Genomic DNA, 56,302 nt, shown 5'->3' with positions numbered 1-56,302 from the left:
ACCGCTGCCTCGATCACCGCGCAGCCGATCTGGCGGAAGCCCTGAAACGCTACTGCCGCGACGGTATTGACGTCTATTTCGAAAGCGTGGGCGGCAAGGTCTTTAACGCGGTTCTGCCGCTGATGAATACCAAAGGTCGCATTCCCGTCTGTGGTCTGATTGCCGACTACAACAGTACCGAAGCCGCCAAAGGCCCGGATCTTCTGCCGCAGTTCCAGAGCGCGATCCTGCGTAAACGTCTGCGGGTCGAGGGCTTTATCATCACCCAGGATTATGGTCACCGTTTCGGTGAATTCTTCAGCCAGATGAGCCAGTGGGTGGAGCAGGAACGCTTCGTCTTCCGGGAAGACTGCGTTGACGGGCTGGATAACGCGCCAGAAACCTTTATCGGCATGCTTGAAGGTAACAACTTCGGCAAAGTGCTGATCCGGGTGGCGGGCGACAAACCTTCAGGAGCAGTGAAATGAAACTCTTAATGGTGCTTACCTCACACGATCGGCTGGGTGAAACGGGGAAGAAAACCGGTTTCTGGCTCGAAGAGTTCGCCGCACCCTATTACGTGTTCCGCGATGCCGGGGTAAACGTGGTGCTGGCTTCACCGGCCGGCGGGCAACCTCCGCTGGATCCGGTCAGCGATGAACCCGATGCGCAGACCACCGACACCGATCGCTTCCGTGGCGATCTCCCGGCCCAGCAGGCGCTGGCGCATACGCAGAAACTGGAAACCATCGATACCACCCAGTTTGATGCGGTGTTTTATCCCGGCGGTCACGGTCCGCTGTGGGACCTGGCCGAAGATCGGGTCAGCATCGATCTGATCGAAAACTTCTTTGCCAACGGCAAGCCGGTCGGTGCGGTCTGCCACGCGCCTGGCGTACTGCGCCATGTAAAAAAACCGGACGGCACGCCGCTGGTTGCCGGTAAGCGGGTCACCGGTTTCAGCAACACGGAAGAGGAAGCCGTGGGGCTGACAGATGTGGTACCTTTCCTGGTTGAGGATGTGCTTAAGTCATTGGGCGCAGAGTATGAAAAAACCGATAACTGGGGCGTTTATACGCTGACCGATGGCCATCTGGTCACCGGGCAGAACCCGGCATCCTCCGCAGCAGCAGCCGAAGAGCTGCTTAAATTACTTCATCGTTAACCGCAGGAGAGGGAATGAAACTGATTAGCCAGGATTTTAACGACGGCGATAAGCTGCCGGAGCGCCAGGTCTTTAACGGCATGGGGTATGAAGGGGACAATTTGTCACCGCACCTCGCCTGGGATGACGTGCCGGCGGGCACCAAAAGCTTTGTCGTCACCTGCTACGATCCTGATGCGCCGACCGGATCAGGCTGGTGGCACTGGGGCGTGGCCAATCTGCCGGCCGACACCCGTTCTCTGCCACAGGGTGCAGGTTCCGGCGCGGCCGAACTGCCTTCTGGATCAGTTCAGACACGCACCGACTTTGGTAAAAGCGGCTACGGCGGCGCGGCACCGCCGAAGGGCGAAAGCCACCGCTATATCTTCACCGTTTACGCCATTGATGTGGAAAAACTGGAGGTCGATGAGCAGGCCAGCGGCGCTTATCTGGGCTTCAACGTCCATTTCCATCAGCTGGGCAGCGCATCAATTACCGCCATGTACAGCTAACGCGAAAGAGCGGCTTTTCAGCGCATAAAAAAAGGGGGCGAGAAATCGCCCCCTTTTGCTGTCTGAACCAGCCTTACAGCGCGGCGATCGCCACCCACATTGGGCCCTGACCGACCGCGTAGCGCGCCAGCGGTTGCAGTAACCCCTGCTCGCCAGCAATTTTATACACTTCGATATGGTGCGATTTCTGCCCCGCCGCCACCAGATACTGTCCGGTATTATCGATGTTGAAGCCGCGTGGCTGCGTTTCGGTCGGCTGATGCCCTTCAACGGTCAGCACCGCGCCATCTTCGCTGACGCTAAAGATGGTCAGCAGGCTGGCGGTACGATCGCAGCTATACAGATGGCGGCCATCTGGCGTCAAATGAATATCGGCTGCCCAGCGGGTTTCGCTGAAGCCAGCTGGCATGGTATCCAGGCTTTGTACCCGCTCAACCACACCCTGCGCATTGTTTAACGTCCAGACGTCAACCGTGCTGTCCAGCTCGTTGATGCAGTAGGCGTACTGCTGGTTCGGATGGAACACCATATGACGCGGGCCCGCACCTTCAACGGTGGTCACCTGCGGCTGCTTATGCGGCTGCAACTGGCCGTTTTCCTGCAAATCAAACAGGCAGATACGATCCTGTTTTAATGCCGGCACAAACAGGGTTTTGTTATCAAGCGTGATATTGGCGGAGTGACAGCCGTCCATGCCGTCGATTACCTGCAGCGGCTCGCCCGGCAGGCCATCGGCGCCAATCGGCGTCACGCTGACGCAGGCATCGTTATACGAGCCGACGAAGACAAAACGGCCCTGACGATCGGTAGAAATATGGGTTGGGCTGCCTGGCAATGACGCGTGCCCGGCTTCCTTCAGTTTGCCTTCCGCATCAATCTGATAGGCGACGACACGGAAATCAGGGCGCACGCCCACATAGAGAAAACGTTTGTCGGGGCTGACGACCATCGGCTGAACCTGGCCTGGCGCATCAATCACCTGCAGCAGGGTAAGCGCGCCGTCATCGGCTAACTGCCAGGCATGGATCTGCTGGCTCTCCGGGCTGGCGGTATATACGACTTGTTTCATGAATTCTCCTTTTTCTGAGTAAGCTGACCTGTGGCAAAGCGTAGCGTGTTTTTCCTTCCCGCGTGGGGGGATTTGTGGCGTGTCATTTTGTTAACCCCGTCACAAGGTGTACACTCTCTGGCTCTTGTTTAGCCACTTCCGGAACTGTTTATGAGTTATCGCATCATTGCTTTGGACCTGGACGGCACCCTGTTAACGCCGCGCAAAACCATCCTTCCCGAATCGCTGGAAGCCCTGAAAAAAGCACAACAGGCTGGGGTAAAGGTGGCCATCGTCACCGGTCGTCATCATGTCGCTATCCATCCTTTTTATCAGGCACTGGCATTAGATACACCTGCAATCTGCTGTAATGGCACCTATTTGTATGATTATCATGCAAAAAAGGTCCTGCAAGCCGATCCGCTGCCGAAAGAGCAGGCGTTGCGGGTGATTGAGATGCTCGACGAAGCCGGGATCCCCGGTCTGCTGTACGTCGACGATGCCATGCTCTATCAGACTGAAACTGGCCACGTGACGCGCACCATCGACTGGGGATTATCCCTGCCAGAACATCAGCGTCCGGTGTTCAACAAGGTCGACAGCCTGGCGCAGGCAGCCAAAGATGCGGGCTCAATCTGGAAGTTCGCCCTTTCCCATCCCGACACCGTCGCATTACAGCACTTTGCCGAGCGGGTCGAAAAAGAGATGGGGCTGGCCTGCGAGTGGTCATGGCACGATCAGGTGGACATCGCCAAAGCCGGCAACAGCAAAGGCAAGCGTCTGGCACAGTGGGTGGAATCCGAGGGTTATCAGATGAGTGACGTGCTGGCCTTTGGCGATAACTACAATGACCTGAGCATGCTGGAAACGGTGGGGCTGGGTGTGGCGATGGGCAATGCCGACGAGGCGATCAAAGCCCGTGCCGGCCGGGTAATCGGCACCAACCTTGAGCCAGGTATTGCGGAAACCATCTACCGCGAAGTGTTGTGAGTTGGCGCGATAATCGACACGCTTTTAATCTGGGCATATAACCACATGCCCGGTTTGACTTAGCATAAGTGGGAAAAAGAAAAGGTAAACTATTAGCACAATGGGTTGAATCGCAGACTGACTGTACTTTTTCCTGAGAAAAAGATGACTCAAGGTTTTTTGTCAAAAATCGGGATGTCTGGAATGTGATTTTTTTGTGAACTAAAGGCAGGCAACTTTAGCGGAGTTTCAATCAGTCAGAAATTCTTCCTAAAGTAGAAATAAGATTCATCGAATATAAGTAAAAAAGGCCCTTAATTAGTCATATAATAAAGGGCTTTTTTATCTAACCTTGAGTTAATCAGGCTTCACTTTAAGTACAATTAACAGGCTAATGAAACTTAACAATCCTATAATCAATGCGCCGTATTTGACATAAAACCAAGATATTTCACTAGTCTTTAAAGATTTAAAAAATGAAATCTCTTCTTCTGTTAGCGCCTTCTTTGTCGCTGGAAAGCCAGGAAAGATAAGTGCACTCATAATATAAGATTCCTTATACCCCCAAAAGAAAAACCCCCCATTTTTACCAACAGCCATGGAGAAAGGTGTATAACCAAATCGTTGTTTGAATTTATCAGCAATCAGATCGAATTTATGCTCTGTGCATTTACCATAAAAAAGATAAAATAACAGTGAAATTACAAAGATCGCAGCCAAACATATTATTATTATATCAAGCGAGTTCATTTGGAACCCTCTATAACATTATACAACGTGTTTCCTACTTTTTCTCCCCCCCAACCACCGGCTTCCCCACCAACATAACCTAACGTACCTCCCGCGATAACAGCACAAACTAATCCACCAGTGCCAGCTGTACCCACACCAATTGCTATACAGAGCGGAACAGCCATACCTCCCGCGAGGATACCGCCCCCAGTGCTACCTGCAAAACTGCCTATTTCAGTATACTTCTTTTGAGTACATTCATCTTCACGACCTACAGAACACGACTCGTTTATTTCATTAATAGAATGAAGGGCACTAAAACCTATTCCTACATAGCCAATATATCGCATAGCTGCTACATATTTTACTGCTCGTTCGATATGGGTAGCATAACCTTCAATATCACTTATTCCAGTCTGATTCCATTTATGAGTAATTGAGCTTGAAGACAAACCAAGAGCATTTTTTATTTTAGTGTATTCGCCAAATTTCATAGCCTTATTTAAGAAACCTACCTTTAATACTTTTTCAAGCTCTTTAAATAATTGTGCTCGTCTGACATAGAACTGCTCACCAATTAAAGCCCCTCTTGTCATGTAAGTATTTTTGTACGTTTCCTGAACTTCTTTCAGGATCTTCTCTATATTTTCAAAATACTTCCCGACAGGATCTGCAGCAAGCCCAATTCCTTTATCAGCGATGTTGCTAAAGTTAGCTATTGTTGCATAGTGGCTGTGTAAGAAATTAGCTTCTTTATGTGTAAGTGGCTCTAATGCTGTATCAATACGTTGTTTTGCAGCCTGCATATGTGCGATCTGATCACTGTCCTGTTTTTCTGGATCAACAACAAGCAGGATAGAACTCGCTTTGTATTCCTTACCTTTTCCATTCAATGCGCGGTAAAGTTCGCGTGTTCCTGCTGGCGGTTCACTTTCGAACAAATACGGTTCATAGGCCCTCGTTTCAGCACCATATGGGAGTACACAAAAACCAGCGTCTACAACTTCACGTTTGATTTCTTCCTTATATGGCCTTTTAGCTATCTGAGCATGAAGTTCTGGTTCTTCAAATTTAGGCGAAGCGGAAGCGACAGCCGTAGCTGTCATAGGAACACTTACTGGAGCGGCTTTACGTATATCGCCCTGATACGGTCCGTGTTTTGCCCATGTATGCGTTGGAATAAAAAATGCCTTACAAGGGCAAGTCGAGCGGCTGTAAAGTGTACTTGCTGCATAACACCCATGGATGATCTCTCCGGGATGTCCTCCGCCTACGCTGAAGGTTCCTGGATGTTTTCCGCAGGATACTTTACTACCATTGACTGCCTGTCGGTTCTGATTCGGGCCAAATTTTGTTCCTTTCGGATGCCCTTCCAGGACACTTCCGCCACATGACGTTTTATCACCTTGCACTATCCAGTAACCCATTGACATTTCCTTTGTTCCTTATGATGTTATGAACGTTACATGATGCGATTTTAGTACTTTGATGTTGGTGGGTAAATGAGCAAATGCAACCGCAATTTGAGTTTTGGAATGCCTAAAAGCAGGGCTCAAACTTATGAAGGAGGCAAGCCCATAAACAACAAAGGCCGCTTTCGCGACCTCATTTCAAGTACACACACTCATTGAGAACGATCAAGTACCCTGTACGCGGGTTGACACATGCTGCCCCGCTCTTGTAGCCAGTAGTAGTCAAGATCAGTCAGCCGCAAGCTGGGTATCGCCGGTGCCACGTTCTATACCTGGCGCAAGAAGTATGGCGGAATTTCCCCTTCTGAACTCAAACACACTTAGGCGATGGGCAATGCCGACGAGGCGATTAAAGCCCGTGCCGGCCGGGTAATCGGCACCAACCTTGAGCCAGGCATTGCGGAAACCATCTACCGCGAAGTGCTGTGAGTTGGCGCGATAATCGACACGCTTTTAATCTGGGCATATAACCACATGCCCGGTTTGATCATCAGTTCATCGCGAGCCCAGGGCGTGATGCGCGCCCACAGCTCGCTTTGTCCCACCATCAGCTTCACTTCAATCTGATCGTCAATCTCCAGCAACTCCGCCACATGGGCCGGGATCACGTTGCGAATGCTGCTGTTGACCGGCGGCTGCAGGCTTAATGACACGTCGGCGGACTGAATACGCAAACGCAGCGGCGTCTTCGCCGGGGCATCGACACGGCTGACCCAGATATGTTGATCGCCCAGCGACAACGCGGTCATCGCATAGTGCGGATGCTGCTCCAGCACCTGCACCCGCAGCACGCTACTCAGTTCGGATCGCGGTAACCACGGCCGCATCGCGCTGCTGGCCCAGACTTTTTCCACGCTGCCCATCGCCTTAACCTGGCCGTTATCCAGCACCAGCACGTTATCGGCCAGCTGCAGGATTTCATCCAGGCTGTGGCTGACATACAGGATCGGGATATCCACCGTTTTCGCCAGCTTGTGCAGGTAAGGCAGCAATTCACGCTTACGCGGCAAATCCAGCGAGGCCAGCGGTTCGTCCATCAACAGAATTTCGGGCGCGGTCAGCAATGCCCGGCCGATGGCGACACGCTGCTTTTCACCGCCCGACAGCGACGCCGGAAAGCGCGTCAGCAGATCTTCAATACCCAGCAGCCTGACCAGCTGATCGAACTCCGGCCGCAGGCTTTTGGCCATGCCGTACTCGAGGTTGCCCCGCACGCGATAGTGCGGGAACAGCCGGGCATCCTGAAACACGTAGCCAATCCGCCGTTTTTCTGGCGGCAGATGAAGTTTGCTCCCGGCGTCGCTTAACACCCGGCCATTCAGCACGATGCGGCCCTGCTGTGGCGTGGTCAGGCCACCGATAGCATTGATCAGGGAGGTTTTCCCGGCACCCGAGACGCCGAAAATCGCGGTGATGCCCCTGGCGGGCAGCTGTGTATCGAGGGTCAGGGTATGATCGCCCAAGCGCTGAGTGAAATTGAGTTCCAGCATTACAATCCCAACCTTTTGCGGCCCCAGCGTGCCAGCCACTCAGAAATCAGCAGTGATGCCAGCGCCAGTAAAATCGCAATGACGCTGAGCCGCGCGGCGGCATTTTCAGCACCGGGTGTTTCAATCAGCGTGTACATCGCGGAGGGAAGCGTGCGGGTTTCACCCGGAATATTCGAGACGAAGGTAATGGTGGCACCAAACTCGCCCAGCGAGCGGGCAAAGGCCAGCACGGTGCCGGCAATAATGCCCGGCAGGGTCAGCGGTAAGGTGATGGTGAAAAAGACGCGCCAGCGCCCGGCACCCAGCGTGCGGGCGGCCAGCTCCAGCTTGCTGTCGACGCCTTCAAGCGCCAGGCGGATGGCCCTGACCATCAGCGGGAAAGCAATCACCGCCGAGGCCAGCGCCGCGCCGCGCCAGCTGAAGGCGAAGGTGAAGCCAAACCAGTCATACAGGTATTCGCCGATAAATCCGCGACGGCCAAAACCGATCAGCAGTAAATAGCCCACCACCACCGGCGGCAGCACCAGCGGCAGATGAACTAGACTGTCTAACAGGGTTTTGCCGGGAAAACGGCAGCGGACGAGGATCCACGCCATCAGGATCCCGAAGGGCAGGCTAAAAATTACCGCCACTGAAGCGACTTTCAGGCTCAGGGCAACGGCCTGCCATTCGGGCTCACTCAGGATCATTTTTCAGGCGTAAATCCGTAACGTTTGAACACGGCCGCAGCGTCAGGCCCTTTCAAATAATTGTAGAAAGCGGTTACGGCGGCAGAGTTATGATCTTTCACCATAGCCATCGGGTATTCGACCGGTTTGTGGCTGTCTTCCGGGAAGATGCCAACCACCTTCACTTTTTTACTGGCAACCGCATCAGAGCCATAGACGATGCCGTAAGGCGCTTCGTTGCGCTCAACCAGTGCCAGCGCGACGCGTACGCTGTTCCCCGGTGCCAGTTGGCCTGACAGGGTTTCCCACGCACCTAAATTCTGCAACGCTTCTTTGGCATAGATACCGGCCGGGACATGATCGGGATCGCCCACTGACAGACGCTGTCCTTTTAACAGGCTTTTCCAGTCGGTATTTTTGGAAATCGTCACTTGCTCAGGGTGAGTCTCGGCGGGCGCCACCAGCACCAGCTCGTTACCCAGCAACGTAAAACGGCTGGCGTCATCGATGGTTTTCTTCTGCACCGCGTAGTCCATCCACTGCTGATCGGCTGAGATAAACAGATCCGCAGGCGCGCCCTGCTCAATCTGCCGCGCCAGCGTGGACGACGAGGCGAAGGAAGAAACCACCTGCACGTTTTTGCCTTTCTGATAGCTGTCGCCAATTTCCTGCAGTGCATTGGTCAACGAGGCCGCGGCAAACACGGTGATCTTATCGGCGGCAACCGCGTGGCCGGCAAAGCTGGCGCTGAGCACGGCACCAACGAAGAAATGGCGTAATTTTACAGACATGGTGATCTCCAGAGGGTTCGTTATGTAGTTCGTAATATAACGATTTTATCTACCCTGTCATGGAGTTTATCGGTTGGAAGGGGGAAAAGCTTAAGGGGGATCAACAAAAAACGAACGCCCGGCAGGTGCCGGGCGTTTCAGGAAAGCTTAATGACGAGATTGTTCCGTCTGGTCCTTTTTATGACCGATTGTTGAGATAACGTTAAATACTTCACCCAGTCCCCAAATCAGACCGAGGATAATCGCCATCACAACAGGCACCATCAGGATTGCTTCGCCAAGACCTATCAGTAATTCAAGCATGGTCGCCTCCATTGCAGCGTAAAAAAGCCATTGTATCTACAGCCAAAAAAAGTGCACTGCCCTTTTGTGCCTTTTACCTGTTTTTACGCCCGGCCAGCCAAAGGTGTACACTGCACCCCACCCTTATTTTATCCCGAAGCGAGAGCCATTATGCAGGCAGAACTTTCCCTGATCCTGAAACTACAGCAGCGGCTGTTTGCCGACCCACGGCGTATTGAGTTGCTGAAGCAGGTTCAACAAACGGGCTCGATCAGCCAGGGCGCAAAACTCGCTGGCATCAGCTACAAAAGCGCCTGGGATGCCATTAATGAAATGAATACCCTCGCCGACCGCACGCTGGTGGACCGCGCCACCGGCGGCAAAGGCGGTGGGGGCGCCAAAGTCACCCCTTACGGCGAGCGGCTGATCCAGCTGTTTGCGCTGATGGAACAGATCCAGCAGAAAGCGTTTGATGTGCTGCAGGACGATGTGCCGTTAGGCAGCCTGCTGGGCGCCATCGCCCGCTTCTCGCTGCAAACCAGCGCGCGTAACCAGCTGTTTGGCACGATTACCGACCGCGACGATCGGGCCGTGGTGCAGCATGTTGAAGTGCTGCTGGCCGATGGCAGTACAAAAATCTCGGTGGCGTTAACCGAGCAGAGCGCCAACCGGCTGGCGTTGACCAGCGGTAAAGAGGTGCTGGTGTTAATCAAAGCGCCGTGGATTGACGTGACCACCGGCGCCTCAGACGCGGATAATCAGCTGAGTGGCACCATCAGCAAGATTGAACAGGGAGAAAGTCAGAGTGAGGTGTTAATCGCCTTACCGGGCGGTGAAACGCTGTGTGCAACGCTTGCCAACGAACGCGTGGCAGAGCAAAACCTGCAACAGGATCTGCCGGTCACAGCACATTTTAATGCCGACAAGGTGATCATCGCCACACTGCTCTGAAACCGGACAGGAGATTTGACAGCAAGGGCATTGCGGATCCATAGTTTGCTAACAATGCATAAAATGGAATGAACAATGTCGACGTTGCAAATTTTGCAAGGCACGTTTCACCTTAGTGAGACTAAAAACCTGACCCTGGATGCGCTGACCCTGCAGGCCGGTGAAAGTTGGGCCTTTGTTGGCGCCAACGGCAGCGGTAAATCTTCGCTGGCTCGCGTGCTGGCAGGTGAACTGAATGCGGCTAAAGGCCAGCTGACCAACAGCTTTGTCCGCCCCGTCCGCCTCTCCCTGGAGCAGTTGCAGAAACTGGTGGCGGAAGAGTGGGAGCGAAATAACACCGATTTGCTCAGTCCCGGTGAAGACGATACCGGCCGCACCACCGCAGAAATCATCCAGGAAAATACCAAAGATCCGCGACGCTGCCAGCAGCTGGCCGCGTTATTTGGCATCACGCGGCTGTTGGATCGCCGCTTTAAATACCTGTCCACCGGCGAAACGCGTAAAACCCTGCTGTGCCAGACGTTGATGTCGCAACCGGACCTGCTGGTGCTGGATGAGCCGTTTGACGGTCTGGACGTTGATTCTCGCGCCAATCTGGCACAGGTGCTGGCCGGGCTGCATCAGCAAAACTGCACGCTGGTGCTGGTGCTGAACCGCTTTGATGATATCCCTGATTTCATCGACAACGTGGGCGTGCTGGCTGAATGCACCCTGACCCACGTGGGTCCCCGCAGTGAAATCCTCGCCGAAGCCTTAGTCGCCCAGCTCGCTCACAGCGAACAGCTGGCGGGGATGGCCCTGCCCGAAGCCGATGACGCCGGAAGTAAGCCTGCGCTTGTCGCCGGCGATCCGCTGATTGTGCTGCGCGATGGCGTCGTCTCCTATAACGATAAGCCGATCCTCAATCATCTCAGCTGGGAAGTGAAACCCGGCGAACACTGGCAGATCGTCGGGCCGAACGGCGCAGGAAAATCCACGCTGCTGAGCCTGGTGACCGGCGATCATCCGCAGGGCTACAGCAACGATCTGACGCTGTTTGGCCGCCGCCGCGGCAGTGGTGAAACCATCTGGGATATCAAGCAGCATATTGGTTACGTCAGCAGCAGCCTGCACCTGGATTACCGGGTCAGCAGCAGCGTGCGCAACGTGATCCTCTCCGGCTATTTTGACTCCATTGGCATTTATCAGGCGGTGTCCGATCGCCAGCAATCGCTGGCTAAGCAGTGGCTGCATTTGCTGGGGATGGAAAAGCTCGGCGATGCGCCGTTCCACGGCCTTTCCTGGGGACAGCAGCGGCTGGTCCTGATCGCCCGCGCGTTGGTGAAACATCCGGCGCTGCTGATCCTCGATGAGCCGTTGCAGGGTCTGGATCCGATCAACCGTCAGCTGGTTCGCCGTTTCGTCGATGTGCTGATTGGCGAAGGCGAAACGCAGCTGCTGTTCGTCTCACACCATGCTGAAGATGCGCCGCACTGTATTACCGATCGCCTGACCTTTGTCGCCGAAGGCGAGCACTATCGCTATCAGCGGGATAAAATGATGTAACCGCTACCACTAATTATTACTTACCACCATCGACGCATGGATTATTTTGCCGTTTTTACTGACAGTTCGGATTATTCAACTTGTGTAAACGATTCCATTTATACAGACTTGATCACGCTTTATTCCTCCGCGCTGTGCTATTTTTCTTTAAGGCTATCGACGCATAAAGAAGGTTATCAGGACTCAACATGCAAAAATTTAATCCGGTCGATCATCCGCATCGCCGTTATAACCCACTGTCAGATCAGTGGATTTTGGTTTCTCCTCACCGCGCCAAACGCCCATGGCAAGGCGCGCAGGAAACCGCTTCCCAGGAAAAACTGCCTGCCCACGATCCGGACTGCTTCCTGTGTCCTGGAAACACCCGTGTAACAGGCGATAAAAACCCCGATTACAGCAGCACCTATGTCTTCACCAACGATTTTGCGGCGCTGATGACCGACACGCCAGACGCGCCGGAAAGCGAAGACATGCTGATGCGTTGCGAAAGCGCGCGCGGCACCAGCCGGGTGATCTGCTTCTCGCCGGATCACAGCAAAACCCTGCCTGAACTGACCGTTGCCGGTATCGAGCAGGTGGTCAGAACCTGGCAGGAACAGACCGCCGATCTGGGCCAACACTATCCATGGGTGCAGGTTTTTGAGAACAAAGGTGCGGCCATGGGCTGCTCTAACCCGCATCCGCACGGCCAGGTGTGGGCCAACAGCTTCCTGCCAAATGAAGTGAAACGCGAAGATGATTTGCAACGTGCTTACTTCGAGCAGCACGGGTCACCAATGCTGGTCGATTACAGCGCGCGCGAGCTGAAAGACGGCAGCCGCACGGTGGTTGAAACCGAACACTGGCTGGCAGTGGTGCCCTGGTGGGCTGCATGGCCGTTCGAAACCCTGCTGTTGCCTAAAGCCCATATCAAACGCCTGGTCGATCTGACCGATGCACAGCGCACCGATCTGGCGCTGGCGCTGAAGAAACTGACCAGCCGCTATGACAACCTGTTCCAGTGCTCCTTCCCGTATTCGATGGGCTGGCACGCCGCGCCTTTCAACGGCGAAGCCAACGATCACTGGCAGTTACACGCCCACTTCTACCCGCCGCTGCTGCGTTCCGCTACGGTACGTAAATTTATGGTTGGCTATGAAATGCTGGCCGAAACACAACGTGATTTAACAGCGGAACAGGCAGCAGAACGTCTGCGTTCCGTCAGTGATATTCATTTCCGCGAGACGGGAGCATAACCATGACCTTACAGACCTCTACCCACAACATTTTCCAGGAAAAGTTTGGTTACGCCGCTGACCATACTATCCAGGCGCCAGGCCGCGTGAATCTTATTGGCGAACATACCGATTACAACGACGGCTTCGTGCTGCCGTGCGCCATCGACTATCAGACGGTGATTGCCTGCGCGAAACGCGACGATCGTCAGGTGCGCGTCATTGCGGCGGATTACGACAACGAGCAGGATATCTTCTCGCTGGATGAGCCGATCGCGCCGCTGAACGACAAAATGTGGGCGAACTATGTCCGTGGCGTGGTGAAGCATCTGCAGAAGCGCAACAGCGATTTTTCTGGCGTGGATATGGTGATTGCCGGTGATGTGCCGCAGGGTGCAGGTCTGAGCTCTTCTGCCTCGCTGGAAGTGGCGGTCGGCACCGTGTTCCAGCAGCTGTACGATCTGCCTTTAGACGGTGCGGAGATTGCGGTGAACGGCCAGGAAGCAGAGAACCAGTTTGTTGGCTGTAACTGCGGCATCATGGACCAGCTGATTTCGGCGCTGGGTAAAAAAGATCACGCCATGCTGCTCGATTGCCGCACGCTGGGTACGCGCCCGGTGCCTATGCCGGAAGACATTGCGGTGGTGATTATCAACACCAACTTCCGTCGTAGCCTGGTCGGCAGCGAATATAACGTCCGTCGTGAACAGTGTGAGGCGGGTGCGGCGTTCTTTGGTCAGACCTCACTGCGTGACGTCGAACTGGAGCAGTTCAGAGCGGCGGAAGACAAACTCGACCCGGTCGTCGCGAAGCGCGTGCGTCATGTGCTGACCGAAAATGCCCGTACGCTGGAAGCCGCTGACGTGCTGGCACGCGGCGATTTGGCGCGTCTGGCGGTGCTGATGGCCGAATCTCATGCCTCAATGCGTGATGACTTTGAAATCACCGTGCCACCGGTCGATATGCTGGTTGAGATCGTTAAGGCCTCGCTGGGCGATCGTGGCGGCGTGCGCATGACCGGCGGCGGTTTCGGCGGCTGCGTTGTCGCGCTGATGCCGCTGGAGATGGTGGAGTCGGTGAAAGCTGCTGTTGAGCAGCAATACGAAGCCAAGTCGGGCATCAAAGAAACCTTCTACGTCTGCAAAGCCTCTGAAGGAGCGGGTCAATGCTAACCGAACCCACTTCCCGTGCGCCGGATGGTCAGCCGTGGCATATCACCACGCTGCGCAATGCGGGCGGCATGGTTGCCACCTTTATGAGCTGGGGCGCCACCTGGCTCTCCGCCCGTGTGCCAATGAAAGATGGCACCGTGCGTGAAGCCCTGCTCGGCTGCGCCACACCGGCGGATTATCTGCATCAGACGGCTTACCTTGGTGCCACCGTCGGTCGCTATGCCAACCGTATTGCCCATTCCACGTTCAGCGGTGAAGGCAAAACCTGGCAGGTTGCGGCCAATCAGGGACCTCATCAGCTCCACGGCGGCCCGGAAGGTTTCAGCAGCCGTCGCTGGCAGATCGTCCGCCAGGCAGAGCATGAAGTGGAATATCAGCTGGATTCGCCCGATGGCGATCAGGGCTATCCAGGCAATCTGCTGGTGACCCTGCTCTACCGTCTGGAAGATGACAACACGCTGACCATCCAGTATCACGCCACCACGGATAAAGCCTGCCCGGTGAACCTGACCAACCATGCCTACTTCAATCTGGATGCCCGGCATGGCGACGCCCGTGACCATAAATTGCAGCTGAATGCTGAACGGTATCTGCCGGTTGACAGTGAAGGCATCCCGAATGCCGATCTGAAAGCCGTTGCCGGCACCAGTTTTGACTTCCGCCAGGCAAAAACGGTTGCCGCCGAGTTCCTGCAGGATGACGATCAGCGCGCGGTGAAAGGCTACGACCACGCCTTCCTGCTGAACACCGAGGATGAAAGCCAGCCCGCGGCCGAACTCTGGTCGGCAGATGGTCAGCTGCAGCTGAGCGTATTTACCTCGGCCCCGGCGCTGCAATTTTACTCAGGCAATTATCTGCAAGGCACCCCTGCTCGTGAGCAGGGCGTCTATAATGCCTTTCAGGGTATCGCACTGGAGAGCGAGTTTTTACCCGACTCGCCGAATCATCCCGAGTGGCCGCAGCCTGACTGCTGGCTTAAACCGGGTGAATCGTATCAGTCGATTACGCGCTACCGCCTGACAGCGGTTTGATTCAGCGCATGAAAAACGCGCATCGGAGAGGCGACAGGCTTACGCGGTGCGCAGATTTCCGCTATGGTAATGGCCTATAAAATTGCCGCCAGGGTGCTACCGGCAATTTACGGTTTACCATTATCATAGAAACGTCAGATTATTAAGGAGTTAAGCTATGGCTGTAACTAAGCTGGTTCTGGTACGTCACGGCGAAAGCCAGTGGAATAATGAAAACCGCTTTACCGGTTGGTACGATGTTGACCTGTCCGATAAAGGCCGTACCGAAGCGAAAGCCGCAGGTCAGCTGCTGAAAAAAGAAGGCTTCACCTTCGATTTCGCTTACACCTCCGTGCTGAAACGTGCCATCCACACGCTGTGGAACATCCTGGACGAAGTTGACCAGGTCTGGCTGCCAGTGGAGAAATCCTGGCGTCTGAACGAGCGTCACTACGGTGCGCTGCAGGGTCTGGATAAAGCCGAAACCGCACAGAAATACGGTGACGAGCAGGTTAAGCAATGGCGTCGCGGCTTCGCGGTAACGCCGCCAGAGCTGGATCGTGCCGATGAGCGTTTCCCTGGCCATGACCCACGTTACGCTGCACTGACGGCTGAGCAGCTGCCAACCACAGAAAGCCTGGCGCTGACCATCGATCGCGTGTTGCCATACTGGAACGAATCCATTCTGCCACGCATGAAAAGCGGCGAGAAAGTGATCATCGCGGCCCACGGTAACTCCCTGCGTGCGCTGGTGAAATACCTGGACAACATGAGTGAAGAAGCCATCCTTGAACTGAATATCCCAACTGGCGTGCCACTGGTGTATGAGTTTGATGAAAACTTCAAACCAATCAAACATTACTATCTGGGCGATGCTGACGAAATTGCTGCGAAAGCGGCGGCAGTAGCCAACCAGGGTAAAGCGAAGTAATTCCCTCCTCTTTCCTGCGGGAAAAGAGAGAATACTGAGCACAAAAAATCCGCCGAAAGGCGGATTTTTTTATGGCTGATGCGCTGAGAAAACGCTGCCCGACCTGTACTCGGGCAGAAGTAGCCTCAACGCCGAGGCTTAGTGGGCGCGACGCGCCTTCACGGCATCTGCCAGCTGGCGAAGCACTTTCTCAGTGTCTTCCCAACCAATACAGGCATCGGTCACGCTCTTACCGTAAACCAGCGGTTCACCGCTTTCGAGGCTCTGATTACCTTCCACCAGATGGCTCTCGATCATCACGCCAATAATCGCCTTGTCTCCGCCCGCAATCTGCTGCGACACGTCATCCGACACCACCAGCTGCTTCTGGAACTGCTTGCTGCTGTTGGCATGGCTGAAGTCAATCATCACCTGCGGATCCAGACCGGCCTTCTCCAGACCGGTTTTAACGGCGCTGACATGGTGGGCGCTGTAGTTCGGCTCTTTGCCGCCGCGCAGGATGATATGGCAGTCGCCGTTGCCGCTGGTTTCAACAATGGCCGAGTGACCGTACTTGGTTACTGACAGGAAGCAATGCGGCGCGCTGGCGGCATTAATAGCATCGATAGCCACTTTAATCGTCCCGTCGGTGCCGTTCTTGAAGCCAACCGGGCAGGAAAGGCCCGAAGAGAGTTCACGGTGAACCTGCGATTCGGTGGTGCGCGCGCCAATTGCTCCCCAGCTCATCAGGTCAGCCATATATTGTGGCGTGATCATATCGAGGAACTCACCGGCGGCAGGCAGGCCGGAATCATTGATGTCCAGCAGCAGCTTGCGGGCAATGCGCAGGCCGTCATTGATCTGGTAGCTGTTGTCCATATGCGGATCGTTAATCAGCCCTTTCCAGCCAACGGTAGTCCGCGGTTTTTCAAAATACACGCGCATCACCACTTCCAAAGAGTCACTTAACTCTTCACGCAGCGTCAGTAAACGCGCAGCATATTCTTTTGCGGCCTGGGTGTCATGAATGGAGCAAGGTCCAATCACCACCAATAAACGATCGTCGGTCTTTTTAAGAATATTATGAATAGCCTGGCGGGAGTCAGAAACGGTTTTCGCCGCCATGTCCGTGGCAGGATACTTTTCAAGCAGGGCTACAGGGGGAAGAAGTTCTTTTATCTCTTTGATTCTTAAGTCATCATTCTGATAATTCATAATATTTCCAGTATTTTAAAGGCCGTTCTGCACATCAGGCGCATCACGTCCAATTTATCGCGTGCTTACAGTGCTGTAAATCCGCTTTGGTCAACTTCTTGCCATTTAAAGTTGCTGTTTCCGGTTCCTGAACTACACTTTCACTTGTTAATACTTAAAAAAAACGCATAAAGATCACTAACTTTAGAGGAGTTGATCTTGTGCTGATTGTATTCCGAACTCTTCGAATTATTTATTCAAACCGCATTTTAACGGGTTTGGTTCGGCAATATTCACACCTAAACGGAGCATAATGATGAATAAGTTTGCAATCGTATTCCTGACCGCAGCAATGACCCTGGGTAGCGGCGCGGCAATGGCTGAATCTGGCAACAACGGTACGTCTAACCAGGCAGCAGATGCCGGTGCAGCGGCCGGTGGTGCAGCCCAGAAAATCGCCCCTAATGGCGTGGATAACAGCAAAATCAACAATACCGGTGATGCCACCAGTGGTACGACCCATAAAACCATGAAGCATCACAAAAAAATGAGCGCTGAGCAGAACCACAAAAACAGCGAGTGTAAAGACGGTAAATGTCCGAACATCAACAAAAAAGTCGGACCTGACGCGAATACTAAAACGGATGGCACTACCCAGTAAGTCGCCTGATAACCGTTTTGACGCGTGATTAAAAGGAGAGCTCAGGCTCTCCTTTTTCATGTCTGTTTGCTTACCTGAACCTTTACGCTATTCTTGAAAGCCCTGATTTCCCCCGGATAAATTCATGGTTACGCTGCTGCTGATTGACGACCACCCGCTGGTGCATGTTGCGCTTGAAGCGGCGCTGGCGCGTGCGCCTTTTCCCTTTACCCTGCTGGCAGCCGAAGATGAAAACCGCGCCCATGCGCTGCTGGCGGCACAGCCGGTGGTTATTGTGGTGCTGGATATCGGGCTGCCGGACAGTGATGGCCTGCAGTTGCTGAAATTTATCCGCCGCCACTTCCCTGCCCTGCCGGTGATCATCTATTCCGCGCAGGAGGAACGTCTCTATCAACGGCTGGCCGAAGCCGCCGGTGCAGCGGGCTATGTTGCGAAACGTCAGCCGATGCCACAGCTGCTCTCTGCCATTCTGGCGGTACTGGGCGGCCAGCAGGCGTTCCCTGTCAGCAGCGAGAGTGAAACCACCACGCATATACTGACCAGCAAAGAGCAGCAGATTTTAGCGCTGCTGGCGCGCGGTCTGTCTAATTTACAGATTGCTGAACAGCTCAATATCAGCAATAAAACCGTCAGCACCCATAAAAAGAACATCATGGATAAAACCGGAGCCACCTCGGTGGTTGAACTGGCCGGATTCTGGAAGGCTCAGCAGTGACGCGTCGCCTGTTGCTGGCTGTTATGCTGTTGCTGTGCCTGCCGGTTGCCGCCGCGTTGCGGCCGATCAGCAGCGTGTTGATGCCGCAGGAGATGATGCCGCTGGATCAGTCGTCGAAGTGGCAGGATAAGCCATTACGCGTGGGCATCCTGCGCGATAACAGCACGCCGTGGAATATGGTGGTTGGCCAGGATCTCTATGGCATCAATGCTGACTATCTGGTGGCGCTGACGCAAACCACCGGTCTGAAGTTTCAGGTTGCGGATTACCCGGACTGGCAGGCCTTGCAGCAGGCTCTGCTAGAAGGCAAGCTGGATATCGCTTTTGGCGTGCCTCAGCAAACGCTGGAAAAGGGAATGAGCGCCACCCAGCCCTGGTTTACCAGCCCCCTGCGCATTTACCGCAGCCGCGAAAATCTGCGGCCGGTGATGTTCAATTCCACCGATGCCCAAATCACCATCAGCAAATCGGCCATTGCGCTGATCGATCCGGCATTTGCCCGCCAGCATCACTGGCAGGTGGTGGATAACGATCTGCAGGCGCTGTATGCCTTGCTGAATAATAAAAGTGATTATGTGGTCGCCGATGAGACCAGCGCCGGTTTTTTGCTCAATCAGCTGCAACAGGGGCAAATTTATCAACTGGCCTCGCCGCTCGATCCGGGTGAACTGCGTCTGCAGGCCATTACCACCCAGCCGGCGTTAACCGAACGGCTGGACATGGCCATCCGCCAGCTCCCGATGGAGGTGATTAACGGCATTCAGGGCCGCTGGAGCAGCCAGTTACCGCGTTATCAGGACACCAATACTGCCCACTTAACCCCGATGGAGCGCAGCTGGATCACGCAACATCCGGTTGTAACCTATGCGGCGATCGGCGATGACTATCCCTGGAGTTACCGGGCGGCCAACGGTCAACCGAGTGGCTACAGCGTCGAGCTGCTGAATATTATCGGTCAGAACACCGGGCTGCGTTTTCAGCCCTGGTGGGTGAGCAATGCGCAACAGGCGCAGGCGCTGGTCGATCAGGGACGGGCGATGATTCAGTTGACGCTGCCCCTGACCGGCGACGATGCGATGCGCAGCAATACGCTGCCAATCTGGCGTGCGCTTTGGGGCGTCTACGTTGGGCAGATGTCGCGCCCGGCGACCGGCTGGCAGCAGCTTCAGGGCCTGAAAGTCGGCATCCGTCGCGGTGATATCGCGCGCGGGCTGATACCCGCAGGCATCACTGTCGTGCCGTTTGAGGACAGCAAAACGCTGTATGACGCGCTGGCTAATGGACAGATCGATGCGCTGGTAGACAATGTCATTTCGGCCCGCTGGCTGATTCAGTCCCGCTATAGCGACGCATTACGCCTGGCCTTTGCCGCCAGCGACACCGCCTGGCCCATCACATTGGGCGTCAGCCCGGCGTTCCCGCTGTTAAGAACCCTGCTCAACACCAGCCTGCAGCAAATCCCCGCCGATACGCAGCAACGGATGAGAGAGACCTGGAGCAACAACAGCTCGGTGCTTTCAGAAGGCGCTGAAAACAGCATGCGGCCGATCTCGTTATTTGTGCTGATCGCCGCGTTATTTGCCATTGTCTTTTTACTGGTGCTGTTGATTCGACGTTATCTGGAACAGCGCCGCGAACGGCTGCAGCGCCGCCAGCTGGAGCTGGAGCGCGAAGAGGCCGAGCGGGCCAATCAGATGAAAAGCCAGTTTCTGGCCACCGTCAGCCACGAGCTGCGCACGCCGATGCAGGCGATTCTGGGCCTGCTGGAAGTGGAAGTGTCCCGCACGCCTGCCAGCAAAAACCTCAACGTGATCCCCAGCAGCGCCTCCACGCTGCTGACCTTGCTGAACGATCTGCAGGATCACGCCAAGCTGGAGAGCAACAGTTTTACTCTGGTGCCGCAGCCGCTCGATCCGGCCAAATGGCTCAGCCGACTGGCAGATTTTTATCACCCGTTGATGCGAAATAACGGGCCGCTGTTCCGCGTCGAAACCCTCCCGCCGTTACCTGCGCTGATCATGATTGATGGGCAACGGCTGCAGCAGATTGCCAATAACCTGATCAGCAATGCGATCAAATTTACCCGCCAGGGTGAGATTCGCGTCACCCTGGCGACGGAAAACGATCGCCTGCGTTTACAGGTGATCGACAGCGGCAGCGGCATTCCGCCAGAGGAGCAGATCAGGCTCTTCGAGCCCTGGTATCAGACGCCATCGGGCCGCCAGCTTTCCGTGCAGGGTAGCGGTCTTGGCCTGTCGATTTGCAAAGAGATCGTCGCCAGGATGGGCGGAGAGATCCTGCTGGCCTCCACGCCGCATCAAGGGACCACGCTGACGGTGTTTCTGCCTTTGCAGATCGTCACCAGCGATGCTGCCATGAATGAACCGGCACCCGTGCGCTCGCCGGGTGGAACGCCAAACGTGCAGCGCGTTGCGGTGGTCGACGATCATCCCACCAATCTGCTGGTGATGCAGCAGCAGCTGGCCTGGTTTGGCATTGAAGCCGACTGCTATCCTGATGGCCGGGCTTTTCTCGCCGCGGGCGGCGTGTATGACCTGCTGTTTATTGACTACAGCATGCCGCATCCGGATGGCGTGACGCTGGCGAAAATCATCCGTCGTGGTGAGCGTCACACCGCCCGACGCTGCCGCATTGTGATGTGTTCGGCCGATGCCGATATCCTGGCCAGCCCACAGGTGGCGGCGCTGACCGATAAGGTGTTGCTGAAACCTGTAACCCTGAACGAAATTGAGCCGCTGCTGACCGCGGGCACCGAGGCCGTTTTTGCCGATCTGCACCAGCGACTGTGGGATCTGGCCGGTCATGACCACGCCTTTTTCAGCAAATTGCAGAAAACGCTGCAGCAGACCCTACGAGAAGACAGCACCAGGCTGGTCACCGCGCTGAAGGAACAAGATTGGGAAAAGGCCGAAAAAGCCGCCCATCGTCTGAAGGGAAGCTGGCAAATGCTAGGCTATGCCGAGGGTGAAAATCGCTGCCAGCACATTATCGGGCAGTGCCGGGCACAGCAACAGCCTGCTACCGAACTGAATTTATTGATATCATTAACAGAAAGTTTACTCACTGAACTGGAATCTTATGGCGCACACCCATTCTGAAGGCACGGGAAACCGTACCCGCCTGCTGGCAGCCTTTCTCGTTACCGCCGTCTTTATGGTGGCTGAAGTGGCCGGCGGCATACTCTCTGGCTCGCTGGCGCTGTTGGCGGATGCCGGGCATATGCTTACCGATGCGGCCGCTCTGCTGATGGCCCTGCTTGCGGTACAGTTTGCCCAACGCAAACCCAATGCTCGCCACACCTTTGGCCTGCTTCGTCTGACCACCCTCGCGGCTTTCGTCAACGCCATCGCGCTGGTGGTGATCACCGTGTTGATCGTCTGGGAAGCGATCGTTCGTTTCCGTCATCCGGAACCCGTGGCGGGCGGTTTTATGCTGACCGTTGCCGTGGCGGGACTGCTGGCGAATCTGCTCTCTTTCTGGCTGTTGCATCGTGGCAGTGAGGAAAAGAACCTCAACGTGCGCGCTGCGGCGCTGCATGTGTTGGGGGATTTGCTGGGTTCCGTCGGCGCCATCGCCGCAGCATTAATCATCATTTATACCGGCTGGACGCCGATTGACCCGATCCTGTCGATTCTGGTTTCGGTGCTGGTGTTACGCAGTGCCTGGGCGCTGATGAAAGAGAGTATTCATGAGTTGCTGGAAGGCGCGCCTCCTTCACTGGATGTCGACAAATTGAAGCGGGCGCTGACGCAAGGCATCCCGGAGATCCGCAATGTGCATCATATTCATTTGTGGCAGGTAGGTGAGAAGCCGGTGATGACGCTGCACGTTCACGTCATCCCGCCTTACGACCACGATGCATTACTGCACCGCATCCACGACTGGCTGCATGACCATTATCAGATTGAACATGCGACGGTGCAGATGGAATATCAGAGTTGTGATGATGGCGACTGTGAACTGAGTTGGGGAAATGGTGGGCATGAGCATGCCCACCATCATCACTAAGACGAAAGCGCGCGTGAACCCTGTTCGCGGGCGCTTTTAATCCACAGCCAGCAACCGTTCAGGGCAATCAGCGTGAGGATGGCATATTCCAGCGACATGGCGTAAACGCCCTGGCGCGCGAAGATCATCACGCTAATCACGTTAATAATCACCCACAGCAGCCAGTTCTCGACGTATTTCCGCGTCATCAGGATCATCGCCACAATCGACAACACCATCAGGCAGGAGTCCCAGAACGGGAACGCATCGGGCTGCAATTCCGGCATGGCGACCGACAGGCCCACGCCCTGCATTACCGTCACCGCAATTTTCGTCAGCCAGGCAAAGACCGGATTGATGTACAGCGTCATCAGGCCAATCGCTACCACGCACACCAGCAGCCAGCCAATGGCTTTCGGCAAGGTCATCCAGCGGATTTGCAGCGCCTGCTGGTTATCCGTGGTTTGCCTGCTCCACGCATACCAGCCGTAGATGTTGGCGACAAAGAAGAACAGCTGCAACAGCAGGCTGGCGTAGAGTTGGATCTGGAAGAAAATAACCGCAAACAGCGTGACGTTAATCAGGCCAAAGGCGTAGTTACTGATTTTCTCAAGACTGGCAAGCCAGATACAAAGCAGGCCCGCCACGGTACCAATGGCTTCAATCCACGAAAGATCGTAACCACCGGTCCCAAGGGGGATGTGAACCAGAATATTATGCGTGCTAAAAAAATCCATATTGGCACCTGTGTCCTCAGCAGAAAAGCAACGATTAGCCTTTTAAACTTGCTGCAAAGGTTAGCATACGGTTCAACGAGATCAACGCGCCTTCACGTAGCGCCGCATCGACATGAATTTCATGCTGGCTGCCGCCATGTTCCAGGCCATCGGCAATCGCCTTCAGGCCATTCATCGCCATCCACGGACAGTTTGCACAGGTGCGGCAGGTTGCGCCCTCGCCCGCTGTTGGCGCTTCCAGCAGTTCTTTGTCCGGGCAAGCCTGCTGCATTTTATAAAAGATGCCGCGATCGGTCGCCACAATCATCTGTGGGTTAGGCAGGGTTTTGGCTGCCTGGATCAGCTGGCTGGTCGAGCCGACCGCATCCGCCAGATCCACAATCGCCTGCGGAGATTCCGGGTGAACCAGCACCGCCGCGTCCGGATAAAGTGCCTTCATGCGTTGCAACGCCTGAGTTTTGAACTCGTCATGGACAATACATGCGCCCTGCCAGCACAGGATATCGGCCCCGGTTTGGCGGGTAACGTACTGGCCAAGGTGACGATCCGGTGCCCAGATGATTTTCTCACCCAGGCTATCAAGATGTTCAATCAGTTCTACGGCAATGCTTGAGGTGACCACCCAGTCAGCGCGAGCCTTGACTGCTGCGGAGGTGTTGGCATACACCACCACGGTGCGGTCGGGATGCTGGTCGCAGAAGCGGTTGAATTCGTCGATCGGGCAGCCGAGATCGAGGGAACATTCCGCCTGAAGGGTTGGCATCAGGATGGTTTTTTCCGGGCTGAGGATCTTGGCCGTCTCGCCCATAAACCGTACGCCCGCCACCAGCAAGGTGCTGGCGGAGTGCTGGCTGCCAAAGCGGGCCATTTCCAGCGAATCGGCGACGCAACCGCCGGTCTCTTCTGCCAGCGCCTGAATTTCAGGATCGGTATAGTAATGGGCAACCATCACGGCGTTGCGTTCTTTAAGTAACCGTTTGATTTTCTCACGGTAAATCTGCTTTTCATCCTGGGTAAGGCGGGCAGGTTTCGGCGGGAAGGGATACACAGCGGTTTCAGGATCGAACATCAGGCTCATATCGCGGCTCTCGTTTCTTTAACTTAACCAAATTAGCGGAAATTGGCCTTTCCGCGCCGACCTGTGGTCGGTTTGTTTTATATGCTAAACACGATAGCCGAAATAGTCGCCGGTGTCGCTCAGTTTTTCGCTGAGATCTCAGGATGTGAGCCCGATCACTTCAGGGTGAATTCTGCCTCGCCCTGCTTCGCCGTTTCAATCTTCAGCAGGAAGGCTTTGACCTCCAGACCACCGGCAAATCCGGTCAGTTTGCCATTCGATCCAATCACGCGATGACAGGGAGCAATAATCGAGATTGGATTTTTACCGTTGGCCGCGCCGACCGCTCTGACCGCCTTCGGGTTACCAATTTCGCGGGCGATATCGGCATAGCTGCGCGTTTCCCCAAACGGAATGGCCACCAGCGCCTGCCAGACTTTTTTCTGAAATTCGGTACCGACAAAATCCAGCGTCATGGTGAAGGTGGTGCGCGTCCCGGCAAAATACTCATTCAGCTGACGCTCGGTTTCCACCAGCACCGGATGCGCCGGATTTTCCTGCATATCCGGTAAGCGCACGCGATTTGGGTTGTCATCCTGCCAGAGGATCGCCGTCAGGCCGAGATCGCTGGCAATCAGCGTCAGGGCGCCCACGGGTGAAGGCATTACTTTGCAGAAATAGCTCATCAGTCTTCTTCCTGTATCACGATGTTTTGCTGAGATTACGTCTATTATCCGTGAGAAGAAACGCTACGCTAGCCGTTTTCGGACATCAGGTTGAAATACGTTAGCTGTCCGAAAACGGCTAGCGAGGGCAACAAATTGCCCTTAACCTGGCATAAAAGCCAGCGAGTCGGGAATGATGATGATTGATAAACAGGTTGCTTACCGGGCACTGACCTCCCGGGATGTGCGTTTTGATGGGGTGTTTTATGTCGGCGTGACGTCTACCGGCATTTATTGCCGGCCTGTCTGTCCGGTTAAGCCGCCGCATGAGGTGAATTGTCTGTTTTTTGACAGTGCTGAAGCGGCAGAAAAGGCCGCCTTTCGCCCTTGCCTGCGCTGTCGTCCGGAACTGGCGCCGGGGAATGCGCCGGTAGACAGCAGTCACCGGATTGCCGATTTGCTGATCCAGCGGATTGAAGAAGGATTGGTTGAGGATATCGACAGTCTGGAAGAGATTGCGGCGCAGTTTTCGCTCAGTTCACGTCAGTTGCGGCGCATTGTGCAAAAAGAGTTGGGCGTTTCGCCGCTTGAGCTCAGGCAGACCCGTCGATTGCTGCTGGCAAAGCAGCTATTGACCGAAACCACGCTGCCGGTCACTGAGGTGGCATATGCCAGTGGATTTGCCAGTTTGCGTCGCTTCAACGAGGTGTTCAGCCGTCAGTATCGAATGCCGCCGAGCCGGTTACGCAAAGAAGCCAGCGAAACGGGGCATTTTATCAGCAGTGAGACCTCGACGCTGTTGTTGAGCTATCGTCCGCCATTCAACTGGACCGCCCTGTTAGCCTTTCTGCGGCTTCGTGCCATTAAAGGCGTGGAGAGTGTGGATAATCAAAGTTATGCGCGTACCGTGCGTCTGGGCGAGCATACCGGATGGGTTCGTGTCACACAGTCTGACAAGAAGCACGGATTACAGGTCGAGTTTACCCATTCGCTGACGCCGGTGTTACCTGCGCTGTTGCGTCGGTTGAAGAATCTTTTTGATCTCGATGCCCATCCCGATCTGATTGCCGCCCATCTTGAGCAGGATCCGCTGTTGCGGGACAGTCTGACGAAAGATGCGGGATTGCGGGTACCTGGCGCGTTTGATGGTTTTGAAATGGTGGTCAGGGCCATTCTCGGTCAGCAGATCACCGTGAAAGCTGCCACCACGATTGGTGGTCGTTTTGCAGAGGCCTTTGGCGAGGCGATCAACACGCCCTTCCCTGAGCTTACTCAGCTGTCACCACAGGCCGCGAGGATAGCAGTGGCGACGTTGGATGAGGTGGCGAGCCTCGGCATCGTCAGCGCGCGTTCACGGACGCTGATAGCCATTGCACAAGCCTACGATCAAGGTGAGCTGAGGTTGGATGCAGGCACCGATCCGGATCGCGCAATCGCATCATTGGTGGCTCAGCCGGGCATAGGAGAGTGGACCGCGCATTATATTGCGATGCGGGCGCTGCGTTGGCCTGACGCATTCCCTGCCGGAGATGTGGTGGTCAGAAAGAATCTGGGTAGCGTAACGGCGAAGGAAGCCGAGCGATTATCTCAAGCCTGGCGCCCGTGGCGAAGTTATGCCGTGATGCATATCTGGAAGAATCTTGCGCCGGGGAAGGGTTGAGGGCTAAAGGGATTCAGGTCAAAACCGGGTTCGGGGGTATGGCGTCAGCATAGAGTGCCTTATCCGAGACGCCGTAAATCCATCCCTGGAGGCTTGGCTGCGGCATCCCTGCCGCAGACACTCGGCTAAGGCACTCTATGCCGCCACCTCATAGAATTGGTGTCGATGGGTAGGTTGGTGGATACACAGGTCAAAGGCTGAGTGAAGTGCGATCGCGTTGATGAGGCTCGGTGGAAGCTCGTTTGAAAGGCAAGCATCGAATAGGGCTTTGACCTGTGTGTCCACAATTAACCATTCGATACTGAAGCTTAGGGGAAGGGAGAGAAGGTTGATAAGCAAAGCATCGGCGACAGGGATGTCGCCGCTGAGCCCCCAGGGATGGGTTCACGGCGACTTTGCGTTCAACCTTCTCTCCCTGACCGGGATACCGGGCCACGCAGGCAACCAGCCCTTCAACCTACATTTTATAAATCGCAGATAGCAAAAAGGCGCCTTTAGGGCGCCTTCTTAACATTGGTGAGTCATGCAGGATGCAGGTTCAAATCCTACACGAATCGCAGATAGCAAAAAGGCGCCTTTAGGGCGCCTTCTTAACACTGGTGGGTCGTGCAGGATTCGAACCTGCGACCAATTGATTAAAAGTCAACTGCTCTACCAACTGAGCTAACGACCCGCTTTCGCGGTAACACTTCACTTCGATGCCTGCTTAAACACTTGCGCTATTAAGGCTTAATGGTGGGTCGTGCAGGATTCGAACCTGCGACCAATTGATTAAAAGTCAACTGCTCTACCAACTGAGCTAACGACCCGCATCGAGCGGTTACTGCTTTGTACTGCATACTGCTTTAAAGTGGTGGGTCGTGCAGGATAACTCGGCTACGCCTCGGCCTCTCGGCCCGTTGCTTATTGCAACGTTGTTTCGCTTCGCTCAACTCGAACCTGCTGCAGGTTCAAATCCTTCACGCTTAACACTTGGTACTACTTTGAAAGTGGTGGGTCGTGCAGGATTCGAACCTGCGACCAATTGATTAAAAGTCAACTGCTCTACCAACTGAGCTAACGACCCACTTTTGCGCTGCCAGAACGTTTTCACATATGTCCCTGCAACGGCGGCATATATTACTGATTTACCGATTCAGCGCAACCACTATTTTCAGATAACTTGTTCAACTGACTACCTTTCGTCCGCAAAGACCAGAAATACGGCAATATCCGGTCAAAGCTGGTCACTTAGAGCGCAGCTGCCCGTTTTGCGGCATTTTTCGATGCATCACTGTTTGGATAAAGTTTGGACACTTGCTGGTAAACGGCTTTGGCTTTCGCCGTGTCGCCCTTCTCCTGCATGATCACACCAACCTTATACAACGCATCAGGACTCTTTGGTGATTTCGGGTAGTTTTTGACCACAGTAGCGAAATAATACGCCGCGTCGTCTTTCTTGCCTTTGTTGTAATTCAACTGTCCCAACCAGTAATTGGCATTGGGCTGATAAGTGGAATCCGGATATTTCTTCACAAAAGCCTGAAATGCACTGATTGCCTGTTCGTTCTGTTTCTTTTCAAGAACCAGCGCGACCGCAGCATTGTAATCAGTGTTGGCATCCCCGCTTTGCACAGGTGCCGCAGAGGCCCCTGACGCTGCGCTGTTGCCGTTTGCGGCATTATCGGCTGCAGCACCACCGGCAGCAGCGGCGGCATCACCAGAAGCACCCTGAGCCTGTGCGTTGGCATTGCCACCGCCATTGCTTAGCGTATCAATCTGCTGGTACATGCTTTTCTGACGCTCGGTCATCTGATTCATTTGGTACTGATTTTCTTGAATCTGACCACGGAGTGAGTCGACATCGCGCTGTGAGTCGGAGAGCTGTTGCTGAAGTTGCTGAAGAAGTTGCGCCTGAGCATTGGAGATACGCTCAAGAGTTGTGACACGGTCTTCGACCGAGCCTGAGCCAACGTTACTGATTGACGCCTGGGCATTAGCGGCCCAGGGGGCCGCTACGCCAACCAGTAACGACAGACCCAACACGTGAAGTCTGAAGTTACTAATCATGTGATTCTCTTAGTATACCAGTACGGCACGACGGTTTTTAGCATACGCTGATTCGTCATGACCCAGTACAGCTGGCTTCTCTTTACCGTAAGAAACGATAGAGATCTGGTCAGCAGAAACACCTTTACCCTGCAGGTACATTTTAACAGCAGTAGCACGACGTTCGCCCAGGGCGATGTTGTACTCTGGTGTACCGCGCTCATCCGCATGACCTTCAACAGTCACTTTGTAAGATGGGTTGCTACGCAGGAAGTTAGCGTGAGCATCCAGCATCTGTGCGAACTCAGACTGGATGTCATACTTGTCCAGGCCGAAGTAAACGATGTTGTTTTTCTGCAGTTCCTGCATCTGCAGGCGAGCCTGCTCATCAGATGACATGTTGCCGCTGTTCATGCCGCTATTAGCGTTAGCGCCATCGCCCATACCGTTGGTCTGGTCGTTGTTATTGTTTTTGTGTGAGCTACAAGCAGCCACTGCGATTACTGGCAGTGCCAGCATTAAGCCTTTCAGCACTTTGTTCAGTTGCATTTCTACAATCCTATTATTGTTAGCCATACATATTTACATATGCATCACAGATACGGCGACCAGGCAGGGAATTTTACCTGTCCATCAGTTGCCGGAAGACGCGCTTTGAAACGCCCATCAGTCGAAACCAACTGCAATACGGATCCCATACCCTGAGTAGAGCTGTAGATTACCATGGTGCCATTTGGTGCGAGGCTTGGCGTTTCATCCAGGAACGTGTCCGTTAATTGTTGAACGGCTCCCGTTTCCAGATCTTGTCTGGCGACGTGTTGAGCACCGCCGTTTGTGCTAATCATCACCAGTGATTTACCATCAGAGCTCACGTCCGCATCCTGATTCTGTCCGCCTTCCCAGGTCAGACGCTGTGCGGTACCGCCACTTGCACTGATTTTATAAATTTGTGGACGACCTGCCTGATCCGAGGTGTAAGCCAGGCTCTGGCTGTCCGGGAACCAGGTGGGTTCAGTACTGTTATAACGACCGTCTGTCAGCTGATTGATCTGGCCTGACGCCAGGTCCATCACGTACAGATTCAGGCTACCGGTCTTGGACAGCGCAAAGGCTAACTTCGTCCCGTCTGGGGAGAAGGCCGGTGCACCGTTGTGACGCGGGAAGGAAGCAACCTGTTTGATCGCGCCGTTCGCCAGAGTCTGCACAACCAGGGCTGATTTACCGCTTTCGAAAGTCACGTAAGCCAGCTTGCTGCCGTCTTTAGACCAGGCCGGAGACATCAGCGGCTGTGGTGAACGGTGCACGGTGTTCTGGTTGTAACCGTCGTAGTCAGAGACGCGCAGTTCATACGGGAACTGACCGCCGTTGGTCTGCACGACATACGCAATACGGGTGCGGAAAGCCCCTTTAATGCCGGTCAGCTTCTCAAAGGCTTCATCACTGGCAGTATGCGCCGCATAACGTAACCACTGTTTGGTCACCTTATACTGGTTCTGAGCCAGAATGGCACCCGGATTGCCCGAGGTATCCACCAGCTGGTAAGAAACCAGGTAGCTGCCGTCGGCGCCAGGCTGAACCTGACCGACAACCACGGCATCGATACCCAGCGCGGTCCAGGCAGCAGGCTGAACTTCAGGTGCTGTGGTTGGCTGCTGAGGCAGACGGGAACGATCTAACGGGTTGAATTTACCACTGTTGCGTAAATCAGCGGCAACGATGCCACCGATATCTTCAGGTGCGGCACCCGGGCCGGCCCATTTGAATGGGACCACGCCAATTGGACGCGCGGTGTTCACACCCTGGGTAATTTCAATGCGAACTTCTGCATGCGCTACAGCGACAAACAGCAGTAAAAAACTCATTGCTACACGAAATGCCTGCTTCATCTTTTCTCCCTTACCTGAACGCAACGTCCACGATAATTAGCAGTGTTCAAACGAACCAATAATGCATCTATAGAGTACGGCAAGTTGACCATAGTTCAACTTGCCGGATGTTACCGAATTCTTATGGCTTGAATTCTAACGTTGCATCTTTAACTGCCTGATAAACTTCCGCACTCGGCGGTTTAGGCATTCTTGCCATGCGGGCAGCATTAATTGCCGCCTGACACAGTGCAGCATCGCCTCCAGCCGCAGTGGCGGAAACTAAGGTGCCATCGGACATGATCTTGATGTGAATATCACACGTCCTGCCTTTGAACGTGTCCGAATCATAGAACTTACTCTGGATAGCCGCCTGAACCTGGCCTATATAACTATCAATTGCAGCCCCTGATGCGCCCGCTTTTTTCTGATTACCCTGCCCTGCGGCAGCGCCACCGGATTTACCCTGCTTCGGCGCGTTCTTGCCAGAGCTGAGTCCTCCCAGTAAATCGTCAACATCGCTGGTGTCTTTGGCGGCATCAGCGGCGGCTTTTTTCTTGGCGTCGGCAGCGGCTTTGGCTTTCGCCGCGGCGTCTGCTTTCGCTTTTGCAGAAGCCTCTGCTTTGGCTTTCGCCTCTTCAGCGGCTTTCTCTTTCGCTTCTGCGGCTTCTTTCGCGGCAGCAGCTTTCGCTTCTTTAGCCTCTTCCGCCGCTTTGGCCTTCGCGTCTGCGGTGGCTTTCGCCTTCGCATCGGCGGCCGCTTTTACCTTGGCGGCTTCAGCGGCAGCTTCTTTGGCTTCAGCGTCAGCCTGCTTTTTGGCTTCGGCTGCCACTTTTTTGGCTTCGGCTTCGGCTTTTTTCTGTGCATCGGCAGCCGCCTGTTTGGCCTCTGCTTCCGCTTTTTTCTGTGCTTCAGCGGCCGATTTAGCCTGAGCATCAGCCTGCGCTTTGGCATCGGACTTCGCTTTAGCGGCGGCCATTTCAGCCTGCTTTTGCTCTTCCTGTGCCTGCTTCGCCGCGTCCTGAGCCTGCTTCTGCTGGGCAGCCTGCGCAGCCGCTTGCTGCTTCGCATCCTGCTGGGCTTGCAGACGCTCTTTTTCCAGCTCTTTCAAACGCTGCTGCTCAGCGGCCTGCTTCTGTTGCAGCTCTTCAGCCTGCTGTTGCGCCTGCTTCTTACGCTGATTGTCAGCCCGCTTACTGTCGCTTTGCTGATTCTGCTGCCGATTATACTGATCAACGATCGCACCAGGATCGACCATGACGGCATCGATATCACCACCGCCACCGCCGCTGCTCGCGTCGATGTGTTCGTCAAAAGAGCTCCAGATCAGTACCGCAATGACAAGCACATGCAGGATGACTGAAAAGATAATCGCTCGTTTTAACTTATCGTTTTGCTCGGTTGCCTTCGACACTCTCGATTCCCAAAAACGGTTCGAATGAATTAAATCGGCTGCGTCATTAATCCGACAGACTTAACGCCTGCCTGATGCAGCAAGTTGAGCGCCTTAATGATCTCGTCGTAAGGCACATCTTTTGCCCCACCGATCAGGAATACCGTCTTCGGATTCGCCTCAATACGGCGCTGAGCTTCAGCGACTACCTGCTCAGGTGGCAGTTGCTCCATCCGATCGTGATCGACCACCAGGCTGTACTGTCCCACGCCCGCCACTTCTACGATCACTGGCGGATTATCGTCACTGGAAACAGTTTTTGAATCTGTCGCATCCGGCAGATCCACTTCCACGCTCTGGGTAATGATCGGTGCGGTTGCCATGAAAATCAGCAGCAGCACCAGCAAAACGTCCAGCAGTGGAACAATGTTGATCTCGGACTTCATCTCACGGCGACCGCCGCGACCACGAGTTCTGGCCATGCTAACCTCAGCTCTTACTTGGTGTTCTCGCTGGAGAACGCCTGACGATGCAGAATAGCCGTGAACTCTTCCATAAAGTTATCGTAATTCTGTTCCAGCTTATTCACGCGCTGATTAAGGCGGTTGTAAGCCATAACGGCGGGGATCGCCGCAAACAGACCGATAGCCGTGGCGATCAGCGCTTCTGCAATACCCGGCGCAACCATCTGCAAGGTGGCCTGCTTCACCGCGCCCAGCGCGATAAAGGCATGCATGATGCCCCAGACGGTACCGAACAGACCGATATAAGGACTGATGGAGCCCACGGTTCCCAGGAAGGGGATGTGGTTTTCCAGCGCTTCCATTTCACGGTTCAGCGAGATGCGCATCGCACGCGTTGCGCCTTCAACCACCGCTTCTGGCGCATGGTTATTGGCACGGTGCAGTCGGGCAAACTCTTTAAAGCCCGAATAGAAAATTTGTTCAGAGCCCCCGAGCTCGTCACGACGGGCCTGGCTTTCCTGATACAGGCGAGACAGTTCGATCCCCGACCAAAACTTGTCTTCGAATGCATCAGCATCACGCCCGGCGGCATTCAGGATGCGCGTGCGTTGAATAATGATTGCCCATGAGGCGATAGAAAAACCAATCAAAATCAACATGATAAGTTTGACCAGAAGGCTCGCCTTCAGGAACAAATCAAGAATGTTCATGTCAGTCACTGCTTGAACTCCGCGACAATAGACTTGGGAAGCGCAATGGGCTTCATTAGATGTGGATTGATGCAGGCGATCAGCACTTCCGCTTCGTTCAGCGTCCGTCCTTCTGCATTCACAATACGTTGTGCGAAAGTCATGGTCGTTCTGGTCATACTTACCACTTCACACTGCACCTCGAGAAGATCGTCAAGGCGGGCAGCCGCAAGGTAATCGACCGTAATCCGACGCACGACAAACGCGACCTGCTGTTCCAGCAAAGCCTGTTGGTTGAAATGGTGCTGGCGCAACATCTCAGTTCGTGCCCGTTCATAAAACGCGACATAGCTGGCATGGTAAACCACACCACCGGCATCGGTGTCTTCGTAGTAGACACGAACCGGCCATCGAAACAGCGTTGTACTCACTCTACATCCCGGTAATGCTTTAAACGCTGCTACTATACGCAAGAGCATACGCCTTTGGAATGGGTTGCCAGAGGGGAAAGAAAATAATTATTGTTTGGAAACAAGCCGGAGGAAATACGGACAAATCCTGGACGTTTCTTGACGTAATCTGAGGAAAAAGGCGGTTTTGGCGGTCAGGGAAGGCAGGCGAAGTGAGACTTCGCCTGAGTAAGCTTAGGAAAAGAAGAAGGCCAGGCCAAAAATAAGTACGATCCAGGCAGGAAGAGGCGAGAAAAATGCCTGCCAGCGCAGTCGACGAGGCCGAAAACCAACCCCATGGATCACCCCGGTGCACACCGCCCACATCATTAATAATCCCTGCCAGATTTCCAGTGAGCTGCTGTTCGCCGCGAACCGTTTGGGATCCCAGAACATACAGCCTGCCAGCAGCAAGGCCATCAGCAATGAAAGAGCCCGTAACGGGCTCTTATCCATCCACTGATAGAGGCGTGTTATCCCCTGCCCCATCAGCGTTTCTCTTTCACTTCACTGTCTTCGATATGCTCAATTGCCAGCGCTGTAATAATGCCGAACGCGCAGGCCAGCAAGGTGCCGAGGATCCAGGCAAAATACCACATTGTTCAGCTCCTCAATTAATAGAGAGAATGGGTGTTGTTTTCAATCTGCTCTTTGGTCAGACGACCGAACATTTTGTAGTAACACCAGGTTGTGTAGGCCAGGATAATTGGCACGAAGATAATGGCGGCAACGGTCATGATTTTCAGCGTCAACAGGCTGGAGGTGCTGTCCCACATAGTCAGGCTCATATTCGGCATCGTGCTGGACGGCATGATGAACGGGAACATGGCAACACCCGCAGTGAGGATCACACAGGCCAGCGTTAAGGAAGAGAAGACAAACGCCCAGGCCCCTTTCTCCAGTCGCGAACACAGAATGGTCAACAGCGGCAGCACAACGCCCAGCGCGGGAATGATCCACAGCAACGGTGTCTTATTGAAGTTGACCATCCAGGCACCCGCTTCACGCACCACTTCTTTGCCCAATGGGTTTGAAGCCGCGTTGTGATCCAGCACGCTGGTGACGGCATAGCCGTCGATACCATGCATCACCCAGACGCCGGCCAGTACGAAGCACACCACCATCACCAATGCCGAGATCTGCGCAGCAAGGCGTGAACGCACATGCAGCTCGCCGACGGTACGCATCTGCAGATAGGTCGCACCCTGCGTGAGGATCATGGTCAGGCTGACAATCCCGGCCAGCAGCGCAAACGGATTCAGCAGCTGGAAGAAGTTGCCGGTATAGAACAGGCGCAGATACTCATCCATATGGAACGGCACGCCCTGCAGCAGATTGCCGAAGGCCACGCCAATCACTAACGGTGGCACAAAGCTGCCGATAAAGATCGCCCAGTCCCACATGCCACGCCAGCGGTTATCTTCCAGTTTGGAACGGTAGTCAAAGCCGATTGGCCGGAAGAACAGCGAAGCGAGCACCAGAATCATCGCCACGTAGAAGCCGGAGAACGCAGCGGCATACACCGTTGGCCAGGCGGCAAACAGCGCCCCACCGGCGGTGATCAGCCAGACCTGGTTACCGTCCCAGTGTGGCGCGATGCTGTTGATCATAATGCGACGTTCAGTATCGGTGCGCCCAAGAATGCGGGTCAGCATGCCCACGCCCATATCGAATCCGTCGGCAACGGCGAAGCCAATCAGCAACACGCCAATCAGTGCCCACCAGACGAAACGCAGCAGTTCATAAGTGATCATTGCAGGACTCCTGTCTGAGCATCACGCGCAGCAATACTGGACTGTTCGAAGTGATAGCGTCCGGTCTTCAGGCTGCTTGGCCCCAGGCGCGCAAACTTGAACATCAGATACATTTCAGCCACGAGGAACAGCGTATACAGACCGCAGATCAGGATCATCGAGAACAGCAGATCGCCCACGGTCAGCGAGGAGTTGGCGACCGCGGTTGGCAGCACTTCACCGATGGCCCACGGCTGACGACCATATTCAGCGACAAACCAGCCCGATTCGATGGCAAGCCACGGCAGCGGAATGCCGTACAACGCGCATTTCAACAGGAAAGTACTCTTACCAATGCGGTTACGGATCACTGTCCAGAAGGATCCACCGATAATCAGCAGCATCAGCACGCCCGCGCCGACCATGATACGGAAGGAGAAGTACAGCGGAGCCACGCGTGGAATTGAGTCTTTGGTTGCCTGTTGGAGTTGCGCTTCGCTGGCATCCGCCACGTTTGGCGTGTAGCGCTTCAGCAGCAGCCCGTAACCCAGATCTTTCTTCACATCGTTGAATTCGGTGCGCACAGCAGGATCTTTATTCCCGGAACGCAGTTGCTCCAGCAGGCTGTAGGCCTTCATCCCGTTGCGGATACGCACTTCATGCTGACCCATTAACTCTTTCAGGCCGGTGACTTGCTTGTCCACCGAGCGGGTAGCAATCAGCCCCAGCGCCCACGGAATTTGAATGGCGTATTTATTTTCCTGCGCTTCCTGATCGGGAATACCAAACAGCGTGAACGCGGCTGGTGCCGGCTGCGTTTCCCATTCGGCTTCAATCGCGGCGAGTTTGGTTTTCTGCACGTCACCGATTTCATAACCGGATTCATCACCCAGCACGATCACCGAGAGAATGGCGGCCATACCAAAACTGGCGGCAATGGCAAAGGAGCGTTTCGCAAAGGCGATGTCGCGTCCGCGCAGCAGATAGTAGGCGCTGATACCGAGGATGAACATCGCGCCACAGGTATAGCCGGCAGCCACGGTGTGCACGAACTTCACCTGCGCGACAGGGTTTAAGATCAGCTCGGAGAAGCTGACCATTTCCATACGCATGGTTTCGAAGTTGAATTCGGAGGCGACCGGATTCTGCATCCAGCCATTCGCCACCAGGATCCACAGTGCGGAGAGGTTTGAACCCAACGCCACCAGCCAGGTCACGGCCATATGCTGAACTTTGCCCAGGCGATCCCAGCCAAAGAAGAACAGCCCGACGAAGGTGGATTCGAGGAAGAATGCCATCAGGCCTTCAATGGCCAACGGTGCGCCAAAGATATCCCCGACATAGTGAGAGTAATAAGACCAGTTGGTTCCGAACTGGAACTCCATGGTCAGCCCGGTTGCCACGCCCAGCGCAAAGTTAATGCCAAATAACTTGCCCCAGAACTTGGTCATATCTTTATAGATTTGCTTGCCCGAAAGCACATAGACCGTTTCCATGATCGCCAACAAAAACGCCATACCGAGCGTTAATGGGACGAACAGGAAATGGTACATGGCTGTCAGAGCAAACTGTAAGCGCGATAGTTCGACAATATCAAACATCTTGACTCCTTGCTCCACACACGTGGGTGATGACGCGGTAAGCACGGCTGAGTATCCGTGATACCGGTCAGTACCAGTATTTTAATCCAATTAAACACACAGGTTTCCGCATCATCATGGCGATAAGCCTTGCGGTTTTACCTTGCTGAAAGTAAAGAATTTGTGATGCCAGATTTATTTTATTTAACCAGATACGGGTTTTTCTAATATTGCCTGAGACGCCCGTATTGATGCAGAGCAATTTAATCGAAAAACCTTTTTCTTAGCCAGCTTTAAGAATTGATATAGATCGCACTTATTTGATCTTAATTAAAGTTTAGTGACCTGTTGGTGTGGTAGAGGGGTGAAGTTGTTAATTTATTGTTTTAAATGAACTCTAATTTGAAATAATTAAGTAATAGTTTCCGGTAAAATTTAACGCGGCCAGCTTCCCTAATCTTAGTCAGGTTTCTCAGCTTTGCCTGCGATACACCCTCTTTGGCATCACTTTTTTTGAACACATTAAAAAGGCCACCCGAAGGTGGCCTTAGAAGGTATTCCAGAAAGCGTCAGTTAATTCGGCAGAACCGCTTTAACCGCGTCGCCGATATCGGCCAGGCTACGCACGGTTTTCACGCCTGCAGCTTCCAGCGCGGCAAACTTCTCGTCTGCTGTGCCTTTACCGCCCGCGATGATGGCGCCAGCATGGCCCATACGCTTACCTTTCGGCGCAGTCACGCCCGCGATATAACCGACAACCGGCTTGGTGACGTGCTCTTTGATAAAGGCTGCCGCTTCTTCTTCCGCGCTGCCGCCGATTTCACCGATCATCACAATCGCTTCGGTCTGTGGATCTTCCTGGAACAGTTTCAGGATATCAATGAAGTTTGAACCTGGGATCGGGTCACCACCGATACCGACGCAGGTAGACTGGCCGTAGCCGATGTCTGTGGTCTGCTTAACGGCTTCATACGTCAGGGTACCGGAACGTGAAACGATGCCGATACGGCCTGGCTGGTGAATGTGACCCGGCATGATGCCGATTTTGCAGGCGCCAGGGGTGATCACACCTGGGCAGTTCGGGCCAATCATACGCACGCCAGCTTCATCCAGCTTCACTTTCACCGTCAGCATATCCAGGGTAGGAATGCCTTCCGTGATGGTGATGATCAGCTTAATGCCCGCTTCGATCGCTTCCAGGATACCGTCTTTACAGAACGGGGCCGGAACGTAGATGACCGAGGCGGTTGCGCCCGTTGCTTCTACCGCTTCACGCACGGTGTTGAACACCGGCAGACCCAGATGCTCGGTGCCGCCTTTACCTGGCGTTACGCCGCCAACCAGCTGCGTGCCATAGGCCAGCGCCTGCTCGGAGTGGAAAGTTCCCTGGCCACCGGTGAAGCCCTGGCAGATTACTTTGGTGTTCTTATCGATCAAAATGGACATTATTTACCCTCCGCTGCGGCAACAACGCGCTGCGCCGCGTCACTCAGGCTGGTTGCTGCAATGATGTTCAGACCGCTGTCTGCCAGTTTTTTGGCACCCAGCTCGGCATTGTTACCTTCCAGACGCACCACCACTGGCACGTTCACACCGACTTCTTCAACCGCGCCGATGATGCCATCAGCAATCAGGTCGCAGCGTACGATGCCGCCGAAAATGTTCACAAATACCGCTTTCACCGCGTCGTCAGACAGGATGATTTTGAAGGCTTCGGTCACGCGCTCTTTGGTTGCGCCGCCGCCAACGTCCAGGAAGTTAGCAGGCTGGCCGCCGCTCAGCTTAACGATGTCCATGGTACCCATCGCCAGGCCTGCGCCGTTAACCATACAACCGATGTTGCCTTCCAGTGCCACATAGTTCAGTTCCCACTGTGCAGCCTGCGCTTCACGGGCATCTTCCTGGCTTGGATCGCGCATTTCACGCAGTTCCGGCTGACGGAACAGAGCATTGCCATCCGCAGTCAGTTTGCCGTCGAGGCAGATCAGATCGCCCTGCTTGGTGATCACCAGCGGGTTGATCTCAACCAGTGCCAGATCGCGCTCCAGGAACAGCGTGGCCAGACCCATAAAGATCTTGGTGAACTGGCCAACCTGCTTACCGGTCAGACCCAGTTTGAAGGCCAGTTCGCGGGCCTGATAAGGCTGAGGACCGGTCAATGGATCCAGCGCCATCTGGTGGATCAGGTGCGGGGTTTCTTCCGCCACTTTCTCAATTTCCACGCCGCCTTCGGTCGAGGCCATAAACACCACGCGACGGGTCGCACGGTCAACCACGGCACCCAGGTAGAGTTCCTGGTCGATATCCGTTGCCGCTTCAACCAGGATCTGGTTTACCGGCTGGCCATTGGCATCAGTCTGATAGGTGGTCAGGCGTTTGCCCAGCCAGTGTTCAGCGAAAGCACGGATCTCTTCCTTGCTCTTCACTACCTTCACACCGCCCGCTTTACCACGGCCTCCGGCATGAACCTGACATTTCACTACCCACGGACCGGCGCCAATCTTTGAGGCGGCTTCTTCAGCTTCACGTGGAGTGGTGCAGGCATAGCCGGTTGGTGCCGGTAAACCATACCGTGCAAACAACTGTTTTGCCTGATATTCGTGTAAGTTCATGATGTTCTATCCATTCAGGTCGGAAAAAACTTGGCCGAATCTGGCGGTTGCCAGAGTGTCGGCCACACATAGGGTTGGGTGCAGCACCAGGCCGCACCCGACAGGGATTAAACGTCCAGCAGCAGCCTTGACGGATCTTCCAGCAGCTCTTTGATCGCCACCAGGTAGCTGACGGATTCTTTACCGTCGATCAGGCGGTGATCGTAAGAGAGGGCCAGATACATCATTGGCAGGATCACAACCTGACCATTAACCGCCATAGGACGATCTTTGATCGCATGCATGCCGAGGATGGCACTCTGCGGTGGGTTGATGATCGGCGTGGACATCAGGGAACCGAACACGCCGCCGTTGGTGATGGTGAAGTTACCGCCAGTCAGTTCGTCAACGGTCAGTTTCCCGTCACGGCCTTTCACTGCCAGCTCTTTGATTTTCTTCTCGATATCGGCCATACCCAGCGCATCGATATCTTTCAGCACTGGCGTGACCAGCCCACGCGGGGTGGAAACAGCGATGCTGACGTCAAAGTAGTTGTGGTAAACAACGTCTTCGCCGTCGATAGACGCATTGACTTCCGGGAAGCGTTTCAGCGCTTCAACAACCGCTTTCAGGTAGAAGGACATGAAGCCCAGACGCACGCCGTGACGTTTTTCAAACGCTTCGCCGTACTGCTTACGCAGGTTCATGATTGGCTGCATGTTGACTTCGTTAAAGGTGGTCAACATCGCGGTGCTGTTTTTCGCTTCCAACAGACGCTCGGCAATGCGCTTACGCAGACGGGTCATTGGAACGCGCTTCTCGCTGCGGCCTGGCAGAGCGGCGGCTGGCGCAGAAGGCGCGGCTGCAGCAGGCGCTTTCGCGGCGGCTTCAGGTTTTTTCGCCAGGTGTTTTTCAACGTCTTCACGCGTCAAACGTCCACCGACGCCGGTACCTTTGATGGCGGCCGCGTCGAGGTTGTGTTCAGCAATCAGGCGGCGGATAGCCGGGCTGAGCGCGTCGTTGCTCTCTTCTTCCAGAGAAGCGCTCTGACGCTGTGCCGGGGTAGAATCCTGCTCTTCAACTTTGGCAGAGCTTGCTTTGCCGCCGCTGTTCCCTTCTTTCAGACGACCCAGCGCCTGACGAGAGATAACTGTTGCGCCTTCATCTTCCAGAATCGCTTCCAGCACGCCATCGGCGGTGGCCGGAACTTCCAGAATCACTTTGTCGGTTTCGATCTCTACCAGCACTTCGTCGCGCTGGACAGAATCGCCTGGTTTTTTGTGCCAGGTTGCCACGGTGGCATCGGCAACGGATTCAGGCAGGTCGGGAACGATGATCTCTACGCTACTCATTATTTTTCCTTGAATTAATTAACGTTCAGCGCGTCATTTACCAGATCTTGCTGCTGCTGCTGGTGAACGGACATATAGCCAACTGCCGGCGAGGCGGAGGCGGGGCGGCCGGCGTAACGTAATGAAGCCCCAAAAGGAACCACTTCACGGAAGTGGTGCTGGCTGCAGAACCATGCGCCCTGATTAAGCGGCTCTTCCTGGCACCACACGAAATCATGCACATGCGAATATTGCTGCAGCACATCCTGAACCGCTTTGTGCGGGAACGGATACAGCTGTTCGATACGCACGATAGCGACATCGGTTTGCTCGTTTTTGCGACGCTTGTCCAGCAGATCGTAATAGACCTTACCGGAGCAGAGCACCACACGCTTCACGCCTTTCGGGTCAAGCGCGTCGATCTCGCCAATTGCCGGCTGGAAGCCGCCCGTTGCCAGCTCTTCCAGAGAAGAGACCGCCAGCGGATGACGCAGCAGAGATTTCGGTGACATGACGATCAACGGACGGCGCATACCGCGCAGCGCCTGACGACGCAGCATATGGTAAACCTGAGCCGGCGTTGACGGCACGCAAACCTGCATGTTCTGCTCAGCGCAAAGCTGCAGATAACGTTCCAGACGGGCAGATGAGTGCTCCGGGCCCTGCCCTTCGTAACCGTGCGGCAGCAGCATTACCAGACCGCACATACGGCCCCATTTCTGCTCGCCGGAGCTGATGAACTGGTCGATAACCACCTGAGCACCGTTGGCAAAGTCACCAAACTGCGCTTCCCAGATGGTCAGCGTGCGCGGTTCTGCCGTGGCATAACCGTATTCGAACGCCAGCACCGCTTCTTCAGACAGGACGGAGTCCCAGACTTTGAAGGTGCCCTGACCGTTATGCACGTGCATCAGCGGGGTATAGGTTGAGCCGTTAGACTGGTTATGGATCACCGCATGGCGGTGGAAGAAGGTGCCACGTCCCATGTCTTCACCGGAAAGACGGCACGGAATGCCTTCATCAACCAGCGTGGCATAGGCCAGGTTCTCGGCAGCGCCCCAGTCGAACGGTTTGTTGCCTGCGGCCATCTCAGCGCGATCGTTATAGATCTTCGCCACGCGGGACTGCATTTCAATGGCTTCCGGCACGCTACTGATGCGTTTAGCCAGCTCTTGCAGGCGCTTCAGGTCTAAGGTTTCCTGATAGCTTTCATCCCAGTCATGGTTCAGATACGGCGACCAGGTGAAGGAGTGCAGGCTCATCGGACGCCATTCAGGCACCACGCATTCGCCGGCATCCAGCGCGTCGCGGTACAGGTTGACCATTTCCGTGGCATCTTCCAGGCTGGCAATCTTCTCGCTTTCGAGACGATCGGCATAGAGTTTGCGCGGGGTCGGATGCTTTTTGATCTTCTGATACATCACCGGCTGAGTCGCACTTGGCTCATCCGCTTCGTTATGGCCGTGACGGCGATAACAGACCAGATCGATGAAGACATCACGCTTGAAGGTGTTACGGAAATCCAACGCCAGGCGGGTCACAAAGGCCACCGCTTCCGGGTCATCGGCATTCACGTGGAAGATTGGCGCCAGCACCATTTTACCGATATCGGTACAGTACTGGGTTGAACGGGCATCTTTCGGATTGGAGGTGGTGAAACCAATCTGGTTGTTGATCACGATGCGCACGGTGCCGCCGACTTCATAGCCGCGAGCCTGAGACATGTTCAGCGTTTCCTGAACCACACCCTGACCAATGATCGCCGCATCACCGTGAATGGTGATTGGCAGAACTTTATTGCTGCCCGGCTCGTCGAGACGATCCAGACGCGCACGCACAGACCCCATCACTACCGGGCTGACGATCTCAAGGTGCGACGGGTTAAACGCCAGCGCCAGGTGAACCATGCCGCCCTCGGTTTCTACGTCGGAAGAGAAGCCCATATGGTACTTCACGTCACCGGTACCGAGATGCTCTTTGTGCTTGCCAGCGAACTCGTCAAACAGGTCCTGCGGCTTTTTACCCAGCACGTTGATCAGCACATTCAGACGACCACGGTGGGCCATGCCCAGCACCACTTCACGGGTGCCGCTTTTGCCTGAATGGTGGATCATCTCGTTCAGCATTGGCACCAGTGCATCGCCGCCTTCCAGCGAGAAGCGCTTGGCGCCCGGGAATTTCGCGCCGAGGTAACGCTCAAGGCCTTCGGCTGCGGTCAGCTGTTTCAGGAAACCTTTCTTTTCCGCGGTGGAGAAAGATGCCTGTCCGGCCACCGATTCGATGCGCTGTTGGATCCAGCGTTTCTCTTCGGTGTTGGTGATGTGCATATACTCAGCACCGATCGAGCCGCAGTAGGTCTGCTTCAGCAAGGCGTAAAGATCCGCCAGCTTCATGGTGTCTTTGCCGAAAGCAAATGAACCGACGTTGAAGGTTTCCTGGAAATCCGCTTCGCTCAGATCGTGGAATTTAGGATCCAGATCCGGCACGGATTCATTCTGCCACAGGCCTAACGGATCGAGGTTTGCCAGCTGATGTCCGCGGAAACGAAAGGCGTTGATCAGCTGGAGAACCTTAACCTGCTTGGCATTGGTATCAGGATCGCTTACGGAAGAGGTGTAACGCGTGGCATCTTTCGCCAGACGGCGGAAGTACTCGCGTGTGCTCGAGTGAAATTGTTCCGGTCTGACCCCTTGACCTGGAAGCTGCTGAAAGAGCTCTTTCCAGGCAACATCAACAGAGTCAGGATCAGTTAGATAGTCCTCATAGAGCTGCTCTATGTAGGTCTGGTTCGCGCCGGCCAGCCAGGAGGAGTCCAGCCAGGGTTTCATCGCGCTGTTCTGCATTGTGATCCCTTAAGCATTTTGTGCTTTAGTTCGCCGTGATTATTTAACAGGGCCTTTGCAGGCCCCACGCCGCATAAGCGGCTTGCCCTCGGCTGTGTTCCGCTAACAACGCGGGACGCAGCCTGAAAGTTCATCGATACGAGCGCTGTGCGCGACTGCTGGCGCCCGGGCCCGTAAGGGAACCTTGCAAAGCCAACCCGAAGATAAGCTTGGCAGGGTTTCCTGGTAAAACAACCGGGAACCTCGCGGTTCCCGGATGAGGTGCGCTTATGCGCCTCTTTGCAGCAGCATCGACTTAATGTGGCCGATGGCGCGCGTAGGGTTAAGTCCTTTAGGACATACGCTCACACAGTTCATGATGCTGTGACACCGGAATACGCTGAAAGCATCGTTCAGATTATCCAGGCGCGCATCCGTTTCGGTATCACGGTCGTCGATCAGGAAACGGTAGGCTGCCAGCAACCCAGCCGGACCGATAAATTTGTCCGGGTTCCACCAGAAAGATGGGCAGGACGTTGAGCAGCATGCACACAGGATACATTCGTACAGGCCATCCAGTTTTTCACGCTGTTCCGGCTCCTGCAGATGCTCACGCGCCGGTGGATTTTCCCCATTATTCAATAGGTAAGGCTTAATCTTCTCATACTGAGTGTAGAATTGCCCCATGTCCACCACCAAATCACGGATCACCGGTAAACCCGGTAAAGGACGGATCACAATTTTTTTACTGCCGCCGCCAAGGGCGGAAACAGGTGTGATACAGGCCAGACCGTTTTTACCGTTCATGTTGATGCCATCGGAACCGCAAACGCCCTCGCGGCAGGAGCGACGGAAAGCCAGCGTCGGGTCCTTTTCCTTCAGACGCATCAGCGCGTCCAGCAGCATCATGTCGCGCCCTTCTTCGGATTCCAGGCTGTACTCCTGCATGTGCGGAGCATCGTCAACTTCCGGGTTGTAACGATAAATAGAAAATTCGAGTCTCATCGCTTATCTCCGCAAACTAGTAAGTACGTGCTTTCGGCGGGAACGCCGCGCGCAGTTTCGGCTCCATGTTCACCTCACGGCGAGTCATGCTTTCGCTCTGCGGCAGATACACGCTGTGGCATAACCAGTTTGCATCGTCACGTTCTGGGTAGTCGAAGCGGCTGTGCGCGCCACGGCTTTCGGTGCGGTAGTTCGCCGCGACGGCCGTTGCATAGGCCGTTTCCATCAGGTTATCCAGCTCAAGGCACTCAATACGCTGGGTATTGAAGTCGCTTGAACGGTCATCCAGACGGGCGCCTTTCAGGCGTTCACGCAGAACTTTCAGCTCTTCCAGACCTTTTGCCATCGCATCGCCTTCACGGAACACCGAGAAGTTGTTCTGCATACAGGTTTGCAGGGCTTTGCGCAGCTCGGCAGGATCCTCGCCGGTGGTGTTGTTGTTCCAGCGGTTCATGCGGGCCAGAGACGCTTCGATCTCTTCTTCGGTTGCGTCTTTCAGCTCGCCCTGCTCTTGAATAGATTCCAGCAGGTGCAGACCCGCCGCACGACCAAACACCACCAGATCCAGCAGCGAATTGCCGCCCAGACGGTTAGAACCATGAACCGATACGCAGGCAATCTCACCCACCGCAAACAGTCCTGGCACCAGGGTATCTTCGCCCTTCTCATTTACCGTCAGCGCCTGACCGGTTACGCGGGTCGGAATACCGCCCATCATATAGTGGCAGGTAGGGATAACCGGGATCGGTTCTTTAACCGGATCGACGTGAGCAAAGGTGCGGGACAGTTCCAGAATACCTGGCAGACGCGCTTCCAGCACTTCGTGACCGAGGTGATCCAGTTTCAGTTTGATGTGCGGGCCCCACGGACCTTCGCAACCACGACCTTCACGGATTTCGATCATCATTGAACGGGCAACCACGTCACGACCGGCAAGGTCTTTGGCGTTTGGCGCATAACGCTCCATAAAGCGTTCACCGTGTTTGTTCAACAGGTAACCACCTTCACCACGACAGCCTTCGGTCACCAGCACACCCGCGCCGGCGATACCGGTTGGGTGGAACTGCCACATTTCCATGTCCTGTACCGGTACGCCGGCACGCAGTGCCATACCAACGCCGTCACCGGTATTGATGTGGGCATTGGTGGTGGACTGGTAAATACGTCCTGCACCGCCGGTCGCCAGAACCGTTGCGCGCGCTTTAAAGTAGACGACTTCGCCATCTTCAATATTCAGTGCGGTACAGCCGACAATGGCGCCGTCCGCATTTTTCACCAGATCCAACGCATACCACTCGGAGAAGATAGTGGTCTTGTTTTTCAGGTTCTGCTGATAAAGGGTATGCAATAACGCATGGCCGGTACGGTCAGCCGCCGCCGCGGTACGCGCCGCCTGCTCACCGCCGAAGTTCTTCGACTGGCCACCAAACGGACGCTGATAAATGCGGCCATCGTCCAGACGGGAGAAAGGCAGGCCCATGTGTTCCAGTTCCAGAATCGCTTCCGGTCCGGTTTTACACATATATTCAATGGCGTCCTGGTCTCCGATGTAATCGGAGCCTTTCACCGTGTCGTACATATGCCATTCCCAGTTATCTTCATGGGTGTTACCCAGCGCAACGGTGATACCGCCCTGCGCAGAAACGGTATGGGAACGGGTCGGGAAAACTTTGGACAACAGAGCACAGCTCTGGCCCGATTGGGAAATCTGCAGCGCGGCACGCATGCCTGCACCACCGGCGCCGATTACTACGGCGTCAAACTCTCTTACTGGCAAACTCATTACGCACCCCACACAACAACAGTTCCATAAATGGCATAAACCAACAGCGCAACCACCACCACCAGTTGCAGCATCAAGCGGATAGCAACCGGCTTGATGTAATCCGTCAGTACCTGCCACATCCCAATCCAGCCATGCACCAGAATGGAGAACAGCGTCAGAAGGGTGAAGACTTTGGTAAAGTTGGAGGCAAAGAAGCCACGCCAGATGTCGTACGTCAGGGTTCCTGACATCACCACGAAACCGAGGATGTAGATCACGTATAACGTCATGATCATCGCAGCAGCACGCAGCAGCAGCCAGTCATGAACGCCGTTGCGACCCAATGCAGAAGCGTTGCTTACCATACGAGGACTCCAGCCAGAATTGAAAGCACGACAGTGATACCAAAAGAGATTTGCGCGGAGCGCGTCCCAATTTGCAGCGTTTCACCCAGATATCCGAAGTCCATCAGCATGTGACGAATCCCACCGACGATGTGATACGCCAGTGCGGTTAAAATGCCCCACATGATGAATTTGACAAAGAAGCTGCCCATGACGGCAGAAGCTTGCAGGAAGCCTTCGGGAGATGAGAGTGACAGGCCCAGTAACCAGAGCAGTATACCAACAGCCACAAACGTAATGACGCCAGATACGCGATGGAGAATAGACGCTATTGCAGTAACGGGAAACCGGATCGTGGAGAGATCCAAGTTGACAGGTCTTTGTTTTTTCACGGTTTTGCCCACACAGCCTTTCTTATTTTGCTTCCTCCGGTCCTGAGGGCGGGTCAGACAGCGTTACGGAGAAACTGCGCCAGGCACTAAAACAACAACATCCAGTGTCAAAACGACGCGTACGCAACGCTGGGTGGCTCCTACTGCAGGGTATTCCGGAGACCTGGCGGAAGTATAGGGGGTTCACAAACTCATTACAATTCCCCTACAAACTTCTTGGGCATATTTAGGTGGAACAGTGATCCGACTCACATTTTTCACAATTTATACAAATTTAATTATCTGATTTGACAAAACTTCAACATTCCTGTTACAAACGGACGATCAAAAGTTCTATGATGCACAAAAGTTATGGGGATACACTTTCCCCTAAGCACAAGTTATGTAACATTGATGATATATACGTACAAAGTATCAGGTATCGGTTACCAACAAGTTACGACCAGACCGGATCTTTAACAACCGCGAAACGCAGTACTGTTGTGCCCACCCGGCCTGCGCACGCCCCGTCTCTCTGTACCCTGCACGATACAAGATGCCACAGAGACGACACTGCGCTTTTTTATGCAGGCGCGGACACAATGAGCATTTCGAGTGTCGAAGATCTATAGATAAGGCGCAAAGGAGACAATAAATGGCTGATAAAAAAGCAACGCTAACCCTACCAGGCGAAGCTCCTATTGAACTTGATGTGTTGCAAGGCACGTTAGGCCAGGACGAGATAGATGTACGTACCCTCGGATCCAAAGGGTATTTCACCTTTGACCCAGGCTTCACCTCTACTGCGTCCTGCGAATCTAAAATCACCTACATCGACGGTGATGAAGGTATCCTGCTCCACCGTGGTTTCCCGATCGACCAACTCGCTGTGCACTCCAACTATCTGGAAGTGTGCTACATCCTGCTGAATGGCGAAGCGCCTACCAAAGAGCAGTTTGAAGAATTCAAAACCATCGTAACCCGCCATACCATGATCCATGAGCAGATCCATCATCTGTTCCGTGGCTTCCGTCGTGACTCTCATCCGATGGCGGTAATGTGTGGTGTTACCGGTGCACTGGCCGCGTTTTATCATGATGCGATGGACGTTAACATTGAGCGTCACCGCGAAATTGCGGCATTCCGCCTGCTGTCCAAAATGCCGACCGTTGCGGCGATGTGTTACAAATATTCGATCGGCCAGCCTTTCGTTTACCCACGCAACGACCTGTCTTACGCCGGAAACTTCCTGCATATGATGTTCTCCACGCCGTGCGAAGAGTACGTGGTGAACCCAATTCTGGAACGCGCCATGGATCGTATTTTGATCCTGCATGCCGACCATGAGCAGAACGCCTCCACGTCTACCGTGCGTACCGCCGGTTCTTCTGGCGCTAACCCGTTTGCCTGTATCGCCGCGGGGATCGCTTCCCTGTGGGGACCTGCCCACGGTGGCGCAAACGAAGCGACCCTGCGTATGCTGGAAGAGATCAGCACCGTTGATCACATTCCTGAGTTCGTGAAGCGTGCAAAAGACAAGAACGATTCGTTCCGTCTGATGGGCTTCGGCCACCGCGTGTATAAGAACCACGATCCGCGCGCAACCGTGATGCGTGAGACCTGTCATGAAGTGCTGAACGAACTGGGCATGAAGGACGATCTGTTGGAAGTGGCGATGAAGCTGGAAGATATCGCGCTGAACGACCCGTACTTTATCGAGCGTAAACTCTATCCAAACGTCGACTTCTACTCAGGCATTATTCTGAAAGCGATGGGCATTCCGTCTTCCATGTTTACCGTGATCTTCGCGATGGCGCGTACCGTGGGCTGGATTGCACACTGGAAAGAAATGCACGACGACGGCATCAAAATTGCCCGTCCGCGTCAGCTGTATACCGGCTACGACAAGCGTGACTTCAAATCTGGCACCAAGTAATCCGCCAGACCGCATAAAAAACGCCGCAATCGCGGCGTTTTTTTTTGGTTAATGCTGGCAACCCGGACACCAGTAAAACGGGCGCGACGAAAGCACCGTTTTCTCAATGATGCCGCCGCACCGCTCGCACGGCTGCCCTGCCCGATGAAACACCTTAAAGCTGAACAGCGCGCCGTGATGTTTATTCTCTTTACTGACTCCCCGCGTGAGGTACGAAAGCCGCGGAATGGCCAGTAACGCGTCAGCCAATAGCGCCAACTGCTCTTCGGTCAGGTCCTGCGCTTTATGCTGCGGCGCCAGGCCTGCCAGCCAGAGTATTTCTACCCGCAGATAGTTGCCTAATCCCGCCAGAAAAGCCTGATCCAACAGTAACGCGCTGAACTGACGTCGCCTGAAACGGGGTGAGAGCAACCGCGCTTTAACCTGCTCAGAGGTTAACGTCATATCCAGTACGTCCGGGCCTACGCGCTGCAGAAAAGGATGTGCCATCAGCGTATCCGCATTTAGCAATTCAATCTCTGAGGCGCTGTAAAGCAGAATGGCCTTATCTTCTGCCGCCAGACGAACGCGCAGAATGCGGTTAGTGGCAGGATCAACGCCGCTTTTCGCCACCCGCCAGACGCCATACAGCTGGTTATGGCTGTAAAGCGTCAGGCCATTAGAAAAGTGGGTCAGCATCGCTTTGCCCCGCGTTTCAATCGCCTCAACCCGTTCGCCAAGCAATGCCGGTTCGTAGGTTTTTAGCTGAGGAAAAGCAAACCAGACGTCGGTCAGCGTTTTCCCCTTGATCGCTTTCTCCAGCTTATCCGCCGCGCGGCGGATTTCAGGTCCTTCTGGCATGATTCACCCGTTCAGTCTCAGTGTGTGGCGCCGCCTTCCAGACGAATATCCTTTTCAACGGTCAGCGCAATGCTCAGCGCCATTTCCAGCGCGAGGATCACCGTCGCCGCCGGCATGCTCGCCACGCCAGGATGTTTAACCGCCTGTTCAGGCAGGTAAGGAATATGGATAAACCCACCGCGGATTTTGGTCTTGTTCTTTGCCAGGCTGTTGTATTTTTCCAGATAATGCATCAGCCCGTACATCACGTGATTGCAGACATAGGTGCCCGCCGTCTGAGAGACGGACGCCGGGATCCCCGCTTCGCGGATCCCTTCGACAATCGCCTTAATCGGCAGCGTGGAGAAGTAGGCCACCGGCCCATCCTCGACAATCTCTTCGTCAATCGGCTGATTCCCCAGGTTATCAGGAATGCGGGCATCATCGACATTGATGCCGACGCGCTCGATGGTCACATCGGTACGCCCCCCCGCCTGCCCTACGGCAATCACCAGATCCGGTTTCAACTCTTCAATGGCGGCATACAACGCGGTCAGCGAGTCGCCAAAAGCACAGGGCAGCTGTTTGGCCATCACTTTTGCTCCGCACACCATGCGCTCATGCAGATGGCTGACGGCTTCCCACGACGGGTTCACCAGCTCGCCTCCGAACGGCTCGAAAGCGGTAATCAAAACGGTCTTCATTGTGGCCTCACAGGAACATCATGAAATACAGAAGGAAGATATTGGCTATTAACAATAGCACGCCGGTGGGCACCTGAGCCTTGATCACCGCATTGCGGTCAGGCAGTTCGAGCAGCGCCGCCGGGACAATATTGAAGTTGGCCGCCATGGGCGTCATCAGCGTGCCGCAATAGCCGGAGAACATGCCAATCGCCGCCATGACCGCCGGATTGCCATGGTGTTGCAGCACCAGGATCGGAATACCAATGCCGGCGGTAACAATCGGGAATGCGGCAAAGGCATTGCCCATCACCATGGTCAGCAGCGCCATGCCGATGGCATAGGTGGCAACGGCAATAAAGCGGTTATCTACCGCCAGGTAGGTTTCGGTCAGGTGCGAAATCGCCGTGCCAACGCCGGCGCTGGTGAACAGCAGACCTAAGGTGGCAAGGATTTGCGGCAGAATAAATGCCCAACCGATGGCATCCAGCAGGCGACGCGCTTCCTGCACCGACTGCGCCGGGCCTTCATGGGTGAGTTTCAGGGCGATCAGCCAGCCGATCACGCAGCCGACCATCATTGAGAATAACGTCACCAGCGTGGAGTGATTCCCCGGACCAAACAGCCCTTCCTGCAACCCCGGAATATTATTGAAGGCCAGCACGCCAATCACCGTCACCACCGGGATGGCTAACGCCGGCAGGAACAGTTTGTTGCGTAAGCGCTGAGCGCTTTGCTCTTTCTGCTCTTCGCTGCGCTGATGGTATGAGCCCAGCTTCACGCCGCCCAGACCGGCAATCAACGCCATCACCACCACCATCACGCCTATCACAATGTGCAGTGAACGTGCGCCAAGCAGCTCAACCGCCCAGTCACCGACGAAAAACACCAGCCCGTACAGTGCCCAGAACAGCCCGGTGGTTAAGCGGCGTGGGTTTCCTTTGTCGCGCCAGGACATCACGGCGACCACCAGCAGGATAATTCCCGCCAGCCAGAACAGATATTGTTGCTGGAACATTAGCGGCCTCCCTTCGCTTTCAACGCGGTGTTATTCAGTGCAGACAGTTCTTTGGCAATGGTTTTATCCAGGCGGCGTAAGCGCACGGCGTGGATCAGAAACGCGCAGACAGCGGTCGGAATGCCCCACAGCGCAATATGCAGCGGCTCGGTCTGAATTCCGGCGGATTCCTGCATAAAGTTATGCATAAAGATGATCGCGCCAAAGGCGACAAAGATATCTTCGCCAAAGAACAGGCCGACGTTATCGGTTGCGGCCGACATCGCGCGCAGGCGATGGCGAACGCTGTCAGGCAACTCGCCATAGCGGTTTTCGGTGGCCCCTTCGGCCATCGGTGCCAGCAGCGGACGCACCATTTGCGGATGCCCACCCAGACTGGTCAGGCCCATCGCGGCGGTGATTTCACGCACGAACAGATACACAATCAGCAGGCGTCCGGCTGTGGCGGTTTTAATCTGAGCGATCCACGCCTGGGCCCGCTGCTTCAGACCGTGACGCTCCAGCAGGCCGATAACGGCCAGCGGCAACAACAGGATCAGCGGCAGGTTACGGGTGTTGAGAAATCCTGAGCCCAGCTTTTCCAGAATATCGCCCAGCGGCATATGCGCGGCCAGCCCGGTAATCAGTCCGGAGACGATCACCACCAGCACCGGGTTAAACCGGAGTAAAAAACCGATGACGATGGCCACAATCCCTGCCAGTGGCCACAAATTCACTGCACTTTCCATATACATCCTCCCGGTATTGATAAAAAAAATTCCCCAACCGAGTTGAGGAATCTGCCGCGTTTCAACGCGTTATTGCCTTAAAGGCTGGTGACCTGAATCTGTTGTTGCTTAAAGGCCTGACGGAGCTGGGCGGCAAAAGCCATTGCGTGTGCGCCATCGCCGTGCAGGCAAACGGTGTCAGCATTGACGTTCACCCATTCACCGCTGAGGCTCTTCACCTTGCCCTGCTGGATCATGCTCAGGGTCTGCTCGATGGCCTGTTGATCGCTGTCAATCAGCGCGCCTGGCTGGCTGCGCGGAACCAGCGATCCGTCGGCCTGATAGCCACGATCGGCGAAAACCTCTTCGCGCGTGGTCAGACCCAGCGCCTTGCCGGCCCGAATGGATTCACTGTTGGCCAGCCCCACCAGCACCAAAGCCGGATCGACAGCTTTCACCGCCCGCGCAATCGCATCCGCCAGCTCAGGCTCCTGAGCGGCCTGGTTATAGAGCATTCCGTGCGGCTTCACATGCACCAGCTTGCCGCCTTCGCTGCGGGCGATCGCCTGCAGTGCGCCAATCTGGTAAATCATCTGGGCATACACGGTTTCGGCAGGGAGCTGCATCCGCGTGCGGCCAAAATTTTCCCGATCGGGAAAGCTCGGATGTGCGCCGATGGCCACGCCGAATTCCAGCGCCCATAACACGCTTTGACGCATGGTTTGCGCATCGCCGGCATGGAATCCACAGGCGATATTGGCCGATGACACCAGCTGCAATAAGTCACGATCGTTGGCGCAGCCTTCGCCCAGATCGGCATTAAGATCAACTTTCATGTTCCACTCCCCAGGCCATTTGCTCCAGCGCCAGTTGCTGGTCGCGTTTGGCTTTCAGCGCTTCTTCAAGCGTGCAGTAAACAAAATGCATCGGCTCGCCCAGACGGATCTGCGCCAGATGGTAAAGATCGGCTTCGATCACGCAGCCAATGCGCGGATAGCCGCCGGTGGTCTGCGCATCCGCCATCAGCACAATCGGCTGACCGTTTGGCGGCACCTGAATCACGCCGGGGATCAGGCCGTGCGACAGCATTTCACGCTTTTCGCTGCGTTGCAGCGGCCGGCCCTGCAGGCGGTAGCCCATACGGTTACTTTGCGGATTAAGTTTCCAGGCGGTCCGCCAGAACGCTTCACGACTCTCATGGGTAAACTCATGATATTCCGGCCCCATCATCACCCGGATGCGGTTACCGAACAGCAGTTGGCGCACGCCGACCGGCTTCAGGAAGTGCCGTTGCGGCTCGCGCTGAGGCAGCAAATCGCCATCTTTAATCGGGCCGCCGTTAAAGCCACCAAAGCCGGCTTTGGCATCCGTGCTGCAAGAACCTAACATTGGCTCGACGGCAAACCCGCCATCCAGCGCCAGATAGCTGCGCATGCCCCGGTGCGGCATGCTTAACGTCAGCCGCTGTCCCTTTTTCACCGCCGTTCGCCAGCCGGTCCACACCGGCTGACTGTCCAGCTCGGCACTGCATCCCGCGCCGGTCAGCGCTATCCAGCCGTCGCGGGTGAATTCAGCACTGAATTGCCCCAGCGTAATCTCCAGTACCGCGCTGTTTTTATCATTGCCCACCAGCAGATTGGCGGTTTCCATGGCGGGACGATCGAGAACCCCGCTCAGACCGACGCCGTACTGCCGCCAACCGGTGCGGCCGGCGTCCTGCAACGTGGTCGCCATTCCTGCGCGAATTATCTTCAGCATAAGCCTCCCTTCTGCGGTACAAACCGCACGCTGTCGCCCGGCCTTAAGAAAGTGGGTGGCTGGTTTACTGGATTGAACAACGTGATGTCCGTCTGACCAATCAACTGCCAGCCGCCAGGGGCGGAAAACGGATAGACGCCGGTCTGGCTGCCGCCGATGCCTACCGATCCGGCGGGCACCGCCACTCTTGGCTCGGCACGCCGTGGCGTATGCAGGCGATCGTCCAGCCCAGCCATATACGGGAATCCAGGCTGGAAACCGATAAAGTAAACCACGTATTTTCCGCTGGCATGGGCTTCGACAACCTGTTGCGGCGTTAAGCCACTGTGGCGGGCAACCTCATCCAGATCCGGCCCGGCGGAACCGCCATAAACCACCGGAATCTCAACCTCGCGTGAGGTCATTTCCAACTGTTCGCTTTTTTCCCACCAGGACTGTAACCACTCAATGGCATCCAGCGCCGTCTGCTGCGGATCGCTCAGCAGCACGGTGATGTTATTCATCCCCGGGACCACTTCAATGACTTCAGGTCTTGCCATTAATCGCGACGACAGGCCCCAAATCCGTTGCTGAGTGGCCAGCGTAACCGGCGGCTCAAGTTCAAGTACGACTGCACGTTCGCCTAACAGGTAACAACGAGCTCGTTGCAAAACGCTCCTCCTGACCTGGTATTAAGGCCATCTGAAATCTATATAAGGCAAATAGTTATGCGGAAATGTCGGGGATGTGTCAACTGTGTTGCAGGCGGCCGGGGTAGCCGCCTGGCAGAAATCAGGCAGGATTAGGGATATCGATGAAGGTGACGTCCAGATTGTGGTTCTCTGCCAGCCACTCGCCGAGCGCCTGAATGCCACAACGCTCGGTGGCATGATGCCCGGCGGCGAAGAAGTGCAGGCCCTGTTCGCGCGCGCTGTGGATGGTCTGCTCAGAGACTTCGCCACTGAAAAACGCATCGACGCCGAAGGCTGCCGCCGCATCAATAAAGCCCTGACCGCCACCGGAGCACCAGGCAATACGGCGGATCGACTCAGGGGCATTATCGCCACAGTGCAGCGGTTCACGTCCCAGCACCTGACTGATACGCTGGGCAAACTGGTCGCCGGTCAACGGTTCTTTCAGCTCTCCCCATGGCAGCAGTTCTTCAATTTCACCTTTGATGTCAATGCCCAGCAGGCTGGCGAGCCGGGCGTTATTTCCCAACTGAGGATGCGCGTCCAGCGGCAGATGCCAGCCGTACATATTGATGTCATTGGCCAGCAGGGTTTTCAGCCGGTTACGCTTCATCCCTTTGATCACCGAGGCTTCGTTCTTCCAGAAATAACCGTGATGGACCAGCACCGCATCAGCATTCAGCCGCACCGCCTCATCCAGCAGCGCCTGGCACGCGGTAACGCCGGTAACAATTTTATTCACCTCACTCCGCCCTTCCACCTGCAAGCCGTTCGGGCCGTAGTCTTTGAAGGCAGCGGTGTTCAGCAGTTGGTTAACAATCTGTTCAAGCTCTGTATTACGCATATCAATTCCTGAAGTGCGCGTTACCCGGAAAACAATTACCGCGTAACGCTGCGTGTGGGATTACCGTCACAATAACAAAGCGTGGGGACTATCAGCAGCATTTTTTTATCTGCCGACAGCTGCTGATAAAACAGACAATTAACGCATCAACAGCGGTGTACGTTATTTATTTCGCCCGGGTTGTTCATCGGGTTAATGCACTGGATCGCCCGGACGATTGTTCCGATAAAAGGACTTTTTCCGGCTTAATGTGTGACAAACCTCACATCTGTGCCAGGCTTTAACAACACGTAAATATGCACAAGGTGAAAAATATGTCACATCAAAATAACAAAAGCATCCTGACCGTTGATTATCCTGCGCCACCCTTTGCAGAACAGCCTCAGCCTGTGCCAGGCCTTGCCAGCAAAATGATCCCGGTGCCGGATCACGGTGAGAAATCCTATAAAGGGTCAGGCCGACTGGCCGGACGTAAAGCGCTGATCACCGGTGGCGACTCCGGCATCGGCCGCGCCGTGGCCATTGCCTATGCTCGTGAAGGGGCCGACGTGGCAATCAATTATCTGCCGGAAGAAGAGTCAGATGCGGCTGAAGTTATTCAGCTTATCGAAGCCGAAGGGCGCAAAGCCATCGCGATCCCGGGTGATATTCGCACCGAAGCTTTCTGTCAGCAATTAGTTAAAGAGGCAGCCAGCAAACTTGGCGGTCTGGATATTCTGGTGAACAATGCCGGGCGTCAGCAATTTAATGAATCTATTCGGACATTAAGTACCGAAGATTTCGATGCCACATTTAAAACCAACGTTTATGCCATGTTCTGGATAACTAAAGCGGCGGTGGATTATCTTCC

The 56,302-nt window shown here is 54.9% G+C and carries 55 protein-coding genes, 3 tRNA genes, 1 other RNA gene and 2 pseudogenes (2 of these 61 only partly in view); 19 read left to right on the top strand and 42 right to left on the bottom strand.

Going from position 1 to position 56,302, the window contains the following annotated elements:
* The 3 genes in view from E2F51_RS13995 to E2F51_RS13985 are tightly spaced (at most 14 nt apart) and all read left to right on the top strand, a layout consistent with a single transcriptional unit that may run on beyond the window.
* Positions 1-467, top strand: the end of a protein-coding gene (locus tag E2F51_RS13995; protein WP_134823737.1) for an NADP-dependent oxidoreductase. The gene continues 592 nt to the left of window position 1, outside the view; 467 of the gene's 1,059 nt are visible here — the last part of the coding sequence; the start codon falls outside the window, past its left edge; its stop codon occupies positions 465-467.
* Positions 464-1,144 (top strand): type 1 glutamine amidotransferase domain-containing protein, encoded by a 681-nt coding sequence (locus E2F51_RS13990; RefSeq protein WP_105759457.1) that lies wholly within the window; start codon positions 464-466, stop codon positions 1,142-1,144. The genes E2F51_RS13995 and E2F51_RS13990 overlap by 4 nt, the downstream gene beginning before the upstream one ends.
* 14 nt (positions 1,145-1,158) lie before the next feature.
* The gene (locus E2F51_RS13985; RefSeq protein ID WP_013201359.1) at positions 1,159-1,635 is read left to right on the top strand and encodes a kinase inhibitor; all 477 of its coding nucleotides are present in this window, start codon (positions 1,159-1,161) and stop codon (positions 1,633-1,635) included.
* A gap of 73 nt (positions 1,636-1,708) precedes the next feature.
* Here E2F51_RS13985 and pgl read toward each other — a convergent pair whose 3' ends face one another.
* Positions 1,709-2,704 (bottom strand): 6-phosphogluconolactonase, encoded by a 996-nt coding sequence (gene pgl / locus E2F51_RS13980; protein ID WP_134823736.1) that lies wholly within the window; start codon positions 2,702-2,704, stop codon positions 1,709-1,711.
* Positions 2,705-2,854: 150 nt separating this feature from the next.
* Here pgl and E2F51_RS13975 point away from each other — a divergent pair, with 150 nt between their 5' ends.
* A complete protein-coding gene (locus tag E2F51_RS13975; protein WP_134823735.1) occupies positions 2,855-3,673 on the top strand; it encodes a pyridoxal phosphatase in 819 nt (272 codons plus the stop codon).
* 336 nt (positions 3,674-4,009) lie between these two features.
* Here E2F51_RS13975 and E2F51_RS24060 read toward each other — a convergent pair whose 3' ends face one another.
* Both E2F51_RS24060 and E2F51_RS13965 read right to left on the bottom strand, forming a co-directional pair.
* Positions 4,010-4,402, bottom strand: coding sequence for a hypothetical protein (locus E2F51_RS24060; protein ID WP_245174117.1), 393 nt, complete (start codon positions 4,400-4,402; stop codon positions 4,010-4,012).
* The gene (locus E2F51_RS13965; protein ID WP_245174116.1) at positions 4,399-5,811 is read right to left on the bottom strand and encodes a PAAR domain-containing protein; all 1,413 of its coding nucleotides are present in this window, start codon (positions 5,809-5,811) and stop codon (positions 4,399-4,401) included. The genes E2F51_RS24060 and E2F51_RS13965 overlap by 4 nt, the downstream gene beginning before the upstream one ends.
* Positions 5,812-6,087: 276 nt before the next feature.
* Between E2F51_RS13965 and E2F51_RS13960 the strand changes: the two are divergent.
* Both E2F51_RS13960 and E2F51_RS13955 read left to right on the top strand, forming a co-directional pair.
* Positions 6,088-6,171 (top strand): annotated as a pseudogene (locus E2F51_RS13960) (transposase); the annotation flags it as partial.
* A gap of 9 nt (positions 6,172-6,180) precedes the next feature.
* Positions 6,181-6,285: pseudogene (locus E2F51_RS13955) on the top strand (pyridoxal phosphatase); the annotation flags it as partial.
* Here the strand turns inward: E2F51_RS13955 and modC are convergent.
* From modC to E2F51_RS13935, 4 genes are all read right to left on the bottom strand, one after another.
* A complete protein-coding gene (modC, locus tag E2F51_RS13950; protein WP_053146034.1) occupies positions 6,267-7,346 on the bottom strand; it encodes a molybdenum ABC transporter ATP-binding protein ModC in 1,080 nt (359 codons plus the stop codon). The pseudogene E2F51_RS13955 and the gene modC sit on opposite strands and share 19 nt — an antisense overlap.
* Positions 7,346-8,035 carry a molybdate ABC transporter permease subunit gene (modB, locus tag E2F51_RS13945; protein WP_134823733.1) on the bottom strand — a complete coding sequence of 230 codons (690 nt, stop codon included), beginning with the start codon at positions 8,033-8,035 and terminating at the stop codon, positions 7,346-7,348. Before modB ends, modC begins: the two co-directional genes overlap by 1 nt.
* Positions 8,032-8,805 carry a molybdate ABC transporter substrate-binding protein gene (modA, locus tag E2F51_RS13940; protein ID WP_105759462.1) on the bottom strand — a complete coding sequence of 258 codons (774 nt, stop codon included), beginning with the start codon at positions 8,803-8,805 and terminating at the stop codon, positions 8,032-8,034. The genes modB and modA overlap by 4 nt, the downstream gene beginning before the upstream one ends.
* A 147-nt stretch (positions 8,806-8,952) precedes the next feature.
* The gene (locus E2F51_RS13935) at positions 8,953-9,108 is read right to left on the bottom strand and encodes an AcrZ family multidrug efflux pump-associated protein (protein WP_013201353.1); all 156 of its coding nucleotides are present in this window, start codon (positions 9,106-9,108) and stop codon (positions 8,953-8,955) included.
* A gap of 150 nt (positions 9,109-9,258) precedes the next feature.
* Here E2F51_RS13935 and modE point away from each other — a divergent pair, with 150 nt between their 5' ends.
* From modE to gpmA, 6 genes are all read left to right on the top strand, one after another.
* Positions 9,259-10,038: a molybdenum-dependent transcriptional regulator gene (modE, locus tag E2F51_RS13930; protein WP_134823732.1), complete on the top strand. Its 780-nt coding sequence runs from the start codon at positions 9,259-9,261 to the stop codon at positions 10,036-10,038.
* Between the two features lie 75 nt (positions 10,039-10,113).
* Positions 10,114-11,583: a molybdate ABC transporter ATP-binding protein ModF gene (modF, locus tag E2F51_RS13925; RefSeq protein ID WP_134823731.1), complete on the top strand. Its 1,470-nt coding sequence runs from the start codon at positions 10,114-10,116 to the stop codon at positions 11,581-11,583.
* Between the two features lie 188 nt (positions 11,584-11,771).
* Entirely contained in the window at positions 11,772-12,818 is a 1,047-nt protein-coding gene (gene galT / locus E2F51_RS13920; RefSeq protein WP_013201350.1) for a galactose-1-phosphate uridylyltransferase, read from the top strand.
* Positions 12,819-12,820: 2 nt separating this feature from the next.
* Positions 12,821-13,969, top strand: coding sequence for a galactokinase (gene galK, locus E2F51_RS13915; protein WP_013201349.1), 1,149 nt, complete (start codon positions 12,821-12,823; stop codon positions 13,967-13,969).
* The gene (galM, locus tag E2F51_RS13910) at positions 13,963-15,000 is read left to right on the top strand and encodes a galactose-1-epimerase (protein WP_134823730.1); all 1,038 of its coding nucleotides are present in this window, start codon (positions 13,963-13,965) and stop codon (positions 14,998-15,000) included. Before galK ends, galM begins: the two co-directional genes overlap by 7 nt.
* Positions 15,001-15,157: 157 nt before the next feature.
* Entirely contained in the window at positions 15,158-15,910 is a 753-nt protein-coding gene (gene gpmA / locus E2F51_RS13905; protein ID WP_013201347.1) for a 2,3-diphosphoglycerate-dependent phosphoglycerate mutase, read from the top strand.
* Between the two features lie 138 nt (positions 15,911-16,048).
* Here gpmA and aroG read toward each other — a convergent pair whose 3' ends face one another.
* Positions 16,049-17,104 (bottom strand): 3-deoxy-7-phosphoheptulonate synthase AroG, encoded by a 1,056-nt coding sequence (gene aroG / locus E2F51_RS13900; RefSeq protein ID WP_013201346.1) that lies wholly within the window; start codon positions 17,102-17,104, stop codon positions 16,049-16,051.
* Positions 17,105-17,396: 292 nt separating this feature from the next.
* Between aroG and E2F51_RS13895 the strand changes: the two genes are divergently transcribed.
* The 4 genes from E2F51_RS13895 to zitB all read left to right on the top strand — a co-directional run bounded on the left by E2F51_RS13895 (position 17,397) and on the right by zitB (position 22,488).
* A complete protein-coding gene (locus tag E2F51_RS13895; RefSeq protein ID WP_134823729.1) occupies positions 17,397-17,744 on the top strand; it encodes a YbgS-like family protein in 348 nt (115 codons plus the stop codon).
* Between the two features lie 124 nt (positions 17,745-17,868).
* Positions 17,869-18,459: a response regulator transcription factor gene (locus E2F51_RS13890; protein WP_134823728.1), complete on the top strand. Its 591-nt coding sequence runs from the start codon at positions 17,869-17,871 to the stop codon at positions 18,457-18,459.
* A 23-nt stretch (positions 18,460-18,482) separates the two neighbouring features.
* The gene (locus tag E2F51_RS13885) at positions 18,483-21,578 is read left to right on the top strand and encodes an ATP-binding protein (RefSeq protein ID WP_371732185.1); all 3,096 of its coding nucleotides are present in this window, start codon (positions 18,483-18,485) and stop codon (positions 21,576-21,578) included.
* A complete protein-coding gene (gene zitB / locus E2F51_RS13880; RefSeq protein WP_134823726.1) occupies positions 21,559-22,488 on the top strand; it encodes a CDF family zinc transporter ZitB in 930 nt (309 codons plus the stop codon). The genes E2F51_RS13885 and zitB overlap by 20 nt, the downstream gene beginning before the upstream one ends.
* Here zitB and pnuC read toward each other — a convergent pair.
* The 3 genes from pnuC to E2F51_RS13865 all read right to left on the bottom strand — a co-directional run bounded on the left by pnuC (position 22,485) and on the right by E2F51_RS13865 (position 24,947).
* Entirely contained in the window at positions 22,485-23,204 is a 720-nt protein-coding gene (pnuC, locus tag E2F51_RS13875) for a nicotinamide riboside transporter PnuC (protein WP_013201341.1), read from the bottom strand. The two genes, zitB and pnuC, sit on opposite strands and share 4 nt — an antisense overlap.
* Positions 23,205-23,238: 34 nt before the next feature.
* Entirely contained in the window at positions 23,239-24,282 is a 1,044-nt protein-coding gene (gene nadA / locus E2F51_RS13870; RefSeq protein ID WP_134823725.1) for a quinolinate synthase NadA, read from the bottom strand.
* 155 nt (positions 24,283-24,437) lie between these two features.
* Complete coding sequence (locus E2F51_RS13865) at positions 24,438-24,947, bottom strand: methylated-DNA--[protein]-cysteine S-methyltransferase (RefSeq protein WP_105759470.1); 510 nt, start codon at positions 24,945-24,947, stop codon at positions 24,438-24,440.
* Positions 24,948-25,125: 178 nt separating this feature from the next.
* Between E2F51_RS13865 and E2F51_RS13860 the strand changes: the two genes are divergently transcribed.
* Positions 25,126-26,586, top strand: coding sequence for a DNA-3-methyladenine glycosylase 2 (locus tag E2F51_RS13860; protein WP_134824870.1), 1,461 nt, complete (start codon positions 25,126-25,128; stop codon positions 26,584-26,586).
* A 597-nt stretch (positions 26,587-27,183) separates the two neighbouring features.
* Here the strand turns inward: E2F51_RS13860 and E2F51_RS13855 are convergent.
* The 23 genes from E2F51_RS13855 to sdhC all read right to left on the bottom strand — a co-directional run bounded on the left by E2F51_RS13855 (position 27,184) and on the right by sdhC (position 47,049).
* A tRNA-Lys gene (locus E2F51_RS13855) sits at positions 27,184-27,259 on the bottom strand.
* A 60-nt stretch (positions 27,260-27,319) separates the two neighbouring features.
* Positions 27,320-27,395, bottom strand: a tRNA-Lys gene (locus E2F51_RS13850).
* A 42-nt stretch (positions 27,396-27,437) separates the two neighbouring features.
* Positions 27,438-27,563, bottom strand: a non-coding RNA gene (locus E2F51_RS13845) — RtT sRNA.
* A 13-nt stretch (positions 27,564-27,576) separates the two neighbouring features.
* A tRNA-Lys gene (locus E2F51_RS13840) sits at positions 27,577-27,652 on the bottom strand.
* A 164-nt stretch (positions 27,653-27,816) separates the two neighbouring features.
* Entirely contained in the window at positions 27,817-28,635 is an 819-nt protein-coding gene (cpoB, locus tag E2F51_RS13835) for a cell division protein CpoB (RefSeq protein ID WP_134823724.1), read from the bottom strand.
* Between the two features lie 9 nt (positions 28,636-28,644).
* Complete coding sequence (gene pal, locus E2F51_RS13830; protein ID WP_013201336.1) at positions 28,645-29,163, bottom strand: peptidoglycan-associated lipoprotein Pal; 519 nt, start codon at positions 29,161-29,163, stop codon at positions 28,645-28,647.
* A 44-nt stretch (positions 29,164-29,207) separates the two neighbouring features.
* Positions 29,208-30,500: a Tol-Pal system beta propeller repeat protein TolB gene (gene tolB / locus E2F51_RS13825; protein WP_134823723.1), complete on the bottom strand. Its 1,293-nt coding sequence runs from the start codon at positions 30,498-30,500 to the stop codon at positions 29,208-29,210.
* A gap of 121 nt (positions 30,501-30,621) precedes the next feature.
* Positions 30,622-31,893: a cell envelope integrity protein TolA gene (gene tolA, locus E2F51_RS13820; protein ID WP_134823722.1), complete on the bottom strand. Its 1,272-nt coding sequence runs from the start codon at positions 31,891-31,893 to the stop codon at positions 30,622-30,624.
* 29 nt (positions 31,894-31,922) lie between these two features.
* A complete protein-coding gene (tolR, locus tag E2F51_RS13815) occupies positions 31,923-32,354 on the bottom strand; it encodes a colicin uptake protein TolR (protein WP_013201333.1) in 432 nt (143 codons plus the stop codon).
* A 14-nt stretch (positions 32,355-32,368) separates the two neighbouring features.
* The gene (gene tolQ / locus E2F51_RS13810) at positions 32,369-33,046 is read right to left on the bottom strand and encodes a Tol-Pal system protein TolQ (protein ID WP_013201332.1); all 678 of its coding nucleotides are present in this window, start codon (positions 33,044-33,046) and stop codon (positions 32,369-32,371) included.
* A 5-nt stretch (positions 33,047-33,051) separates the two neighbouring features.
* Positions 33,052-33,456: a tol-pal system-associated acyl-CoA thioesterase gene (gene ybgC / locus E2F51_RS13805; RefSeq protein WP_013201331.1), complete on the bottom strand. Its 405-nt coding sequence runs from the start codon at positions 33,454-33,456 to the stop codon at positions 33,052-33,054.
* Between the two features lie 213 nt (positions 33,457-33,669).
* Positions 33,670-33,963: a cyd operon protein YbgE gene (gene ybgE, locus E2F51_RS13800; protein ID WP_013201330.1), complete on the bottom strand. Its 294-nt coding sequence runs from the start codon at positions 33,961-33,963 to the stop codon at positions 33,670-33,672.
* Entirely contained in the window at positions 33,963-34,073 is a 111-nt protein-coding gene (gene cydX, locus E2F51_RS13795) for a cytochrome bd-I oxidase subunit CydX (RefSeq protein ID WP_065762065.1), read from the bottom strand. The genes ybgE and cydX overlap by 1 nt, the downstream gene beginning before the upstream one ends.
* A 15-nt stretch (positions 34,074-34,088) precedes the next feature.
* Positions 34,089-35,228 (bottom strand): cytochrome d ubiquinol oxidase subunit II, encoded by a 1,140-nt coding sequence (gene cydB / locus E2F51_RS13790; RefSeq protein ID WP_134823721.1) that lies wholly within the window; start codon positions 35,226-35,228, stop codon positions 34,089-34,091.
* Complete coding sequence (cydA, locus tag E2F51_RS13785; RefSeq protein WP_134823720.1) at positions 35,225-36,808, bottom strand: cytochrome ubiquinol oxidase subunit I; 1,584 nt, start codon at positions 36,806-36,808, stop codon at positions 35,225-35,227. The genes cydB and cydA overlap by 4 nt, the downstream gene beginning before the upstream one ends.
* A 552-nt stretch (positions 36,809-37,360) precedes the next feature.
* Complete coding sequence (sucD, locus tag E2F51_RS13780; RefSeq protein ID WP_134823719.1) at positions 37,361-38,233, bottom strand: succinate--CoA ligase subunit alpha; 873 nt, start codon at positions 38,231-38,233, stop codon at positions 37,361-37,363.
* Complete coding sequence (gene sucC, locus E2F51_RS13775) at positions 38,233-39,399, bottom strand: ADP-forming succinate--CoA ligase subunit beta (protein ID WP_134823718.1); 1,167 nt, start codon at positions 39,397-39,399, stop codon at positions 38,233-38,235. Before sucC ends, sucD begins: the two co-directional genes overlap by 1 nt.
* A 107-nt stretch (positions 39,400-39,506) precedes the next feature.
* Entirely contained in the window at positions 39,507-40,730 is a 1,224-nt protein-coding gene (odhB, locus tag E2F51_RS13770) for a 2-oxoglutarate dehydrogenase complex dihydrolipoyllysine-residue succinyltransferase (protein ID WP_013201325.1), read from the bottom strand.
* Between the two features lie 14 nt (positions 40,731-40,744).
* A complete protein-coding gene (gene sucA / locus E2F51_RS13765; protein ID WP_013201324.1) occupies positions 40,745-43,552 on the bottom strand; it encodes a 2-oxoglutarate dehydrogenase E1 component in 2,808 nt (935 codons plus the stop codon).
* Between the two features lie 267 nt (positions 43,553-43,819).
* Positions 43,820-44,536, bottom strand: a complete 717-nt coding sequence (locus tag E2F51_RS13760) for a succinate dehydrogenase iron-sulfur subunit (RefSeq protein ID WP_013201323.1) — start codon at positions 44,534-44,536, stop codon at positions 43,820-43,822.
* 16 nt (positions 44,537-44,552) lie between these two features.
* The gene (gene sdhA / locus E2F51_RS13755) at positions 44,553-46,319 is read right to left on the bottom strand and encodes a succinate dehydrogenase flavoprotein subunit (protein ID WP_134823717.1); all 1,767 of its coding nucleotides are present in this window, start codon (positions 46,317-46,319) and stop codon (positions 44,553-44,555) included.
* Positions 46,319-46,666: a succinate dehydrogenase membrane anchor subunit gene (gene sdhD / locus E2F51_RS13750; protein WP_053146075.1), complete on the bottom strand. Its 348-nt coding sequence runs from the start codon at positions 46,664-46,666 to the stop codon at positions 46,319-46,321. Before sdhD ends, sdhA begins: the two co-directional genes overlap by 1 nt.
* Entirely contained in the window at positions 46,660-47,049 is a 390-nt protein-coding gene (gene sdhC / locus E2F51_RS13745; protein ID WP_013201320.1) for a succinate dehydrogenase cytochrome b556 subunit, read from the bottom strand. The genes sdhD and sdhC overlap by 7 nt, the downstream gene beginning before the upstream one ends.
* 622 nt (positions 47,050-47,671) lie before the next feature.
* On the opposite strand from sdhC, the gene E2F51_RS13735 reads away from it, so the two are divergent.
* A complete protein-coding gene (locus E2F51_RS13735) occupies positions 47,672-48,952 on the top strand; it encodes a citrate synthase (protein ID WP_013201319.1) in 1,281 nt (426 codons plus the stop codon).
* Positions 48,953-49,000: 48 nt separating this feature from the next.
* Here E2F51_RS13735 and nei read toward each other — a convergent pair whose 3' ends face one another.
* The 8 genes from nei to E2F51_RS13695 form a co-directional block, all read right to left on the bottom strand.
* Positions 49,001-49,792, bottom strand: coding sequence for an endonuclease VIII (nei, locus tag E2F51_RS13730; RefSeq protein WP_134823715.1), 792 nt, complete (start codon positions 49,790-49,792; stop codon positions 49,001-49,003).
* Positions 49,793-49,809: 17 nt separating this feature from the next.
* Positions 49,810-50,475, bottom strand: a complete 666-nt coding sequence (gene pcp, locus E2F51_RS13725; RefSeq protein ID WP_134823714.1) for a pyroglutamyl-peptidase I — start codon at positions 50,473-50,475, stop codon at positions 49,810-49,812.
* A gap of 7 nt (positions 50,476-50,482) precedes the next feature.
* Positions 50,483-51,472, bottom strand: coding sequence for a DUF979 domain-containing protein (locus E2F51_RS13720; RefSeq protein WP_013201316.1), 990 nt, complete (start codon positions 51,470-51,472; stop codon positions 50,483-50,485).
* Entirely contained in the window at positions 51,472-52,200 is a 729-nt protein-coding gene (locus E2F51_RS13715) for a DUF969 domain-containing protein (RefSeq protein ID WP_013201315.1), read from the bottom strand. Before E2F51_RS13715 ends, E2F51_RS13720 begins: the two co-directional genes overlap by 1 nt.
* Before the next feature lie 77 nt (positions 52,201-52,277).
* On the bottom strand, positions 52,278-53,015 hold the full coding sequence (gene pxpA, locus E2F51_RS13710; RefSeq protein WP_134823713.1) for a 5-oxoprolinase subunit PxpA: 738 nt from the start codon (positions 53,013-53,015) through the stop codon (positions 52,278-52,280).
* A complete protein-coding gene (gene pxpC, locus E2F51_RS13705) occupies positions 53,005-53,937 on the bottom strand; it encodes a 5-oxoprolinase subunit PxpC (RefSeq protein WP_013201313.1) in 933 nt (310 codons plus the stop codon). Before pxpC ends, pxpA begins: the two co-directional genes overlap by 11 nt.
* A complete protein-coding gene (pxpB, locus tag E2F51_RS13700; protein WP_013201312.1) occupies positions 53,931-54,587 on the bottom strand; it encodes a 5-oxoprolinase subunit PxpB in 657 nt (218 codons plus the stop codon). Before pxpB ends, pxpC begins: the two co-directional genes overlap by 7 nt.
* Before the next feature lie 121 nt (positions 54,588-54,708).
* Positions 54,709-55,452 carry a type 2 GTP cyclohydrolase I gene (locus E2F51_RS13695; RefSeq protein ID WP_134823712.1) on the bottom strand — a complete coding sequence of 248 codons (744 nt, stop codon included), beginning with the start codon at positions 55,450-55,452 and terminating at the stop codon, positions 54,709-54,711.
* A gap of 314 nt (positions 55,453-55,766) precedes the next feature.
* Between E2F51_RS13695 and E2F51_RS13690 the strand changes: the two genes are divergently transcribed.
* Positions 55,767-56,302, top strand: partial view of an SDR family oxidoreductase gene (locus E2F51_RS13690; protein ID WP_013201310.1) — the 5' portion only. The gene runs 358 nt beyond the window's last position; only the first 536 of its 894 coding nucleotides appear in the window; it begins with the start codon at positions 55,767-55,769; the stop codon falls past the right edge of the window.

This window comes from Erwinia sp. QL-Z3 (genome assembly GCF_004551645.1).
In the GTDB taxonomy this organism is placed as follows: Bacteria; Pseudomonadota; Gammaproteobacteria; order Enterobacterales; family Enterobacteriaceae; genus Erwinia; species Erwinia billingiae.
This window is presented reverse-complemented; position numbering and strand designations above follow the sequence as displayed.

What these genes read in the sequence shown, in the direction of transcription:
- zitB (WP_134823726.1), top strand. Translation starts at nt 21,559, where the DNA reads ATGGCGCACACCCATTCTGAAGGCACGGGAAACCGTACCCGCCTGCTG.
- E2F51_RS24060 (WP_245174117.1), bottom strand. Translation starts at nt 4,402, where the DNA reads ATGAACTCGCTTGATATAATAATAATATGTTTGGCTGCGATCTTTGTA.
- E2F51_RS13715 (WP_013201315.1), bottom strand. Translation starts at nt 52,200, where the DNA reads ATGGAAAGTGCAGTGAATTTGTGGCCACTGGCAGGGATTGTGGCCATC.
- E2F51_RS13895 (WP_134823729.1), top strand. Translation starts at nt 17,397, where the DNA reads ATGATGAATAAGTTTGCAATCGTATTCCTGACCGCAGCAATGACCCTG.
- E2F51_RS13695 (WP_134823712.1), bottom strand. Translation starts at nt 55,452, where the DNA reads ATGCGTAATACAGAGCTTGAACAGATTGTTAACCAACTGCTGAACACC.
- E2F51_RS13760 (WP_013201323.1), bottom strand. Translation starts at nt 44,536, where the DNA reads ATGAGACTCGAATTTTCTATTTATCGTTACAACCCGGAAGTTGACGAT.
- modC (WP_053146034.1), bottom strand. Translation starts at nt 7,346, where the DNA reads ATGCTGGAACTCAATTTCACTCAGCGCTTGGGCGATCATACCCTGACC.
- nadA (WP_134823725.1), bottom strand. Translation starts at nt 24,282, where the DNA reads ATGAGCCTGATGTTCGATCCTGAAACCGCTGTGTATCCCTTCCCGCCG.
- pxpA (WP_134823713.1), bottom strand. Translation starts at nt 53,015, where the DNA reads ATGAAAGTTGATCTTAATGCCGATCTGGGCGAAGGCTGCGCCAACGAT.
- tolQ (WP_013201332.1), bottom strand. Translation starts at nt 33,046, where the DNA reads ATGAACATTCTTGATTTGTTCCTGAAGGCGAGCCTTCTGGTCAAACTT.
- sucD (WP_134823719.1), bottom strand. Translation starts at nt 38,233, where the DNA reads ATGTCCATTTTGATCGATAAGAACACCAAAGTAATCTGCCAGGGCTTC.
- E2F51_RS13985 (WP_013201359.1), top strand. Translation starts at nt 1,159, where the DNA reads ATGAAACTGATTAGCCAGGATTTTAACGACGGCGATAAGCTGCCGGAG.
- pcp (WP_134823714.1), bottom strand. Translation starts at nt 50,475, where the DNA reads ATGAAGACCGTTTTGATTACCGCTTTCGAGCCGTTCGGAGGCGAGCTG.
- E2F51_RS13720 (WP_013201316.1), bottom strand. Translation starts at nt 51,472, where the DNA reads ATGTTCCAGCAACAATATCTGTTCTGGCTGGCGGGAATTATCCTGCTG.
- galK (WP_013201349.1), top strand. Translation starts at nt 12,821, where the DNA reads ATGACCTTACAGACCTCTACCCACAACATTTTCCAGGAAAAGTTTGGT.
- modF (WP_134823731.1), top strand. Translation starts at nt 10,114, where the DNA reads ATGTCGACGTTGCAAATTTTGCAAGGCACGTTTCACCTTAGTGAGACT.
- pal (WP_013201336.1), bottom strand. Translation starts at nt 29,163, where the DNA reads ATGCAACTGAACAAAGTGCTGAAAGGCTTAATGCTGGCACTGCCAGTA.
- cydA (WP_134823720.1), bottom strand. Translation starts at nt 36,808, where the DNA reads ATGTTTGATATTGTCGAACTATCGCGCTTACAGTTTGCTCTGACAGCC.
- pnuC (WP_013201341.1), bottom strand. Translation starts at nt 23,204, where the DNA reads ATGGATTTTTTTAGCACGCATAATATTCTGGTTCACATCCCCCTTGGG.
- E2F51_RS13890 (WP_134823728.1), top strand. Translation starts at nt 17,869, where the DNA reads ATGGTTACGCTGCTGCTGATTGACGACCACCCGCTGGTGCATGTTGCG.
- cydX (WP_065762065.1), bottom strand. Translation starts at nt 34,073, where the DNA reads ATGTGGTATTTTGCCTGGATCCTCGGCACCTTGCTGGCCTGCGCGTTC.
- sdhA (WP_134823717.1), bottom strand. Translation starts at nt 46,319, where the DNA reads ATGAGTTTGCCAGTAAGAGAGTTTGACGCCGTAGTAATCGGCGCCGGT.
- E2F51_RS13965 (WP_245174116.1), bottom strand. Translation starts at nt 5,811, where the DNA reads ATGGGTTACTGGATAGTGCAAGGTGATAAAACGTCATGTGGCGGAAGT.
- E2F51_RS13885 (WP_371732185.1), top strand. Translation starts at nt 18,483, where the DNA reads ATGCTGTTGCTGTGCCTGCCGGTTGCCGCCGCGTTGCGGCCGATCAGC.
- pxpC (WP_013201313.1), bottom strand. Translation starts at nt 53,937, where the DNA reads ATGCTGAAGATAATTCGCGCAGGAATGGCGACCACGTTGCAGGACGCC.
- modA (WP_105759462.1), bottom strand. Translation starts at nt 8,805, where the DNA reads ATGTCTGTAAAATTACGCCATTTCTTCGTTGGTGCCGTGCTCAGCGCC.
- sdhD (WP_053146075.1), bottom strand. Translation starts at nt 46,666, where the DNA reads ATGGTAAGCAACGCTTCTGCATTGGGTCGCAACGGCGTTCATGACTGG.
- gpmA (WP_013201347.1), top strand. Translation starts at nt 15,158, where the DNA reads ATGGCTGTAACTAAGCTGGTTCTGGTACGTCACGGCGAAAGCCAGTGG.
- modB (WP_134823733.1), bottom strand. Translation starts at nt 8,035, where the DNA reads ATGATCCTGAGTGAGCCCGAATGGCAGGCCGTTGCCCTGAGCCTGAAA.
- sucA (WP_013201324.1), bottom strand. Translation starts at nt 43,552, where the DNA reads ATGCAGAACAGCGCGATGAAACCCTGGCTGGACTCCTCCTGGCTGGCC.
- E2F51_RS13860 (WP_134824870.1), top strand. Translation starts at nt 25,126, where the DNA reads ATGATTGATAAACAGGTTGCTTACCGGGCACTGACCTCCCGGGATGTG.
- E2F51_RS13975 (WP_134823735.1), top strand. Translation starts at nt 2,855, where the DNA reads ATGAGTTATCGCATCATTGCTTTGGACCTGGACGGCACCCTGTTAACG.
- E2F51_RS13935 (WP_013201353.1), bottom strand. Translation starts at nt 9,108, where the DNA reads ATGCTTGAATTACTGATAGGTCTTGGCGAAGCAATCCTGATGGTGCCT.
- E2F51_RS13735 (WP_013201319.1), top strand. Translation starts at nt 47,672, where the DNA reads ATGGCTGATAAAAAAGCAACGCTAACCCTACCAGGCGAAGCTCCTATT.
- tolB (WP_134823723.1), bottom strand. Translation starts at nt 30,500, where the DNA reads ATGAAGCAGGCATTTCGTGTAGCAATGAGTTTTTTACTGCTGTTTGTC.
- galM (WP_134823730.1), top strand. Translation starts at nt 13,963, where the DNA reads ATGCTAACCGAACCCACTTCCCGTGCGCCGGATGGTCAGCCGTGGCAT.
- cydB (WP_134823721.1), bottom strand. Translation starts at nt 35,228, where the DNA reads ATGATCACTTATGAACTGCTGCGTTTCGTCTGGTGGGCACTGATTGGC.
- nei (WP_134823715.1), bottom strand. Translation starts at nt 49,792, where the DNA reads ATGCCAGAAGGACCTGAAATCCGCCGCGCGGCGGATAAGCTGGAGAAA.
- pgl (WP_134823736.1), bottom strand. Translation starts at nt 2,704, where the DNA reads ATGAAACAAGTCGTATATACCGCCAGCCCGGAGAGCCAGCAGATCCAT.
- cpoB (WP_134823724.1), bottom strand. Translation starts at nt 28,635, where the DNA reads ATGATTAGTAACTTCAGACTTCACGTGTTGGGTCTGTCGTTACTGGTT.
- galT (WP_013201350.1), top strand. Translation starts at nt 11,772, where the DNA reads ATGCAAAAATTTAATCCGGTCGATCATCCGCATCGCCGTTATAACCCA.
- tolR (WP_013201333.1), bottom strand. Translation starts at nt 32,354, where the DNA reads ATGGCCAGAACTCGTGGTCGCGGCGGTCGCCGTGAGATGAAGTCCGAG.
- modE (WP_134823732.1), top strand. Translation starts at nt 9,259, where the DNA reads ATGCAGGCAGAACTTTCCCTGATCCTGAAACTACAGCAGCGGCTGTTT.
- E2F51_RS13990 (WP_105759457.1), top strand. Translation starts at nt 464, where the DNA reads ATGAAACTCTTAATGGTGCTTACCTCACACGATCGGCTGGGTGAAACG.
- aroG (WP_013201346.1), bottom strand. Translation starts at nt 17,104, where the DNA reads ATGAATTATCAGAATGATGACTTAAGAATCAAAGAGATAAAAGAACTT.
- E2F51_RS13865 (WP_105759470.1), bottom strand. Translation starts at nt 24,947, where the DNA reads ATGAGCTATTTCTGCAAAGTAATGCCTTCACCCGTGGGCGCCCTGACG.
- sucC (WP_134823718.1), bottom strand. Translation starts at nt 39,399, where the DNA reads ATGAACTTACACGAATATCAGGCAAAACAGTTGTTTGCACGGTATGGT.
- odhB (WP_013201325.1), bottom strand. Translation starts at nt 40,730, where the DNA reads ATGAGTAGCGTAGAGATCATCGTTCCCGACCTGCCTGAATCCGTTGCC.
- ybgE (WP_013201330.1), bottom strand. Translation starts at nt 33,963, where the DNA reads ATGGGGCAGGGGATAACACGCCTCTATCAGTGGATGGATAAGAGCCCG.